Origin of the sequence: Curtobacterium sp. Leaf183, assembly GCF_001424385.1 — a bacterium.
GTDB lineage: Bacteria > Actinomycetota > Actinomycetes > Actinomycetales > Microbacteriaceae > Curtobacterium.
The window spans coordinates 1-56,584 of record NZ_LMPO01000010.1 but is presented as its reverse complement, the minus strand read 5'-3'; the positions used below and the strand labels follow the sequence as shown (position 1 = coordinate 56,584).

The 56,584-nt window shown below is 72.6% G+C and carries 51 protein-coding genes, 1 tRNA gene and 2 pseudogenes (1 of these 54 cut by a window edge); 22 read left to right on the top strand and 32 right to left on the bottom strand.

Annotation, left to right across the window (positions count from 1 at the left end; all coding sequences use genetic code 11):
• The 3 genes from ASG04_RS14920 to ASG04_RS14910 form a co-directional block, all read right to left on the bottom strand.
• Positions 1-930, bottom strand: partial view of a hemolysin family protein gene (locus ASG04_RS14920; protein WP_056126139.1) — the 5' portion only. 420 nt of this gene lie to the left of the window's left edge; the window shows 930 of its 1,350 coding nt (coding positions 1-930); it begins with the start codon at positions 928-930; its stop codon lies off the left edge, out of view.
• Between the two features lie 166 nt (positions 931-1,096).
• A complete protein-coding gene (locus ASG04_RS14915) occupies positions 1,097-2,185 on the bottom strand; it encodes an NADH:flavin oxidoreductase/NADH oxidase (RefSeq protein ID WP_056125943.1) in 1,089 nt (362 codons plus the stop codon).
• Complete coding sequence (locus ASG04_RS14910; protein ID WP_056125942.1) at positions 2,182-2,823, bottom strand: HAD family hydrolase; 642 nt, start codon at positions 2,821-2,823, stop codon at positions 2,182-2,184. The genes ASG04_RS14915 and ASG04_RS14910 overlap by 4 nt, the downstream gene beginning before the upstream one ends.
• A gap of 24 nt (positions 2,824-2,847) precedes the next feature.
• On the opposite strand from ASG04_RS14910, the gene ASG04_RS14905 reads away from it, so the two are divergent.
• From ASG04_RS14905 to ASG04_RS14880, 6 genes are all read left to right on the top strand, one after another.
• Positions 2,848-3,693, top strand: coding sequence for an NAD(P)H-hydrate dehydratase (locus ASG04_RS14905; protein WP_056125939.1), 846 nt, complete (start codon positions 2,848-2,850; stop codon positions 3,691-3,693).
• A gap of 187 nt (positions 3,694-3,880) precedes the next feature.
• Positions 3,881-4,762 carry a glycoside hydrolase family 16 protein gene (locus ASG04_RS14900; protein ID WP_056125938.1) on the top strand — a complete coding sequence of 294 codons (882 nt, stop codon included), beginning with the start codon at positions 3,881-3,883 and terminating at the stop codon, positions 4,760-4,762.
• Positions 4,763-4,850: 88 nt separating this feature from the next.
• On the top strand, positions 4,851-6,125 hold the full coding sequence (locus ASG04_RS14895) for a glycosyltransferase 87 family protein (protein ID WP_056125936.1): 1,275 nt from the start codon (positions 4,851-4,853) through the stop codon (positions 6,123-6,125).
• Entirely contained in the window at positions 6,122-6,436 is a 315-nt protein-coding gene (locus tag ASG04_RS14890; RefSeq protein WP_056125934.1) for an MTH1187 family thiamine-binding protein, read from the top strand. Before ASG04_RS14895 ends, ASG04_RS14890 begins: the two co-directional genes overlap by 4 nt.
• A 105-nt stretch (positions 6,437-6,541) precedes the next feature.
• Complete coding sequence (locus tag ASG04_RS14885; protein ID WP_056125933.1) at positions 6,542-6,775, top strand: hypothetical protein; 234 nt, start codon at positions 6,542-6,544, stop codon at positions 6,773-6,775.
• Between the two features lie 130 nt (positions 6,776-6,905).
• Positions 6,906-8,171 (top strand): MFS transporter, encoded by a 1,266-nt coding sequence (locus ASG04_RS14880; protein ID WP_056125931.1) that lies wholly within the window; start codon positions 6,906-6,908, stop codon positions 8,169-8,171.
• A 126-nt stretch (positions 8,172-8,297) separates the two neighbouring features.
• Here ASG04_RS14880 and ASG04_RS14875 read toward each other — a convergent pair whose 3' ends face one another.
• The 6 genes from ASG04_RS14875 to ASG04_RS14850 form a co-directional block, all read right to left on the bottom strand.
• Positions 8,298-8,969, bottom strand: coding sequence for a response regulator transcription factor (locus ASG04_RS14875; RefSeq protein WP_056125929.1), 672 nt, complete (start codon positions 8,967-8,969; stop codon positions 8,298-8,300).
• Positions 8,970-9,068: 99 nt separating this feature from the next.
• A complete protein-coding gene (locus tag ASG04_RS14870) occupies positions 9,069-10,391 on the bottom strand; it encodes a hypothetical protein (protein ID WP_056125927.1) in 1,323 nt (440 codons plus the stop codon).
• Positions 10,388-11,545, bottom strand: a complete 1,158-nt coding sequence (locus ASG04_RS14865; protein WP_056125926.1) for a sensor histidine kinase — start codon at positions 11,543-11,545, stop codon at positions 10,388-10,390. Before ASG04_RS14865 ends, ASG04_RS14870 begins: the two co-directional genes overlap by 4 nt.
• 333 nt (positions 11,546-11,878) lie before the next feature.
• The gene (metX, locus tag ASG04_RS14860) at positions 11,879-13,078 is read right to left on the bottom strand and encodes a homoserine O-acetyltransferase MetX (protein WP_056125924.1); all 1,200 of its coding nucleotides are present in this window, start codon (positions 13,076-13,078) and stop codon (positions 11,879-11,881) included.
• A gap of 219 nt (positions 13,079-13,297) precedes the next feature.
• A complete protein-coding gene (locus tag ASG04_RS14855; protein WP_056126137.1) occupies positions 13,298-14,629 on the bottom strand; it encodes a bifunctional o-acetylhomoserine/o-acetylserine sulfhydrylase in 1,332 nt (443 codons plus the stop codon).
• Between the two features lie 388 nt (positions 14,630-15,017).
• A complete protein-coding gene (locus ASG04_RS14850; protein ID WP_056125923.1) occupies positions 15,018-16,109 on the bottom strand; it encodes an acyltransferase family protein in 1,092 nt (363 codons plus the stop codon).
• 108 nt (positions 16,110-16,217) lie between these two features.
• Here ASG04_RS14850 and ASG04_RS14845 point away from each other — a divergent pair, with 108 nt between their 5' ends.
• The 5 genes from ASG04_RS14845 to ASG04_RS14825 all read left to right on the top strand — a co-directional run bounded on the left by ASG04_RS14845 (position 16,218) and on the right by ASG04_RS14825 (position 19,762).
• Positions 16,218-16,991 (top strand): SDR family oxidoreductase, encoded by a 774-nt coding sequence (locus ASG04_RS14845; RefSeq protein WP_056125921.1) that lies wholly within the window; start codon positions 16,218-16,220, stop codon positions 16,989-16,991.
• Between the two features lie 148 nt (positions 16,992-17,139).
• On the top strand, positions 17,140-17,619 hold the full coding sequence (locus tag ASG04_RS14840; RefSeq protein ID WP_056126134.1) for a phosphoribosyltransferase: 480 nt from the start codon (positions 17,140-17,142) through the stop codon (positions 17,617-17,619).
• A complete protein-coding gene (locus tag ASG04_RS14835) occupies positions 17,616-18,329 on the top strand; it encodes a Type 1 glutamine amidotransferase-like domain-containing protein (protein ID WP_056125919.1) in 714 nt (237 codons plus the stop codon). The genes ASG04_RS14840 and ASG04_RS14835 overlap by 4 nt, the downstream gene beginning before the upstream one ends.
• A gap of 6 nt (positions 18,330-18,335) precedes the next feature.
• Complete coding sequence (locus ASG04_RS14830) at positions 18,336-19,022, top strand: uracil-DNA glycosylase (RefSeq protein ID WP_056125917.1); 687 nt, start codon at positions 18,336-18,338, stop codon at positions 19,020-19,022.
• Between the two features lie 122 nt (positions 19,023-19,144).
• Positions 19,145-19,762 (top strand): GNAT family N-acetyltransferase, encoded by a 618-nt coding sequence (locus ASG04_RS14825; protein WP_056125915.1) that lies wholly within the window; start codon positions 19,145-19,147, stop codon positions 19,760-19,762.
• Positions 19,763-19,852: 90 nt separating this feature from the next.
• On the opposite strand, the gene ASG04_RS14820 is transcribed toward ASG04_RS14825, so the two are convergent.
• On the bottom strand, positions 19,853-20,566 hold the full coding sequence (locus tag ASG04_RS14820; RefSeq protein ID WP_056125914.1) for a FadR/GntR family transcriptional regulator: 714 nt from the start codon (positions 20,564-20,566) through the stop codon (positions 19,853-19,855).
• Between the two features lie 192 nt (positions 20,567-20,758).
• Between ASG04_RS14820 and ASG04_RS14815 the strand changes: the two genes are divergently transcribed.
• Both ASG04_RS14815 and ASG04_RS14810 read left to right on the top strand, forming a co-directional pair.
• Positions 20,759-22,285, top strand: coding sequence for a GntP family permease (locus ASG04_RS14815; protein WP_082518246.1), 1,527 nt, complete (start codon positions 20,759-20,761; stop codon positions 22,283-22,285).
• Between the two features lie 11 nt (positions 22,286-22,296).
• Complete coding sequence (locus tag ASG04_RS14810) at positions 22,297-22,818, top strand: gluconokinase (RefSeq protein ID WP_056125912.1); 522 nt, start codon at positions 22,297-22,299, stop codon at positions 22,816-22,818.
• Here ASG04_RS14810 and ASG04_RS14805 read toward each other — a convergent pair.
• From ASG04_RS14805 to ASG04_RS14795, 3 genes are all read right to left on the bottom strand, one after another.
• Entirely contained in the window at positions 22,811-23,722 is a 912-nt protein-coding gene (locus ASG04_RS14805) for a L,D-transpeptidase (RefSeq protein WP_056125910.1), read from the bottom strand. The two genes, ASG04_RS14810 and ASG04_RS14805, sit on opposite strands and share 8 nt — an antisense overlap.
• 452 nt (positions 23,723-24,174) lie before the next feature.
• On the bottom strand, positions 24,175-25,839 hold the full coding sequence (locus ASG04_RS14800; protein ID WP_056125907.1) for an ABC-F family ATP-binding cassette domain-containing protein: 1,665 nt from the start codon (positions 25,837-25,839) through the stop codon (positions 24,175-24,177).
• A gap of 87 nt (positions 25,840-25,926) precedes the next feature.
• The gene (locus tag ASG04_RS14795; RefSeq protein ID WP_056125905.1) at positions 25,927-26,112 is read right to left on the bottom strand and encodes a hypothetical protein; all 186 of its coding nucleotides are present in this window, start codon (positions 26,110-26,112) and stop codon (positions 25,927-25,929) included.
• A gap of 81 nt (positions 26,113-26,193) precedes the next feature.
• Here ASG04_RS14795 and ASG04_RS14790 point away from each other — a divergent pair, with 81 nt between their 5' ends.
• Together ASG04_RS14790 and ASG04_RS14785 are read left to right on the top strand one after the other, a co-directional pair.
• Positions 26,194-26,763 carry a GrpB family protein gene (locus tag ASG04_RS14790; RefSeq protein WP_056125903.1) on the top strand — a complete coding sequence of 190 codons (570 nt, stop codon included), beginning with the start codon at positions 26,194-26,196 and terminating at the stop codon, positions 26,761-26,763.
• A 166-nt stretch (positions 26,764-26,929) separates the two neighbouring features.
• Positions 26,930-28,177, top strand: coding sequence for a hypothetical protein (locus ASG04_RS14785; protein ID WP_056125902.1), 1,248 nt, complete (start codon positions 26,930-26,932; stop codon positions 28,175-28,177).
• 24 nt (positions 28,178-28,201) lie between these two features.
• On the opposite strand, the gene ASG04_RS14780 is transcribed toward ASG04_RS14785, so the two are convergent.
• Positions 28,202-28,939, bottom strand: a complete 738-nt coding sequence (locus ASG04_RS14780; RefSeq protein WP_056125900.1) for an SDR family NAD(P)-dependent oxidoreductase — start codon at positions 28,937-28,939, stop codon at positions 28,202-28,204.
• A gap of 58 nt (positions 28,940-28,997) precedes the next feature.
• Here ASG04_RS14780 and ASG04_RS17940 point away from each other — a divergent pair, with 58 nt between their 5' ends.
• A complete protein-coding gene (locus tag ASG04_RS17940) occupies positions 28,998-29,429 on the top strand; it encodes a MarR family winged helix-turn-helix transcriptional regulator (protein WP_056125898.1) in 432 nt (143 codons plus the stop codon).
• 256 nt (positions 29,430-29,685) lie between these two features.
• Here the strand turns inward: ASG04_RS17940 and ASG04_RS18115 are convergent.
• Positions 29,686-29,838: pseudogene (locus tag ASG04_RS18115) on the bottom strand (alpha/beta hydrolase); the annotation flags it as partial.
• Positions 29,839-29,882: 44 nt separating this feature from the next.
• Positions 29,883-30,560 (bottom strand): IMPACT family protein, encoded by a 678-nt coding sequence (locus tag ASG04_RS14770; protein WP_056125896.1) that lies wholly within the window; start codon positions 30,558-30,560, stop codon positions 29,883-29,885.
• A gap of 43 nt (positions 30,561-30,603) precedes the next feature.
• Between ASG04_RS14770 and ASG04_RS14765 the strand changes: the two genes are divergently transcribed.
• Complete coding sequence (locus tag ASG04_RS14765; RefSeq protein ID WP_056125894.1) at positions 30,604-32,043, top strand: amidase; 1,440 nt, start codon at positions 30,604-30,606, stop codon at positions 32,041-32,043.
• A gap of 7 nt (positions 32,044-32,050) precedes the next feature.
• Here the strand turns inward: ASG04_RS14765 and ASG04_RS14760 are convergent, their stop codons facing one another.
• The 6 genes from ASG04_RS14760 to ASG04_RS14735 are packed head-to-tail and all read right to left on the bottom strand — an operon-like array spanning position 32,051 to position 38,055.
• On the bottom strand, positions 32,051-32,830 hold the full coding sequence (locus tag ASG04_RS14760; RefSeq protein WP_082518240.1) for an ABC transporter ATP-binding protein: 780 nt from the start codon (positions 32,828-32,830) through the stop codon (positions 32,051-32,053).
• The gene (locus ASG04_RS14755; RefSeq protein WP_056125892.1) at positions 32,827-33,633 is read right to left on the bottom strand and encodes an ABC transporter ATP-binding protein; all 807 of its coding nucleotides are present in this window, start codon (positions 33,631-33,633) and stop codon (positions 32,827-32,829) included. Before ASG04_RS14755 ends, ASG04_RS14760 begins: the two co-directional genes overlap by 4 nt.
• Positions 33,630-34,535 carry an ABC transporter permease gene (locus ASG04_RS14750; RefSeq protein WP_056125890.1) on the bottom strand — a complete coding sequence of 302 codons (906 nt, stop codon included), beginning with the start codon at positions 34,533-34,535 and terminating at the stop codon, positions 33,630-33,632. The genes ASG04_RS14755 and ASG04_RS14750 overlap by 4 nt, the downstream gene beginning before the upstream one ends.
• Complete coding sequence (locus ASG04_RS14745; RefSeq protein ID WP_056125889.1) at positions 34,535-35,485, bottom strand: ABC transporter permease; 951 nt, start codon at positions 35,483-35,485, stop codon at positions 34,535-34,537. The genes ASG04_RS14750 and ASG04_RS14745 overlap by 1 nt, the downstream gene beginning before the upstream one ends.
• Before the next feature lie 20 nt (positions 35,486-35,505).
• Entirely contained in the window at positions 35,506-37,056 is a 1,551-nt protein-coding gene (locus ASG04_RS14740) for an ABC transporter substrate-binding protein (RefSeq protein ID WP_056125888.1), read from the bottom strand.
• A 57-nt stretch (positions 37,057-37,113) separates the two neighbouring features.
• Positions 37,114-38,055 (bottom strand): alpha/beta fold hydrolase, encoded by a 942-nt coding sequence (locus tag ASG04_RS14735; RefSeq protein ID WP_162241732.1) that lies wholly within the window; start codon positions 38,053-38,055, stop codon positions 37,114-37,116.
• A 64-nt stretch (positions 38,056-38,119) separates the two neighbouring features.
• On the opposite strand from ASG04_RS14735, the gene ASG04_RS14730 reads away from it, so the two are divergent.
• Together ASG04_RS14730 and ASG04_RS14725 are read left to right on the top strand one after the other, a co-directional pair.
• Positions 38,120-39,040 (top strand): siderophore-interacting protein, encoded by a 921-nt coding sequence (locus tag ASG04_RS14730; RefSeq protein WP_235515562.1) that lies wholly within the window; start codon positions 38,120-38,122, stop codon positions 39,038-39,040.
• The gene (locus ASG04_RS14725) at positions 39,037-39,861 is read left to right on the top strand and encodes an ABC transporter ATP-binding protein (protein ID WP_056126128.1); all 825 of its coding nucleotides are present in this window, start codon (positions 39,037-39,039) and stop codon (positions 39,859-39,861) included. Before ASG04_RS14730 ends, ASG04_RS14725 begins: the two co-directional genes overlap by 4 nt.
• Positions 39,862-39,966: 105 nt before the next feature.
• Here the strand turns inward: ASG04_RS14725 and ASG04_RS14720 are convergent, their stop codons facing one another.
• The 5 genes from ASG04_RS14720 to ASG04_RS14700 all read right to left on the bottom strand — a co-directional run bounded on the left by ASG04_RS14720 (position 39,967) and on the right by ASG04_RS14700 (position 45,412).
• Positions 39,967-40,323 carry a hypothetical protein gene (locus ASG04_RS14720; protein WP_056125881.1) on the bottom strand — a complete coding sequence of 119 codons (357 nt, stop codon included), beginning with the start codon at positions 40,321-40,323 and terminating at the stop codon, positions 39,967-39,969.
• Positions 40,324-40,326: 3 nt separating this feature from the next.
• A complete protein-coding gene (locus ASG04_RS14715; protein WP_056125880.1) occupies positions 40,327-41,745 on the bottom strand; it encodes a dihydrolipoyl dehydrogenase family protein in 1,419 nt (472 codons plus the stop codon).
• A 76-nt stretch (positions 41,746-41,821) separates the two neighbouring features.
• Positions 41,822-42,643: an arginase family protein gene (locus ASG04_RS14710; RefSeq protein ID WP_056125878.1), complete on the bottom strand. Its 822-nt coding sequence runs from the start codon at positions 42,641-42,643 to the stop codon at positions 41,822-41,824.
• Between the two features lie 46 nt (positions 42,644-42,689).
• A complete protein-coding gene (locus ASG04_RS14705) occupies positions 42,690-43,415 on the bottom strand; it encodes a PspA/IM30 family protein (RefSeq protein ID WP_056125876.1) in 726 nt (241 codons plus the stop codon).
• 83 nt (positions 43,416-43,498) lie between these two features.
• Entirely contained in the window at positions 43,499-45,412 is a 1,914-nt protein-coding gene (locus ASG04_RS14700; protein WP_056125874.1) for a TPM domain-containing protein, read from the bottom strand.
• Between the two features lie 334 nt (positions 45,413-45,746).
• Between ASG04_RS14700 and ASG04_RS14695 the strand changes: the two genes are divergently transcribed.
• Both ASG04_RS14695 and ASG04_RS14690 read left to right on the top strand, forming a co-directional pair.
• Positions 45,747-45,938 (top strand): hypothetical protein, encoded by a 192-nt coding sequence (locus ASG04_RS14695; protein WP_056125872.1) that lies wholly within the window; start codon positions 45,747-45,749, stop codon positions 45,936-45,938.
• A gap of 107 nt (positions 45,939-46,045) precedes the next feature.
• Complete coding sequence (locus tag ASG04_RS14690; RefSeq protein ID WP_056125870.1) at positions 46,046-47,224, top strand: GNAT family N-acetyltransferase; 1,179 nt, start codon at positions 46,046-46,048, stop codon at positions 47,222-47,224.
• Here ASG04_RS14690 and ASG04_RS14685 read toward each other — a convergent pair.
• From ASG04_RS14685 to ASG04_RS14665, 5 genes and pseudogenes are all read right to left on the bottom strand, one after another.
• Positions 47,221-48,555 carry a M1 family metallopeptidase gene (locus tag ASG04_RS14685; RefSeq protein WP_235515561.1) on the bottom strand — a complete coding sequence of 445 codons (1,335 nt, stop codon included), beginning with the start codon at positions 48,553-48,555 and terminating at the stop codon, positions 47,221-47,223. The two genes, ASG04_RS14690 and ASG04_RS14685, sit on opposite strands and share 4 nt — an antisense overlap.
• A gap of 8 nt (positions 48,556-48,563) precedes the next feature.
• Positions 48,564-52,482: pseudogene (locus ASG04_RS14680) on the bottom strand (Pls/PosA family non-ribosomal peptide synthetase).
• 44 nt (positions 52,483-52,526) lie between these two features.
• A complete protein-coding gene (locus ASG04_RS14675) occupies positions 52,527-53,570 on the bottom strand; it encodes a Gfo/Idh/MocA family protein (protein ID WP_056125868.1) in 1,044 nt (347 codons plus the stop codon).
• Positions 53,571-53,941: 371 nt separating this feature from the next.
• A tRNA-Arg gene (locus ASG04_RS14670) sits at positions 53,942-54,013 on the bottom strand.
• A 99-nt stretch (positions 54,014-54,112) separates the two neighbouring features.
• On the bottom strand, positions 54,113-54,682 hold the full coding sequence (locus tag ASG04_RS14665; protein WP_056125865.1) for a hypothetical protein: 570 nt from the start codon (positions 54,680-54,682) through the stop codon (positions 54,113-54,115).
• Positions 54,683-54,771: 89 nt separating this feature from the next.
• Between ASG04_RS14665 and argS the strand changes: the two genes are divergently transcribed.
• Positions 54,772-56,388: an arginine--tRNA ligase gene (gene argS / locus ASG04_RS14660; protein WP_414835837.1), complete on the top strand. Its 1,617-nt coding sequence runs from the start codon at positions 54,772-54,774 to the stop codon at positions 56,386-56,388.
• The last annotated feature ends 196 nt before the right edge of the window (positions 56,389-56,584 follow it).

Genomic DNA, 56,584 nt, shown 5'->3' with positions numbered 1-56,584 from the left:
GATGACCATCTGGTAGCCGCGGCCGCGGACCTCGGTGAGCAGGGTGTCGCCGGGCATGGTCTCGGGGACACGCTCGGCGTCGGTCATGAGCGCACCGACGGGCACCTCGGGCCGCTTCTCACGGGGGACGGCGACGGCCTGCTTGACGTGCACGATGCCGACGACGTCGTCCGCGTCCTCCTCGATGACGGGGAAGCGGCTGAAGCCGGTGCGTCGGGCGAGGGCGATGACGTCCTCGGCCGACTCGGACACGCGGATCGTCGACAGCCGCGGCCGCGGGGTCATCACGTCGCTCGCGTCGAGCTCGGAGAAGGACAGCGTGCGCTGCAGGAGCGTCGCGGTGTCCTGTTCGAGCGAGCCCTCGGACGCCGAGCGTCGGAGCAGCGACGTGAGCTCCTCGGCGCTGCGCGCACCGCTCAGTTCCTCTTGCGGTTCGATGCCGATGCTGCGCAGCACGCCGTTGGCCGTGCCGTTGAGCACGGCGACGGCGGGCTTGAAGACCGTCGTGAACGCGATCTGCAGCGGCACGACGAGCCGGGCGGTCTGCAGGGGCAGCGCGAGGGCGAAGTTCTTCGGCACCAGCTCGCCGAGGATCATCGACAGCAGGGTCGCGATGACGAGCGCCACGATCGAGCCGACCGTCTCGACGACGGCCTCGGGGAGGTCGAGCGCCAGGAACGGTGCCTCGAGCAGCGTCGCGATCGACGGTTCGAGCAGGTAGCCGGTCAGCAGCGTGGTGAGCGTGATGCCGAGCTGGGCGCTCGACAGGTGCGTCGAGGTGACCTTGAGCGCGCTGATGACCGGCGCGAGACCGGCCTCGCCGCGGTCCCGACGTGCCTCGACGTCGGCGCGGTCGAGGTTGACGAGCGAGAACTCGGACGCGACGAACACGCCGGTGCCGAGGGTCAGGAGGATGCCACCGACGAGCATGACGATGTCGATGGGGCTCACCGGGTCCACCACCCGTCGGGGTGCAGGCGCAGTGAGTCAGAGCAGCTCACCGAGTGAGCGGCGGATGAGTGAGGCGAAGAAGGATTCGGAGGATCGTCCACAGTGCTAACGATCGTACCGCAGGGCTTCCCCGGGACTCCGGGAATCAGCCCTGCTTCGTGACGGATGCTCGATGGTACTGCTGGGGCTCGTAGTCGATCGCGACGTTGAGCTCGCGTGCGGCACGGAGGGGGAACCCCGGGTCACGCAGGAACTCACGGCCGACCATCACGACGTCGGCCTGCCCGGTCGCCACGATCTGCTCCGCCTGGAAGGCCTCGGAGATCATGCCGACGGCGATCGTGCCGATGCCCGCCTCGCGCTTGATCGCCGCGGCGAACGGGACCTGGTAGCCGGGGCCGACCGGGATCGGCGCGCTCGCCACGTTGCCGCCCGTCGAGACGTCGGCGAGGTCGGCACCGTGCTCGCCGGCCCAGCGCGCGACCTGCACGACCTCGTCGAGCGTCAGCCCGCCCTCGGTCCAGTCGGTGGCCGAGAAGCGGACGACCACGGGGAAGCCCTCGCCGACCTCGGCGCGGACGGCGTCGACCACGTCGAGCAGTGCCTGTGCGCGGTGTTCGAGGGACCCGCCGAAGTCGTCGGTGCGCTGGTTGCTCAGCGGTGAGAGGAACTGGTGCAGCAGGTACCCGTGCGCCGCGTGGATCTCGACCAGGTCGAAGCCCGCCTCGATCGCGCGGCGTGCCGCGGCGGCGAAGCCGAGGGCGACGAGGCGGATGTCCTCGGTCGTGAGCTCGCGGGGTTCGGCGTACCCGTCGAAGGCGACGGCGGACGGGGCGACGGTGGTCCAGCCGCCGTCCTCGACCGGGACCGAGCCCTGCGTCGAGGACCAGGGGCGGTACGTCGACGCCTTGCGCCCGGCGTGCGCGAGCTGGACTCCGGCCGCGGCACCCTGGGAGTGGATGAAGTCGACGATCGGCCGGAACGCGTCGCGCTGCTCGTCGTTCCACAGGCCGAGGTCCTGCGGGCTGATGCGCCCCTCGGGCACGACGCCGGTGGCCTCGACGACGACGGCACCGGCGCCGCCCTTCGCGAAGCCGCCCAGGTGCACGAGGTGCCACGGCGTCGGGACGCCGTCCTGCCGCTCGGCCGAGTACTGGCACATCGGGCTGACCCAGATGCGGTTGCGGACGGTCAGGTCACGGACGGTGATCGGGTCGAACAGGGCGTGCGTCACGCGGTGGCTCCTTCGTGGGGTGCGGCCGCCGCCAGCTCCTCCAGGGCGGTCCGGAGCAGGTCGGGCGACGTGTGGTGGAGGCCGACCGCCCCGATCGCTTCCGCGCCGGCGGCGTTCTCGGCCCTGTTGTCCACGAACACCATCTGCGACGGGGTGATTCCCAGCCGGTCGCACGTGACGCGGTAGATGGACGGGTCGGGCTTCAGGACGTGCTCCTCGGCGCTGACGACGACCGTCTCGAACAGCGAGCCCATCGGCGACCGCCGGTACGGGTCGCCGAAGTCGAAGCCGGCGTTCGACAGCAGCGCGAGCCGGGTGCCGGCGTCGTGCAGCTCCTCGACCAGGTCGAGGACGTCGGGGTCCACCTCGAACCAGCCGGTGTAGTCGAGCGCCCAGAGCCGGTGGACCTCGCTGACGCTCCAGCTGCGGCCGGTCCGGGCCGCGATCGCGCGCCAGTACTCCAGCACCGACAGGTCGCCGCGGTCCAGGTCGTGGCGCAGCTCCTGGTAGACGGGGAAGAGCTCGTCCGCGCTGAGCCCGGTCGCCCGCACCAGGGCCTCGCGGGCGGAGACGGGTGTGCGGCTGATCACCTCGCCGTAGTCGAAGACGACGACACGACCGGGCAGGGACAGGCTCATGCGCTCCACCGTAACGTGGGGTCGATGAACGACTTCGTGCCCTTCTCCGTGTCCGATGCCGCCGCCTGGACGACCGCGCCCGTCGGCGAGTCGACGAAGTACCGCCGGGGAGTCCTCGGGGTGGCGACGGGGTCGGACCGCTACCCGGGCGCCGCGGTGATGGGGGTGGACGCCGCGGTCCACACCGGCGTCGGCATGGTCCGGTACGTCGGGCCCGACCGCGCGACGGACTTCGTCCTCGCCCGTCGACCCGAGGTGGTGTCCGGGGTCGGTCGGGTCCAGGCCTGGCTGGTCGGGTCGGGCATCTCGGCGCAGTCGCTCGACGACCTCGCGGACAGCACCGCCGACGCCTTCCGGCACGCCTCGGACGACGGCGTGCCCGTGGTCGTCGACGCGGGTGCGATCCCGCTCGTCGACCTCGGTCCGCTCGCGGTCCTGACACCGCACGCGGGGGAGCTCGCCGGCGTGCTCGGCGTCGACCGCGACCGCGTCGAGGCCGACCCCGAGGGCTCGGCGCTCCGGGCAGCGGAGCAGACGGGCAGCGTCGTGCTGCTCAAGGGCGAGCGGACCCACGTCGTCACCCCCGACGGTGCGGTGCGGCTCGTCGCGTCCTCCGCGACCCCGTGGCTGGCCGCAGCCGGGGCCGGGGACGTGCTCGGTGGGGTGCTCGGAGCGCTGGTCGCCACGCGGGCCGGCCGGGGACAGCCGACGCCGGCCGACCTCGCGCACCTCGCCGCCGCGGCTGCGGTCGTCCACGGGACGGCGGCTCGTCGTGCGTCGGGCGGGGGTCCCTTCACGATGACGGCACTCATCGAGGCGCTGCCCGGGGTCGTCCGTGACCTGGTGACGACGGGTGACGCCCCCGCCTGACGCGGACCGCGCACCCGCCTGACACCCGTCGCGGGAACACGCATCGCACGCGGGAGCCCGCATCGATCCCGCCACCGAGGTGTGGGGACCTCGTCGGAGTCCACGTGGACGGTTAGACAGGGTCCGAGGGACGACGCCGGCTCGATTCAGGGACCCGGTTGCGCTCTCGGGAAGCGAACCAGTCACCATGCAGGATGCACACGACACCGTCGACGACGACGGCCACCCCATCGCACCGACGCGACGGGCGCCCCGGCGACCCCTGCGGATCTCGCGCTTCCTGCTCGTGACGGCCGCGGTCGTCGCCGCCGGCGTGACCCTGGGATCGGTCACCACCGCCGACGCCCGCCCCACGGTCGACGGGCTGCCGTCGCCCTCCCCGTCCGTGTCACACCCGACGTCGAGCCGGACGCTGGCCGCACCCACCACGGCACCGTCGTTCTCCGAGGACTTCGACACCCCGGCAGCCGCGGGCGGCCCCTTCGCCGCGACCTACGCGGACGCGTGGCAGCCGTACCCGGACGGCATGAGCGACAAGTACTGGTCGGGTGACGTGATCAGCGCGCACGACGGCGTGATGGACGTCGCGATGGACGGCACCCGCGGCGCGGCCGGCACCTTCGGCACCCGCGAGGGCGCCTGGTCGCACGTCGGCGGGACCTTCAGCGTCCGTGCCCGGGCCAGCGGTGGCGACGGCAACGGTGCCGCCTTCATGCTGTGGCCGACGTCGAACGTGTGGTCGGAGGGCGAACTCGACTTCCCGGAAGGCACGTTCCAGGGCACCGTCGGCGCGTTCAGCCACGCGATGGTCCCCGGCCTGGAACGACGCGCCAACGGTCTGCACACCACGGCGACCTGGCGGAAGTGGCACACGTACACGACCGTGTGGGTCCCCGGGAAGTCGGTCGAGTACTACGTCGACGGTGCGCTCGTCTTCGCGGACACGCAGTACGTCCCGACGACGGCCCACCGGTACATGTTCCAGATCGGCGACCACGGAGCACCGGGCAACCTCGAGATCGACTGGGTCCGCGTCTGGTCGGCGTCCGAGGGCGGATCGCAGCCCTGATCGTGACGGCCTGCGGGACAGGAGGCTCGGTGCCGGCTGGTACCGAGCCTCCAGTCCGTCCGGTGCGCCGGGCCGGTACGCTCGTCCGGTGCAGCAGTCCAGGTGGTTCGCACCCGTCGGTGCCACGGTCGCCTTCCTGGCTGTCCACGCCGTGCTCTGGTGGCTCGCCACCACGCTGCCCAACCAGCCGATCGGTGACGTCGAGATCACCTACCGACGGTGGATCGCGACCGGGTTGACCGACCACGTCTGGGTCGGCACCGACACCGCCTGGGTCTACCCGATCCTCGCCCTCCTGCCGATGGCCGCGGCGGCGGTCGGTGGCGTCGAGCACATCGCCACCGGGTGGCTCGCGCTCATGGTCGTGCTCGACGCGGTCGCCTGCCTGTTCCTCTGGCGGTTCCGCGCGCTGGGCGTGCGAGTCGTCTGGTGGTGGCTGGTGTTCCTGCTCGCGCTCGGTCCGATCGGGCTGGGGCGGATCGACACCGTGGCGACGGCCGTCGCGATGGTCGGTGTGTGCTTCGTCGCGACCTGGCCCGCCGTGGCCTCCGCGATGTTCACCGTCGCCGCCTGGGTCAAGGTGTGGCCGGCGGCGCTCGTCGGCGTGTTGCTGGTGCTGCGGCGCGGCCACCGTCGCGGCGTGGTCGTCGGCGCGCTGTCCGTCACCGCGCTCGTCGTGCTGGTCGACGTGCTGTTCGGCGGGGCGGCGTACCTGCTGTCGTTCATCGGGCAGCAGTCCGGACGGGCGCTGCAGATCGAGTCGCCGCTCGCGACGCCGTTCATGTGGGCGGCCGCCGCGCACGTGCCCGGTGCGGCCGTCTCCTACGACACCGGCATCCTGACGTTCGAGGTCTCGGGGACCGGCACGCACCTGGCCGCGGCGCTCTCGACGCCGCTGATGGCCGTCGTGGTGCTCGGCGGGGTGGGGCTGGCGGCTTGGGCGGTCGGACGCGGCGCGCGTCGCGCGGACGTGGCTCCGGTGCTCGCGCTGGTGCTCGTCGCGGCCCTCGTCGCGACGAACAAGGTCGGGTCGCCGCAGTACGTCGGGTGGTTCGCGGTGCCGGTGGTGTGGGGGCTCGTCGCCGGACGGGGGAGCGCCCGTCGGTTCCTGCCCGTCGCGGTCGCCGCGCTGCCGATGGCCCTGCTGACCCAGGTGGTGTACCCCGGGTACTACGACCAGCTGCTCACCGTGCAGCCCTGGATCCTCGTGGTGCTGACGATCCGCAACGCCCTCGAGGTCGGTGTGCTGGTCTGGGCCATCGTCACGGTGGTACGGCTGGGGCTCGCCGGGCAACGGACGGGTGGCACGGACAACGCCGTCGGTGCGCGCGCCGGGGTGCCGCGGGGCAGGATGGGCGCATGATCGTCGCCTTCTCCGTCGCTCCGTCCGGTGGTCCCTCCGCGCAGTCGGACGGGTCCGTGCACGACGCCGTCGCCGCTGCCGTCCGTGTCGTCCGCGAGTCCGGGCTGCCCAACCGCACGTCGTCGATGTTCACCGAGGTCGAGGGCGACTGGGACGCGGTGATGGACGTCGTGAAGCGCGCGACCGAGGCCGTCGGCGCGTACGGCACGCGGGTGTCGCTGGTGCTGAAGGCCGACATCCGACCGGGCCACACCGGGGAGCTCGACGGCAAGGTGGCGCGGCTGGAGCAGGCGCTCGGGGACGGTTCCTGAGTCCTCGGCGACACGCCGCCCGCGTCGCTCGGGATGTCGGTGGTCAGGTGTCTCATGACCGCAGGTAGTCACACGCGGTGACGCTGACAGGACGAGGAGTCAGGCATGCTGCACGACGGAATGCACGACGGCTGGTGCGACGACTGCGAGACGCAGACGGTCGTCGTCGATCGCGACACCGCGTCCGGCAACGCCTGGGCGACCTGCACCGAGTGCGGCGTCGGCTGGATCCACCGCGACGAGTCCCCGGAGCAGCGGGTCGTCGGGCACCGGGTCGATGGACAGCGGGTCGACGGCCAGCGGGTCGCCGAGCAGCCGGCGGAGCGTCGCGCGGCCTGACGCCCCGGCACTCGAATCGATTCGGAGCAGGTCTTCCTCCGATGCGTTGGAGCGGTCTACACTGAGCCGGTACCGGACCTGACGGGTGCGGTGCGGATCAGCCGACCACCATCGTTCGAAGACCAGGCTCATGTCCCAGCTCTCGCCGGCGCGTCGCGCGCTCGCCATCACCGCACTCGCCCTGGGTGGCTTCGCCATCGGGTCGACCGAGTTCGTCGCGATGGGGCTCCTGCCGAACATCGCGCAGGCACTGCTGCCGGCGCAGTACGGTGCCGACCCGGATGCCGGGATCGCGCATGCCGGATGGCTCGTCAGCGCCTACGCGCTCGGCGTCGTCGTCGGTGCGCCGACCATCGCCGCGATGAGCGCGCGGTTCCCGCGCAAGGGCCTGTTGCTCGTGCTGCTCGTCGGCTTCGTCGTCGCCACGGTCGCCAGCGCGCTGCTGCCCTCGTTCGGCCTGGTGCTCGTCGCCCGCTTCGTTGCCGGACTGCCGCACGGGGCCTACTTCGGCATCGCGTCCATCGTCGCGGGGGACATCATGGGCCCGGGCAAGCGCGGCAAGGGCATCGCGATGGTGCTGCTCGGACTCTCCGTCGCCAACGTCGTGGGCGTCCCCGCGATCACCTGGGTCGGTCAGAACGCCGGGTGGCGCGTGGCCTACGGCGTGGTCGCGGTGCTGTTCGTCGCCACCTTCCTGGCAGTCGCAGCGTTCGTCCCGCGGTCCGCCCGCGACCAGAGCGCATCGATCGGTCGTGAGCTCCGCGCCTTCCGCGTGCCGCAGGTCTGGCTCGTGATGGGTCTGGGCGCCGTCGGGTTCGGCGGGTTCTTCGCCGTCTACTCGTACATCTCGCCGCTCGTCACGAACGTCACCGGGCTGCCCGAGGCCGTCGTTCCGCTCGTGCTCGTGGTGGTCGGGCTCGGCATGGTCGTCGGCGGTGTGCTCGGCGGGCACCTCGCCGACCGCAGTGTCAAGCGCACGATCTACATCGGCATGCTGTCGCTGATCGTGTCGCTGCTCTTCATGGTCCTCACCGCGCAGTGGACCGTCGGCGTGTTCGTCGGGGCCTTCCTGCTCGGAGCCACCTCGTCCGCCATCCCGCCGGCGGTGCAGTCGCGCCTGATGGACATGGCGGGGGATGCGCGGACCATCGCGGCGGCGCTCAACCACTCGGCGTTCAACATCGGCAACTCCCTCGGCGCGGCCCTCGGTGGTGCGGTCATCGCCGCCGGGTTCGGCTTCGTGGCCCCGGGGTGGCTCGGCATCGTGCTCGCGCTGCTCGGTGTCGGGATGACCGCGATCAGCTACGGCGTCGAACGTCGGTCCACCGAGCGTGCACGGTCCACCGGTCGGCACCCGTCCACGGGCCCGATCACGGCGCCGGTCCCCACCGTCTGACGCGGCGCGCGCCCACCGCGCACTCGGAACCACGAAACGGACACAGCACCACGGGATCCCGTGGTGCTGTGTCCGTTCCGTGGTGCTGTGTGCTCCCGGGGGCGTGGGGGCTACAGCGCGCGCGGGCTACAGGCCGTGCGGGCTGCCGTCCTCGAAGATGATGCCGTCGGTGATGGCGCGCTTGCGCAAGGCCACCTTCGTGCCGACGTCGAATCCGGCGACGCGGTACTTCTCGCGGATGCGCTTGAGGTAGCTCTTCGCGGTCTCCTCGGAGATCCCGAGCTGGTACGCCACGCTCTTGACGGGCTCGCCACCGCCGTACAGCGCCATGACGCGGCGCTCCTGCGCGCTGAGCTTCGGCACGCCGCCCACGTCACCGCTGTTGATCGCCAGGTCGAGCTCGGCGGAGACGTACTGCTCGCCGCGCTGGGCCGAGCGGATCGCCTCGACGATCATGTCGGCGTCCTCGCTCTTGACCAGGTACCCGAGCGCGCCGGAGCCCAGGGCCTCGCGGACGACGTTCGGTTCCGAGTACGTGCTCATGACGACGGTCTTCACACCGGCGGTCTTGAGCGTCGAGATCTTCAACGAGACCGGGATCGAGTCCTTGAGGTCGAGGTCGAGGAGCACCACGTCGACCGGGAACGCGGGGCTGGTGAGCAGCTCCGGCCAGGTCGTCACGGCGGCGACGAGCGTGATGTCGTCCGCGGCGCCGCGGATCCACTCGGTGAGCGCGCCGAGGAGCATCTTGTGGTCGTCGACGAGCGCGAGTCGGATCGGTTGCTCTGGAGTCGCCATGCTGGCGTCCTTTCTCGTGGTCTGCGTGGCCGAGCCTAGGTGGCAGGCACACCGCGACGGCGGAGGCTGTCCGGGTGTCCGGCAAGCGCGCCGCCAGGGTCACATCGTGGGGTGGCGGTTCACGACGCAGTGGGCGTGGATGTGGACGGCTCCGTCGCGCATCGTGTCCGTGTACGGACCGATCCGGGCGAGCCCGCTCCACGCGGCCGGCCCGAGCCGCCGACGGGGGACACCGCGGGACTCGATGACGATCGGGACGTCCATCGTGTCGTCGGTGACCGGGTGCCCGTCGCTGCCGACCGGGCCGAGGGTGACCGACACCACGGGGACGCCGGGCTGCAGGCCGCGTCCGTCGCCGACCATCTGCCACAGCGCCTGCAGCAGTCCGTCGCGCTGGGCGGGGGAAAGGTGTCCGGCGAGGGACCCGGGGTCCGCGACGCTGACGGCCCGACCGAGGTGGTCGGACTCGGTGATCGCGTGGTAGAGCCAGGTCTCGCGGCGTCCCTCGATGAGGTGCAGGCGGAGTTCCGTGGCCAGCGACGCCGCGACCGAGGAGGAGGCGTCGGACAACGGCAGCGGGTCGGTGCCGTTCGCGACGGCGTCGAGCAGCTTCTCGGCGGCGAGGTCGAGTCGGGCGAGTTCGTCCGACGCCAGCATGCCGACGGCGAACTGCGGCGCGGTGACGTTCGACTGCACCAGCACGCGGTCGAGTTCACGTTGGACGAGCTGGCGGAAGCGATGGGTGACGAAGATCGCCACGGACGGGGGGACGACGACCAGGGCGAGCATCGAGAAGAGCCCGGGGATCGTGTCCGCCGTGATCGGCGTCGAGGCGATCGACATCGCGACGAACGCGAGTCCGAGCACGGTGATCGCGGCAGCGACCTCGCGGGCGGGACGCAGCGTCGCGACGGGCAGCAGTGCGAAGCCGGCGGCGATCGAGGCGCTGGCTGTGTGCGCGAGGTCGTGTTCGGGCCACACCCCGATGAAGTCGAGCGTGACGACGCAGGCGAGCACGACGCAGATGAGCGCGAAGGCGACGCCGGTGAGTCGTTCGCCGTACGTCATGACGCTGAGTCCGACCCCGACCGCCGCGACGACGAACAGGATCCACGCGGCGGCGGGCAGCCAGGGCATGGTGTAGTCGTCCCAGCTCGACAGGAACAGGGCGATGCCGGCGACGGCCTCGACCGCGGTGAGCACCGCGGCACCGAGGCCGAGGTGCCCCGCACCGAGCGACGCGCCGGGCTTCGCGGCCTGCCGCAGCGACCGTGCCCCGGTGGAGGTGGAGGGGAGGCCGCGCGCCTGCCGACGTTCCGTGCCCCGGTAACGCTCCCGGGCCTCCCGTCGGGTCCGCGGAGCGGGCTGCGGTGGTTCGCCGGGCAGGCCCCGGTTGATGGTGTCCTCGGGGACGCGGCTCATCGGGGTGCCTCCAGGACGACCGTGGTGCCGGAGCCCGGCGCGGAGAAGAGCCGCGCGTCGCCGCCGACCTCGCGCAGGCGGTTGACGACGCTCTCCTTGAACCCGAGCCGTTCCTCGTCGATCGCGCCGATCTCGAACCCGACGCCGGAGTCCGTGACCATCGCCCGGACCATGTCGTTGTCGTGGACGATCGTGACGTGCGCCTCGGCGACGCCGGCGTGCCGACGGACGTTCTCCAGGCACTCCGCGAGGGCCAGCAGGAACGCGTCGAGGACGTGCGTCGGCAGCAGCACCTGACCGGTGCCGTGCCAGCTCACCTCGAGCCCCATCCGCCCGAAGCGCTGCTTGACCGACTCGAGCGTCTGGCCGAGGGGGGACTCCTCGGTGCGGGTGAGGGAGTAGTCGCCGGACTGCTGCGGCTGCGGGGTCGCACCGAGGCGCAGGTGGCGGAGCAGCCGGGCGTCCTCGGCGGCCTGCTCGCGCATGGCCTGTTCGGACACCCCGACCCCGGAGTGCGCGAGCAGGGTCAGCGTGGCCAGGACGGTGTCGTGCAGCAGACGCGCGCCCTGGCGGCGCTGTGCCTCGGTCTCGCTGGCCTGGCGCTCGGCGCGGTGCGCGGTGCCGATGCTGTAGATGCGGCGGGCCACCCGGGGGATGCTGCGCGAGATCCAGTAGGCGACGACCGCGGTGAGGACCCAGCCGAGCGCGGTGCCGCCGACCGGAGCGCTGAGGACCGTGCCGGTCGCGTTGGCCATGACCGCCAGCGACGCGACGCCGCCGAGGGCGGCCAGGCCAAGCCCGGCCAGGTGGCCGCGCTGGGCCATCAGGAGCGACGACAGCCCGCCGGCGGCGAGCGGGACGAGCCCGCTGGCGACGACGGAGCGGACGTCCGGCGCAGCGGCCGAGGTGAGGATGACCATGGCGGCGAGGCCGGAAACGAGCGTCAGCGCGGTGCACCACACGGCGCCGTTCACCCCGAACACGACCAGTGCGCCGATCATCACGGCGATGCAGGCGATCCCCGCGACGAGCGGGCCGACCGGGACGGCGAAGGAGCAGAGGACGCTCACCAGGCTGACGAGCGTGCAGATGATGCCGACGACACGGGTCGTCGACCGGAGGAGCCGGTCACGTTCCTGTGCGATGAGTTCCATCGGTGTCCTGGTGCGTCAGTGTCTCGTCGGTGGGAAGCGTGTCGTCGTCGCCACGCGGTGCTGCGAGGTGCTGCTGGTGCCGGCTCCGTCCGGGGCTGCTCGCGAGCGGTTGGGAAACGCGAGCCTCGGTCGGGACCGGGTACCGGCCATCATTCCACGGGGGACACCCGTTGGGGGGCGTTCGGCGCGCCCACACGTTGGGTTTGGCAACCAAGTTGTGATCGCAGGCGTGATGAGAACACCGGCTGCGCGATCTGGATGTATGGGGAGCGCACTCCGACGTCCAGCGGAGCAGCCCACGCAGGTGCACCGCGTCGCAGCGCGCTCCGACGCTCAGTCGAGCAGCCGGCGCAGGTGCGCCCCGACGGCGTCGTGCTCGATGAGGAACCCGTCGTGCCCGAACTCGCTCTCGATCACCGCTGCCCGGTCCCCGTCGATCGCCCCGGGCACGCCCGCCGCGATGCGGTGCTGGTCCTCGACCGGGAACAACCGGTCACTCGAGATCCCCACGACGAGCGTCGTCGCGGAGATCCGTGCGAGCGCCGCAGCGACCCCACCCCGACCGGCCCCGACGTCGTGCGAGTCCATCGCGTGCGTCAGAGCGACGTACGTGGACGCGTCGAAGCGCCGCGTGAACTTGTTGCCGTGGAAGTCGAGGTAGCTCTCCACCGAGAAGCGCCCGTCCTCGCCGAGCGGGGAGACGTCCGACTGCCACGAGCGGTCGAACCGCCCGTTGAGCTCGTCGGAAGCGCGGTAGGTCATCATCGCCATCCGCCGCGCCAGCGAGAGCCCGCGTGACGGACCGTCTCCGGCTTCGGCCTCGTAGTAGTCGCCGCCCGCGAAGCCCGGGTCCATCTGGATCGCCGCGCGCTGCAGCGAGTTCGCCGCGATCTGGTCGGCGGTCGTCTGCGCGGTGGTGCTCAGGACGGCGAGCCGGGCCACGCGGTCGGGCAGCGACGCGGCGAACTCGAGTGCGTGCATGCCGCCCATCGAGCCGCCGACGACGGCCGCGAACCGGTCGATGCCGAGCGCGTCGGCCAGCTGCGCCTGGGCGGCGACCTGGTCGCGCACGGTCACGAACGGGAAGCGCGATCCCCACTCGACGCCGTCCGGCGACACCGACGACGGCCCCGTCGAGCCCTGGCACCCGCCGAGCATGTTCGGCGCGACGACGAACCAGCGATCGGTGTCGATCGCCTTGCCCGCGCCGACCACGTCGTCCCACCACCCGGCGGTGCGGTGCCCGGGGCCGGCGTCGCCAGCCACGTGCGAGTCACCGGTGAGGGCGTGGAACACGAGCACGGCGTTGTCGTGGGCGTCGTTCAGGGTGCCCCAGGTCTCGTACGCGATCCGCACGCCCGGCAGCCGGCCGCCGCGGACCCACTGTTCGCCGAGTGCGACGAAGTGGCGTGCGCCGGGGTGGTCTCCCGGACGCCATGCCCCGGTGACCGGGGGCTTGCCGAGGGTGCCGAGTGCGGCGCCCGGCACCAGGGTGGACGGCACGGAGTCCTCGGGAGTCGTCTGCCAGTCCATGGTGCGTCCATTCTCGTGGACACCGGCCCGGCCGGGCGCCGTGTTACGTCGCGGTCCGACGGGAGGCCCGGCTCGGCTCCGCCCCGCACCGTGTGTCAGCGGACTGAACGACCCGGAACGACGATGCCGCTGTCGTACGACAGCGGCATCGTCGTTCCGGGTCTGCAGGCGCTCGGGTCTGCAGGCGCTCGGGTCTGCAGACGCTCGGGTCTGCAGGCGCTACGCGCGCAGACCCGCCTGCGACACGGCCCGCGCCGCGGCCAGCCCGACCTCGAGGTCCGCCTTGAGGTCCTCGACGTTCTCGATCCCGACCGACAGCCGCACCAGCCCCGGGGTCACTCCGGTCGTCAGCTGCTGCTCGGGCGTGAGCTGCGAGTGCGTGGTCGACGCCGGGTGGATCACGAGGGACCGCACGTCGCCGATGTTCGCCAGGTGCGAGAACAGCGTCAGGTTGTCCACGAGCGCCCGACCGGCGTCGACGCCGCCCTTGAGCTCGAACGACAGCACCGCGCCGACGCCCTTCGGCGCGTACCGCGAGGCCGCGCCGTACCAGGGCGAGGTCGGCAGCCCCGCGTACGCCACCGTCGCGACGTCGGGGTGCCGGTCGAGCCACTCGGCGATCTCCTGCGCGTTCTGCACGTGCCGCTCGATCCGGAGCGACAGGGTCTCGATGCCCTGCAGCAGCGCGAAGGCCGTGTCGGGGGAGTTCGACGCACCGAGGTCGCGGAGCAGCTGCACCCGCGCCTTGATGATGTACGCCAGCGCGTTGCCGACGGCCTCGGCGAAGACCACCCCGTGGTACGAGGGGTCCGGGGAGTTGAACTCGGGGAACTTCTCCGGGTGCTCGGACCACGGGAAGGTGCCGCCGTCGACGATGACGCCACCGATGACCGTGCCGTGTCCGCCGAGGAACTTCGTCGCCGAGTGCACCACGATGTCGGCGCCGTGCTCGAACGGTCGGATCAGGTACGGCGTCGCGATGGTGTTGTCCACGATCAGCGGCACGCCGGCCTCGTGGGCGATGCCCGCGACCGTCGTGATGTCGAGGACGTTGATCTTCGGGTTGCCGATGGTCTCGGCGAAGAACAGCTTCGTGTTCGGACGGACCGCGCGGCGCCACTCCTCGGGGTCGTCCTGGTCCTCGACGAAGGTCGTCTCGATGCCGAGGCGCGCCAGCGTGTACTTGAACAGGTTGTAGGTGCCGCCGTAGATCGACGACGAGGACACGATGTGGTCGCCCGCCTGAGCGATGTTCAGCACGGCGTAGGTCTCGGCAGCCTGTCCGCTCGCCACGAGCAGCGCGCCGGACCCGCCCTCGAGCGCCGCGATGCGCTGTTCGAGGACGTCGTTCGTCGGGTTCATGATGCGCGAGTAGATGTTGCCCGGCGTGGCCAGCGCGAACAGGTCACGCGCGTGGTCCGAGTCCCGGAAGACGTACGAGGTCGTCTTGTAGATCGGCGTCGCGCGGGCACCCGTGGTCGGGTCCGGCTGTGCACCGGCGTGGATCTGCGTCGTCTCGAAGCGCCACTGGGCGGCGTCGTTGTCGGTCATGTCGGGCTCCTGTTCCGTCTGCTGGCGTCCCGGCCGGGAGGCTCGGATCACGTGCGCGTCGCGGCTCACGGTACGGACGTGGTCGGGCCTGCACCAGCGCCCCCGACTCGTGACGTAACGCACGTGGCGGGGGCGGGCCGGGCCTCCCGTCCGGCGAGCCGATGCGTGGCGGACCCGCACCGTGCGAGGTTGCCCGGTGGTGCGCCCCTGGCCGGATGATGCGTGGTTGGTGCCCTGCACCGGGCGGTGAACCTCGCACGCAGGGTCAACCGCGCACCGTGCGGGTTCCGTGTTGGTGGCGGGTTGGCCGGCCGGTGCGTGGTTGGTGCCCTGCACGGGGCGGTGAACCTCGCACGCAGGGTCAACCGCGCACCCTGCGAGGTGCGGGCTACGCGGCGTCGCGGCGGAACAGCCAGCCGACGTTCGGCTCGAGCAACCACTTCATGCCGCGCCGGACGAACGGCTGCGCGAGGAACAGGCTCACCGCGCACGCGATCGCGACCATGAGGAGCACGAACGGCCAGGCCGAGTGCGGGCCCGCCAGCACGCCGGACTCGCGGATGGGGTAGAGCACGAACGTGTGGAGCAGGTAGACGTACATCGTCGCCGCGCCGAACTGCGTCAGCCAGACGTTCCGCCGGGGGACCAGCACCAGGAACGACGCCGTCAGCAGCGTCGCCAGGAGCATCAGCCCGAACCGGACGGCGCCGGCCCACCACGCGTCCTCGCCGAGGCCCGAGTACGAGTCGTCGTAGAAGAACCAGTGGTGCAGGTCGAACTCCTTGAACTGCGGGATCCACAGCACGCAGGACACCGCCCACGCCAGGAACACCACGCCGGCGGCGACCCGCACCCGGACGACCGTGCGACGGGAGGCCTCGTACCAGCGGTCGAACACGCCCCACTGCTTGACCTGCCACCCGAGCAGGAAGAACGGCAGCAGGCTGATCGCCCGCGAGAGCGACAGCGTGGAGTCGACGTTGTCGAAGTAGCCGACGCCGATGCTGAACACGACCGCCCAGAACAGCGGCCACCGCAGCTGCGCGAGGTACGGCAGGATCAGCCGGAAGATCCCGAGCGCGAGCAGGAACCACAGCGTCCACGTCGGCTGCGTCGGGTTGAACTTCTTGCCGCCCTCGACGATCCCCTGCACCACGGTCCAGATCGTCTGCATGATGATGTACGGCACGACGATGTCGGTGATCGTCCGCCGCATGCGCTTCGCCGTCGGGGTGTCCGCGGACGAGAAGTACCCGCTGATCACGCCGAACGCGGGCATGTGGAACGCGTAGATGAAGGTGTACAGCGCCAGGGCGTGCTCGCTCGCCGTCGTCTGGCGTTGGATCGCGTGGCCGATGACGACGAGCGTGACCGCCAGGAACCGCGCGGTGTCCCACATCGGGATCCGTCGGGGGGCCCGGCCCGGCTCGAGCACGGCGTCCGGAGCCGAGGGTGCCGGGGTCGCAGCGTCCGTCGTCATCGGCGGTCACGTTACCGGATCGTGACATGTCCCGTTCGGTACGGTGGTGCGGACATCCCCGTTGCGACCATCACCGACGTCGCCGGGCCGCAGCGCAGGAGGAACCACATGGCACGTCGCGTCGTCGTCACGGGAGCGAGCTCCGGCATCGGGGCGGCCACCGTCCGCTCGTTCCGCGCCCGGGGATGGGACGTGCTGGCCGTCGCCCGCCGTGCCGACCGGCTGGCGGCGCTCGCCGAGGAGACGGGGGTCGAGACCCTGGTGGTCGACGTCACCTCGGCGGACGACGTCGCGGCGCTCGCCGCCCACGTCGCGGCGACCGGAGGAGTGCACGCGCTGGTGAACAACGCGGGCGGTGCCCTCGGATCGGCCACGGTCGAGGAGTCCGACGTCGAGGACTGGCGCACGATGTTCGAGGTGAACGTCATCGGCACCAAGCGGGTGATCGCGGCACTGCTGCCCCACCTGCGGAACGGCGCCGTCGCGTCGGGGAGTGCCGACATCGTCACCGTCACGAGCACCGCCGGCTTCGTCTCCTACGAGAACGGCGGCGGCTACAACGCGGCGAAGGCCGCCGAGCACGCGCTGGTCGGAGCGCTCCGCCTGGAGCTCGCGGGGGAGCCGATCCGGGTCGTCGAGATCGCCCCGGGCCTGGTGAAGACGGACGAGTTCGCCCTGGTGCGCTTCGGCGGCGACGCGGCCAAGGCGGCCGCGGTCTACGACGGGGTCGAGGACCCGCTCAGCGCCGAGGACGTCGCCGAGGCCATCGTGCACAGCGTGGAACTGCCGCCGCACGTCAACCTCGACCTGGTCACGATCCGCCCGGTGGCCCAGGCGGCGCAGCACAAGCTGACCCGCGGCCCCTTGACCCCGAAGGCGTAGACGTCCCGGACCTCGGTACGGCACCGTCTCCGAGGGCCACGCGCCCAGGCGGCAACTGCAGGTCGCGGCACAGCATCCCTGCCGGTACCGTGGTCGGATGCCGATCAGCAGCGAACCCGCCGAGTCCCCGTCGCCAGCTGTCGTGACCATGACGAGCGGGCCCGAGGTGCTCGGCTGGCTCGAGTTCGGTGACGCGGCACGGCTGCTCGCGAAGGACGTCCTGTCCGCCGGGTTCGAGCCCGAGGTCGTGGTCGCCGTCGCCCGCGGAGGCCTGATCATCGCCGGGGCCGTCGCCTACGCGCTGGGCACCAAGGAGTGTGGCTCGATCAACGTCGAGTTCTACACCGACGTCGAGCAGCGCCTCGAGGAACCCGTCGTGCTCGCCCCCGCGCTCGACGCCCCGAGCCTGGCGGGCAAGCGGGTCCTGGTCGTCGACGACGTGTCCGACTCCGGCCGGACCCTCGCGCTCGTCGTCGACATCATCACCGGGGCCGGTGCCGACGTGCGCAGCGCCTGCCTGTACTCCAAGCCCGGCACCGTGCTCGAGCCCGATCACGTCTGGCGTCGCGTCGACGGCTGGATCACGTTCCCCTGGAGCGCCCTCGCACCGGTGACGGCCGAGTCGTGAGCATCCACCTGGTCGGTGGCGGGTCATTCGCCGACTCCGACGCCGCAGCACCCTTCCTCGCCGAGGCCACCGCACGCGCAGCCGCCGTCGGCCGCAGTGCGCCGCGCGTCGGCCTGCTCTCGGTCAGCGGTGTGGACGGCGCGACGCCGTCCTCGACGCCGGACATCGCCTCGGTGCTCGCCGAGACGGCGGACGTCCTCGTCACCGAGGTCGCACCGGGCCAGCCCTTCACCACGTCGGTGCTCAGCGACGTCGACGCCCTGGTGATCGGCGGTGGCCGCACGCCGGACTACCTCGACGCGATCGCCCCGCTCGTCGACCAGATCCGTCTGCTCGTCTCCGACGGCCTGCCCTACCTCGGCTACTCCGCCGGCGCGATGATCGCCGCCGACCGTGCCCTGGTCGGCGGCTGGCGGGTCGGCGGCGTCGAGGTCTGCCCCGAGGACGCGTCGGAAGGCCTCGACGAGGTGGAGCTCCGCGAGGGGCTCGGGCTCGTCGACCTGACGATCGACGTGCACGCGGTGCAAGCCGGCACGCTCGCCCGACTCGTGGCGAGCGCCGAGGCCGAGTTCGTGACCGCGGGACTGGCGATCGACGAGGACACCGTGCTCGTCGTGGGCGAGGGTGCGCTCGAGGTCCGGGGCTCCGGCAGCGTGTGGCGCGTGGTCGCCGGCGACGAGTCGGTCTCCGTCGCCACCATGGGCGCGTAGCACCCCGTGCAGCCGAAGCCGCTCGCCGACCTCGTCGACCCCGGGTGGGCCGAGGCACTCGCCCCGGTCGAGGACGACGTCCACCGGCTCGGGGAGTGGCTCCGCGAGGAGACCGCCGCCGGACGCCCGTACCTCCCCGCCGGCGCCGCCGTGCTCCGCGCGTTCACGTACCCCTTCGACCAGGTCAAGGTGCTCGTCATCGGCCAGGACCCGTACCCGACGCCCGGCCACCCGATCGGCCTGTCGTTCGCGGTCGACCCCGGGGTCCGGCCCGTCCCGCGCAGCCTCGCGAACATCTACCGCGAGCTCCACGACGATCTCGGGGTGACCCCGCCCGCACACGGCGACCTGCGGACCTGGTCGTCCCGCGGGGTGATGCTGCTGAACCGGGTGCTCACCGTCACGCCGCGTGACGCCGGCAGCCACCGCGGCAAGGGCTGGGAGCGGGTCACCGAGCAGGCCGTCCGGGCGCTCGTGGCACGTGAGCAGCCGCTCGTCGCCGTGCTCTGGGGAGCGCAGGCGAAGTCGGTGGAGCCGTTCCTCGGGGACACCCCGTTGGTCGCCTCGGCGCACCCGAGTCCGCTCAGCGCCTCCCGCGGGTTCTTCGGCAGCCGGCCGTTCTCGCGGGTCAACGAACTCCTCGTGGCGCAGGGCGCCGAGCCGGTCGACTGGTCGCTCCCGACCCAGCCGTGACGGGCCGTGGACCGCACGACGGTCCGGACGGGAGGCCCGTGGCGGGCCCGCACCGCGCCTCCCGGCCGGTGGTCGGCGTGGACCGGAGCCCGGAACCGGGCGCACACCCGTAGGCTCGGTGCGTGCTCGAGGAGGAATACCGCCAGCGTCGGATCTTGCCGCGCCACCTGCGGCCGCCCGCGCCGACCGAGACCGCCTTCACGTGGTCGATCCGCTCCGCCGAGGCCGCCGACCTGCCCGACATCCGCGAGGTCCACGCCCACTACGTGCGGAACTCGTCGGTGACGTTCGACGGCGCGGTCCTGTCGTTCGCCGCGTGGAAGAAGCGCTTCGAGGAGATCCGTCGTCGCCAGCTGCCGTTCCTGGTCGCGGTCAACCCGGCCGGCCAGCTGCTCGGGTACGCCCTGGTCGACCCGTGGAACCCACGTGACCGGTCGAACCACGTCGTCGAGAACTCGATCTACCTCGGACCGACGGCCGGCGGCAAGGGGCTCGGCCGCGCGCTGATGGAGGCGCTGCTCGACGCCTGCCGTGCCGCAGGCGTGCGCGAGGTCGTCGCGGTGATCGCCGACCGCTCCGCCGACGCCTCGATCCGGTTGCACGAGCGGCTCGGCTTCGAGGAGATCGGCCGGATGGGCAAGGTCGGCTACAAGTACGACCGCTGGCTGGGCACCGTGACGATGCGGCTGCGACTCAAGGGCGGTCGGACGCGGCGCGGTCGCGAGCGCGAGCGGCGCTGATCCGCGCGTGGCGAGTCGAAACGCGCGTGGTGGGTCCGGAATTCCGACCGGCAACGCGCGATTCGACCACCTCCGCGCGGTCCGACCCCGCTACCGCGCCGGATCCGCCGGCGCCTCGGCGATGAACTCGTCCCGCGTGACCGACAGCAGCGCGGTCGCCGCCGACCCGGCCGCCGCGGCGTCCCCGGCCGCCACCGCACGCGCGACGGCCTCGTGTCGTGCTGCGGCGGCGTCGGTCCACCGGGTGATCGTGTCCCGCGACTCGCCCGTGCGGGTGCGGAGCAGTGCCTCGACCGTGCCGGCGAAGTGCCCGAACACCGTGTTGCCCGAGCCCACCAGCAGCGCCCGGTGGAAGCGCACGTCGGCCTCGAGGTACGCGCGCCCGTCGCGCCGTGCGGCCGCGTCGACCATCTCGAGCGCCGCGTCCAGCACGGCCCCGGTCACCGCGACGCCGCGTGCGGCGGTCAGCCCGGCGGCGACGGGCTCGATGCCGAGTCGGAGTTCGAGCAGCTCCCGCTGCTGCGCGAAGTAGGTCGCGGGTCCGCCGCGCCAGCGGATCACGGCGGGGGAGAGGAGCTCCCACGCGGTCGTGGGCAGCACCTGGGTCCCGACGCGCTGTCGCGGCTCGACGAGCCCGAGGGACTGCAGGACGCGGAGGGCCTCGCGCACGACGGACCGGGACACGCCGAACTCCGCCGCGACGTCCTCGGGACGCAGGACCGTGCCGGGCGGGACGTCGCTGGACACGATGCGTTCGCCGAGCGTGTCGAGCACGTGCGCGTGCAGGCCCCGGGGCGTGGTCATCGTTCCTCCGTGCAGCATCGATCGATCGTCGCCGTGACGCGTCGTCCGTCACAGCGGCAGACTGCCGTGACGGGCGGGCTGTGCGCGGCGCACCGCCGTGTAGTCTGATTAATCAGATTATTGCGGAGTTGCTCGGACACCGCACACGACCGTGACGGGACCGCGGAGCAGCGGTCCCAGGAAGGGGCACCGATGCCTCATCTCCCGACCGCCGGCGGCGCACTGCTCGCCGCGGGGACCGAGACCGTCAAGGCCGCCGGTCCCGTCCCACAGCTCGTGATCGCCGCGCTGATCGGCGTGGTCGTCATCATCGTGCTGATCACCTGGCTGAAGATCCACCCCTTCGTCGCGCTCACGATCGGCGCACTCGGGGTCGGCATCGGTGCGGGACTCGCGCCGGAGAAGGCCGTCACGAGCTTCGGGGACGGCTTCGGCGCCACGATGACGAGCGTCGGCATCCTGGTCGGGCTCGGGTCGATGTTCGGCAAGATGCTCGTCGACTCCGGGGCCGCCGACCGCGTGGTCGACACCCTGGTGCGCCGGTCCTCGCCTGCGGCACTGCCGTGGACGATGGCCCTCATCGGCGCACTCATCGGTCTGCCGATGTTCTTCGAGGTGGGCCTGGTTCTGCTCATCCCGATCATCGTCCTGGTCGCGAAGCGCAGCGACGTCCCGATCATGAAGATCGCGGTGCCGGCACTGGTCGGCCTGTCCACCATGCACGCCTTCGTCCCGCCACACCCCGGCCCGCTCGTCGCGATCGCCACGGTGGGCGCGAACCTCGGCACGACCCTGGCGTTCGGCATCGTGCTGGCGATCCCCGTGATCATCCTGGCCGGACCGGTGTTCGCCCGCTTCGCGGCCCGCTGGGTCGACATCCCCGCGCCCGACCTGTTCGGTGCACGCGGGTCGGCGGGGGACACCGGGTCCGGTCCCAGGGACCCTGCACACGAGGGCCGGGAGGCTCGGCGCGGCCCCGCCACCCAGGACACCGCGTCCCTGCCGAACGGCAAGAGCGACTTCACCCGCGTGATCAGCGAACCGCGCAGCCCGTCCTTCACCGTCGCGCTCGTCGGCATCCTGCTGCCGGTCGTGCTCATGCTGGCCCAGGCGATCCGCGAGGCCACCGTGCCCGACGCCTCCGGCACCTGGGTCGGCCTGCTCGACTTCCTCGGCACCCCGATGATCGCGATCGGCATCGCGGCGCTCTACGCCATCGTGTTCTTCGCGATCGGAGGCGGCATGGACCGTTCCGCCGTCGCCAAGTCCCTCGAGAGCGCGCTGCCACCGGTCGCCGGGGTGCTGCTCATCGTCGGCGCGGGTGGTGGGTTCAAGCAGGTGCTCATCGACACCGGGATCGGCGGGGTCATCGCCGACGCGGTCAAGGACTCCGGCGTCTCCGTCCTGCTCGTCGCCTGGGTCGTCTCGGCCCTGGTCCGCGTGGCCACCGGTTCTGCAACGGTCGCGACCGTCACGGCGGCCGGGATCATGGCGCCGATCGCGCACGACCTGTCGTCACCCGTCGTGTCACTCCTGGTGCTCGCGATCGGAGCGGGCTCGGTGTTCCTGTCACACGTCAACGACGCCGGGTTCTGGCTGGTGAAGGGCTACCTGAACACCACCGTCGGTCAGACCTTCAAGACCTGGACGGTGTTGGAGTGCCTGATCTCCGTCCTCGGGCTGCTCGGCGTCCTGCTCGCCGGGGTGTTCATCCGATGAACACCGATCCGATGAGCGACCTCGACGCACGAGTCCTGGTCGTGATGGGCGTCTCCGGGTCGGGCAAGTCCACCGTCGCCGCGATGATCGCCGACCGCCTGGGCTGGGACTTCGCCGAGGGCGACGCCGTGCACCCGCCCGCGAACGTCGCGAAGATGCAGGCGGGGACCCCGCTCGACGACGAGGACCGCTGGCCGTGGCTCGACGTGGTCGCCGCGTGGATCCGCGACCACCTGTCATCCGGCACGCACGGTGTCGTGACCTGTTCCGCGCTGAAGCGTTCCTACCGCGACGTGCTCCGTGCGCCCGGAGTGGTGTTCGTGCACGTGGCCGGCGACGGCACCCTGATCGGGGACCGGATGGCCGCGCGCTCCGGCCACTTCATGCCGACCGCCCTGCTCGCGTCGCAGCTGGCGACCCTCGAGCTGCCGCAGCCGGACGAGGCGCACATCACCGTCGCTGCGGACCGCACGCCGCAGGAGGAGTGCGACGAGGTCATCGAGCGCCTCGGGCTCGCACCGACCGTCAGGTGAACTGGATCGCGGTGCCGACCGGCAGCTGCGCGAGCGTCTTCGTCATCGCGGCCGAGATGCGGACGCAGCCGTGGGAGCTGCCCGTCGGGTCCGGGTAGAAGTGCAGCGCCGTCAGGGCCGCGTTCCCACCGTACGACGGGATGCGGGACGAGTGCGCCCCGGTCAGGATGATCGGGTTGCCCTGCGTGTACGTCACGCGAGTGTCGACGTATGCCGCTTCGACGTACGTCGAGGTCGCCGTCGGCGTCGGGTCGTCGGGCGTCCCGAGTCGTGCTGCCTCGGTCGCCGACACGGAGCCGTCCTTCCCGACGACCGAGACCGTGCCGGCTGCGACGTCGACGCGGATCATCCGGTCGGTCCCGGTGACGGTGAAGTCCGCGGCCCGGGCCCACGCGAACGTGGCACTCGGCGCCTGGGGATCGCCGCCGTCGCCCGGCGTCCGGTTCCGCGCCGGGGTGGAGACGAGCAGCATCCCCCCGTCCGCGCCGGCGGACCGACCCCACACGGCCGTCGCAGCCGGCGTGTCGATCGTGGACACCGTCGTCGACAGCGTCGCGACCGGGGTGGCGTCGGCAGCGGGGCTGGCGTACAGCGCGACGAGCGGGGCCGTCGGCGTGGCGATCTCCCACGTGGTCTCGGGGTGCACTGTGGTGCCGTCGAGCAGCTGCGGGATGACCCCGTCGTGGTACGCCAACGGCAGCGCGGCGAGCTCGGCCGACGACGGGGCTGAGGGGACGGCGGCGAGTGTCGGTGTCGGCGTCGGTGTCGGTCGCGGGGTCGCCGAGCGTGTGGGCGCAGCGGCAGTCTCGGTGGGGCCGCTCGCGGTGCCGGCCACGACGGCGACGACGATCCCGACCGCGACGACCCCCGCCGCTCCGGCCGCGATCCAGGTGGTGCGCCGCATGTGGACCCCTCTCCGGGTCCAGTCCACCAGATCGGGGCCGTCCGTGCACGTCGCAGCGCGGCCGGCCGGGCCGGCGGAGGCCGATGGGACCCCTTCGGGTCAGGGTCCCACCGGCCCGCGGGCGTGCCGTCGCCGCAGCGTCGGCTCGCCCTGCCGCGCGGGAGCCGTACCGGGACGCGCCGTTGCGCCCGGGGTCCCGCGGCCGTGGTCGTCCGTCCACAGGACGGCCCGTCCGCGTCGCGGCATGATCACCGGAGGCTGCGGAACGGACACGGGGTGCTCCCTGCTGGCGCGGACGACGAGATCGATCCGGCGGCCGAGGTCCAGGGTCACTTGCCGCGAAGAGTACGCCCGACCGCGCTCGCGCACCAGGGGGGTGGCGGCGGTCGTCGGGACCGGGAACGGACGGGAGGCCCGGTGCGGGCCCGCACCGGGCCTCCTGTCCGGTGGTCCTACCGTTCCGTGACGCGGCCCGCCTGCACCAGCCACTGGCGGTCCAGGCGGACCGTCTCGAGCATCCGACGGTCGTGCGTGACGAGCAGGAGGGTGCCGTCGTAGGACTCCAGCGCCTGTTCGAGTTGCTCGATGGCGGCCAGGTCGAGGTGGTTGGTCGGCTCGTCGAGGACCAGGACGTTCACGCCCCGGGCCTGCAGGAGCGCCAGCCCGGCACGGGTGCGTTCCCCGGGGGAGAGCTCGCCGGACGCACGGCCGACGTGGTCCGCCCTGAGGCCGAACTTGGCCAGCAGCGTGCGGACCTCGGCGGTGGCCATCTCCGGCACCAGCGACTCGAACACCGCGGCGAGGGGCTCGGTGCCGACGAAGCGGCCGCGGGCCTGGTCGATCTCGCCCACGGCGACGCTGGACCCCGTGCTCGCGGTGCCGGTCGTCGGCGCCTGGGTGCCGAGCAGCGCGCGGAGCAGGGTGGACTTGCCCGCGCCGTTCGGCCCCGTGATGCCGATGCGGTCGCCGCCGTCGACCTGCAGCGACACCGGGCCGAGCGTGAAGTCGCCCTGGGTGAAGGTCGCGTCGGACAGGGTGGCGACGACGGAAGAGGACCGCGGGGCCTGCCCGATCGTGAACTCGAGCTGCCACTCCTTGCGCGGTTCGTCGACCTCGTCCAGTCGGGCGATGCGCGACTCCATCTGCCGGACCTTCTGGGCCTGCTTCTCACTCGACTCGGACGCGGCCTTGCGGCGGATCTTGTCGTTGTCCGGCGCCTTCTTCATGGCGTTCCGGACACCCTGGCTCGACCACTCCCGCTGCGTGCGCGCCCGGGACACCAGGTCGGCCTTCGTCGCCGCGAACTCGTCGTACGCGTCCCGCTTGTGCTGCCGGGCGATCTCGCGCTCCTCGAGGTACGCGTCGTACCCGCCGCCGAACAGCCGGTTCGACGACTGCGCCAGGTCGAGCTCGAGCACCGCGGTGACCGACCGGGCGAGGAACTCGCGGTCGTGGCTGACCAGCACCACGCCACCGCGCAACCCGTGCACGAACGTCTCGAGACGGGCCAGGCCGTCCAGGTCGAGGTCGTTCGTGGGCTCGTCGAGCAGCACGACGTCGAACCGCGAGAGCAGCAGCGCCGCCAGGCCCACCCGCGCCGCCTGCCCCCCGGACAGCGACGTCATGAGCGACTCGGCGGTCACCGAGCCCTCGGCGCTCCCGAGCGTCAGCCCGAGGTCGGCGAGCACCGCCGGGGCGCGTTCGTCGAGGTCGGCTGCCCCCGAGGCCAGCCACCGGTCGAGCGCCACGGAGTACCGGTCACCGGCGTCGTCGCCCACGTCCGGGTCACCGAGTGCCGCGGCCGCGGTGTCCATCTCGGCCGTCGCCGCCGCGCAGCCCGTGCGACGCGCGAGGTAATCGGACACCGTCTCGCCTGCGACCCGCTCGTGTTCCTGGGGCAGCCACCCGACGAAGGCATCTGCCGGGGCCAGCGAGACCGTGCCGGCGAGGGGTTCGTCCACGCCCGCGAGCAGTCGGAGCAGCGTGGACTTGCCGGCGCCGTTCACCCCGACGACGCCGATCACGTCGCCGGGCGCGACGGTCAGGTCGAGGGAGTCGAACAGTGTGCGTGCGGCGTAGCCGCCGGCGAGGCCCTTGGCGACGAGCGTGGCGGTCATGGGTCCATCGTCCCATCCGTCGAGGGACTTCGTGCCCGGAACGGGCTCACGCCCCGGATGCATCTCCGGGGCGTGAGCCTGACGTGTCTAGTGCTCGTCGTAGTGGTCGCCGTGGCGTGCGTGCTTGTGGCCGTCGTGCACGTAGTCGACGTGGTCGCCGTGCTGCACGGTCTCGTGCTCGTCGCCGTCGGCGCCGTGCTCGTGTTCCTGCACGTCGTGCTCGGCGACGCGGTGGTCGTCCTCGGGGGTGGGGGTGTCGGTGGTGTCGGACATTGTCATCCTTTCTGAGAGTGGTTCTCACCAAGGATAGAGTCCCGCGGGAGCGTTGTCCGGGCGTGACGCTACCGTCGGGGTGTGGGGAACGTCGAGGTCGTCGAGTACCGGTCGCTGTGGCGCGTCCGGTTCGCGGAGCTCAGGGACGCGTACGCAGCGGCGCTCGAGGCCTCGGGTGTCGTGGTGCGCGGGATCGAGCACGTCGGCAGCACCGCGGTCCCGGGACTCGCGGCGAAACCGATGATCGACGTGGACGTCGTCGTCGCGGCTGCCGACGTCGCTGCGGCGGTCCGAGCGCTGGCGTCGATCGGGTTCCGGGTGTCTGCCGGGGGAGACGTCCCCGGACGCGTCGCCTTCGTGACGCCCGAGCGCTTCCGGCCGAGCAACACGTACGTCGTGGTCGCCGGATCGCTCGCACTGCGCAACCACCTGGCCGTCCGGGACACCCTGCGGGCCGACGACGCGCTCCGCGACGAGTACGCAGCGGTCAAACGGGACGCCGCCGCTCGGGCGTCGGATCTCGACGAATACCGCGCGATGAAGGACGCCGTGCTCGGTCGGATCCTGCGGCGGGCCGGGCTCTCCGCGGAGGACCTCGCCGGGATCACCGCCGCGAACCGTGCGATCGCGGATCGGGGTGCGCTCGGCTGACGGTCTCGGGTCCCGGCTGTGCGGCCGGCCGGCCGTCCGTGTGTGCTTGCTTGTGCTAGTCCGTGCCGGGCATGATGAAGGTGTACCGCGGTGTCGCGGGGATCGTCGAAGCCCAGGCCGACTTGTCTGCCGATCGGTCCCGGGCGTCGCGTCGGAGGCATCGCCCATGGCGACTGCGCGCACCCTCATCTCCTCGGCATCCAAGCCGTTCCGGTCGGCCACCGCCCGGTACCGCGACGTCCTCGGTCGACCCGGTGCACGGGCGTTCTTCATCCCAGCCGGCCTGGCTCGCCTCGGCGTGGCGATGACAGGACTCGGACTGCTGTTCTCGGTCCAGAACGCGACGGGGTCGTTCGCAGCTGCGGGCACGGCGACTGCCACGTTCGCGATCGCGGAGGCCGTGGCCGGTCCACAGGTCGCGCGCCTCGTCGACCGGTGGGGCCAGGCGGTCACGGTCCCGGTGGTCGTCCTCGTCCACGCCGCGGCGATCGCCGCGGCGATCTCCTTCGCCGGGATCGCGCCGATCAGCGTCACCCTGGCTGCGGTCGTCGTCGCGGGAGGAGCGATGCCGCAACCGGGCGCACTGGCAGCGGCCCGGTGGTCGGCGCTCGTCACGGAACCGGCGGCACTCCGCACTGCCTTCTCGCTCGAAGCGAGCGTCAACGACGTCGTCTTCCTGTCCGGTCCCGTGCTCGTCACCCTCGCGAGCACAACCCTCGTCCCGTGGGCGGGTTCGGTCGCGGCGGTCACGCTCGTCAGCGCCGGCTGTGCGGCGCTCGCGCTGCACCGCAGCACCGGTCCGCCTGCGCGCCCGGCACGAGGGCGGGCCGCGGGCCGCACGCGGAGTTCACTCCGTGCCCCACGGTTCCTGGCGGTGCTCGGGGTGAACCTCGGACTGGGATGCTTCTTCGGGGCGGTCCCACTGCTCGTGACGGCGACTGCGACGGCCGGAGGGGTGCGTCCGCTCACCGGACTCATGCTCGCGCTCTCCAGCGCCGCGAGCATGGTCGCCGGGCTCGGCCACGGCGCGCTCCGGACCACGCCGCGGCCGACGACCGTCCAGCTGCTCGCGACGATCGTGCTCTCCGTGGGCGTGCTCGTCGGTGTCGTCTGGCCCACACTCCTCGGCCTCTCGGTGATGCTGGTCGTCGGTGGGAGCGCCGTCGCACCGCTGCTCGCCTCGTCCTCGCAGATCGTCCAGGCGACGGTCGTCCCGTCGGAGCGCACCCAGGCCTTCACCTGGATCAACTCGGCTTCCGCGTCCGGGATCGCGCTGGGTGCAGCACTCACCGGGACGGTGGTGGCGACCAGTGGGACGCAGGCGGCCACGACGCTGGTCCTGGTCCTCGTCCTGACAGCAGTCGCAGCCGCGGTCCTGGCCGCTCGACGGAACGGGGCATGGGAACAGCCCTGAGCGCGTCGACCGGACACGGGCGGGTCACCAGGCGAGTTGCCGGTCGTCCTCGATGACCATGCCGGTGGGGCCGTCAGCGGGCAGGGTGGCGAGGCGGACAGCGACAGCAGCCCCTTCGTCGGGGGTCCTCGTTCCGCGGAAGTCGTTGAAGTCGGTGGCGACGTGCCCAGGGGCTGCGCCGTTGACCTTCAGTGCCGTGTCGGCGAACTCGCGGGCGTAGTGGACCGTCAGCGCGTTGAGGGCCGTCTTCGAGCTGGAGTACGCCATCGACGGCTGCCCGACCCAGGCGCCCGCTTCGCCGATGGAACCACGCTTGCTCGTGACGTTCACCACGCGCGGTGCGTCGGCTTCCATCAGCAGCGGAAGGAACGCGTTCATCATCCGCACGACCGCGAACACGTTGACCTCGTACACGTTCCTGATGTCGTCGACCGTCTCCTCGGTGGGCTTCGGGAGGTGGTCCATCGGGTGGAAGGTGAGGGTGTTCACGCCGGCGTTGTTGACCAGCACGTCGAGGTGTCCGAACTCGGCCGAAACCTGCGCGGCGAGTGCGTCCACCTGGTCCTGCCGGGTCACGTCCAGCGCGACGGGCCGGACGTCACCGTCGAGCGTCCCTGCGGCTTCCTGCACGGCGACGGTGCTCCTCGAACCGAGGAGCACGGTGAACCCGGCGAGCGCGAGCTGACGCACGATGGCGAAGCCGATGCCCTTGTTGCCGCCGGTGACGAGTGCGATCTTCCTGGTGTGGCTGTGTGTTGTCATGTCAACAGCATGCGCCGGCTACGTTGACGTGTCAACACCACTGCCCTATGTTCGGAGGATGACCGCACCGCTGACCGCGCACGAACAGCGCCTCTGGCATGCGTGGAAGACCGCTGCGGAACAGGTCCGGCAGCGCGTGGCTGACGACGTCAAGGCCGGCTCGGGGCTGTCCGACCAGGACTTCGGGATCGTGACTCGCCTGGTCGAGCTCGGGGACGGCGAACTCCGCCAGAACGACCTCGGCGCCCTGTTGCAGTGGGACCGCACGCGGCTCTCCCACCAGCTCACACGGATGGAGAAGCGCGGCCTCCTGAGTCGTCGATCCGTCGAGGGTGGCGTCCTCGTCCGTGTCACGGACGAGGGGGCAGACCTCGTTCGCGTCGCTCGTCCGATCCACGCCGCCGCAGTTCGCGAGCACCTCCTGAGCCGCACCGACGGCATCGAACACGCGTCCCTGCTCCACGTGCTCGAACAGCTCGCGCTCGACTGACCACGCGCTGCATCAGGACCGGGCGCAGGTCGGGCTTGGCATCGGTGATCGGCGGCCGGTCGGAAGACCGGGCCCTGGCGACCCCAGCCGCGATGCACGCCCCGGCACTGGCGCCGCCGACCACCACGCCCCGCGGTGCGTCGACGACGACGGACCGGTACACGGCGAGCACCTCGTCGTGGGCGGCGGGGGCAGCCAGGCGTGCCCGGGGACCGCGCCGACCGATCCACGCCAGGCCGGGCAGTGGACCGAGCCGGTAGTCGACGGCCACGACCGGGATGCCCCGCTCGGCCGCGGCGCGGGCGACCGCGTCCGACTCGGGTTGGTCGAGGCCGCAGCGGAAGAAGCCGCCGCCGTGCAGCCACAGCAGCGTCGGGGCGGTCGGGACGCTGGCCTCGTACCGGCGCACCGGTACCGGACCGTGCGGACCGTTCACGAAGTCGCCAGCCACTGTCACGTTCCCGAGGACCCCGCGGGGAACTGCCCGGCCGGCACGTCCACGATGCGCTCGGCGCCCTCCACGGGATCGAGCACGCCTCCTGACGCCGCGGCCAGGTCGGCGCGCAGCACGGCGACGTCGGCGTGCGGCACGGACACGGAGAACGTCGCCTCGGTGCCGTAGGACGTCGCACCGAGGACCGCCCGGTGCCGCACGACCCAGTCCCGCAGGACGTTGTCGATGCGACCGGCGTCGGCGTGCGGGACGTCCACCGACACGTCGATCAGGGCCTCGCGGTGCAGGACCGTCGCCCGGTCGAGCGCCTCGGACACCGACGTCGAGTAGGCGCGGACCAGGCCACCGGCACCGAGCTTCACGCCGCCGAACCAGCGCGTGACGACCGCGACGACGTCGGTCAGTTCGCGCCGGCGCAGGACCTCGAGCATCGGGACGCCGGCGGTCCCGGAAGGCTCCCCGTCGTCGGAGGACCGCGCCTGGTCGCCGAGGACCCCGGTCACCATCGCCGAACAATGGTGCCGCGCGTCCCACGCCCGCTTGCGGATGTCCGTGATCACCCGGTCAGCCTCGGCTGGGTCCGACGCGGGCACCACGTGCGTGAGGAACCGCGACCGGGTGATGACGATCTCGTGTTCGACGGCTGCCGCGATCGTGGACGGGTAGCGGCGGGCCATCCGACGAGCGTACCGAGGGGCGGCGCGCCTAGGCTCGGGGATCGTGTTCGAACTCCACCACCTGTCGGCGCAGGACCTCTGGGACTGGATCCGCCGCGGCGACACCACGGCCCGCGAAGCCACCGACCACTACCTGGCCCGGATCGCGCGGCTGGACGGCGAGCTCGGCGCGTTCGTGACGGTCACCGCGGACGCCGCACGCGAGCGGGCCGACCGTCTCGGACTTCTGGTGCCGACGTCCCGGCCGCTGTGGGGCCTGCCGTCCGGCGACAAGGACCTGTACGACCGGGCCGGTGTGCCGACCCGGTCCGGGACCGCCTCGTTGCCGCCGCGACCGGCTGCAGCCGACCACCCGCTCGTCGCCGCGATGGACGCGGCGGGCGCGGTGAGCCTCGGCAAGACGGCGAGCCCCGAGTTCGGGATGTCGTCGTCGTCCGAGACGGCGTTCGGCGTGACGCGGAACCCGTACGACACGCACCGCGCGCCGGGCGGGTCGTCGAGCGGTGCGGCCGTCGCCGTGGCCGCCGGACTCCTGCCGGCCGCCGTCGGGTCGGACGGCGGCGGATCGGTGCGCATCCCGGCCGCCGCGACCGGACTCGTCGGGCTGAAGCCGAGCCGCGGACGGGTGCCGTCGATGCCGGGCCGCAGCGGGGTCGGCGGGCTGTCCGTCGCCGGCCCGATCACCCGCACCGTCGCGGACGCGGGCATGTACCTCGATGCCCTGGTCGCGCCGACCGGCCTGGACGAACCGACCCCGTACGCCCTCGTGACGCCCGACGTTGGCGACGGCCCCTTCACCGCGGCGGCCGTCCGGGGCGAGGGACGCTTCGTGCTCGGGGTCCTGGACGGGTCGCCGTGGGACGACACCGTCGACGTCGTGGTCGACCCCGCGGCACGTGCGGCGGTCGACACCGCCGTGCGGGTGCTCGGCGAGCTCGGGCACGGGGTCGAGGACGTCGCGATGCCCCGCGTGCCCTACGGCGACCCCTTCCGCGTCGCCTGGGAGTCGAGCGCGGCGCGGCTGCCGCTCGTCCCGGGCATCGATCTCGACGCCCTGACACCGCTGGTCTCGTGGCTCGTCGCCCGTGGCCGGACACTGACCGGCACGGACGTGCTCGACGCGATGACGGCGCTCGACACGTTCTCGGTCGCGCTCATCCGTGCGTTCCACCGCTTCGACGCCGTCCTGACGCCGACGCTCGCGCTCACCCCGCGGCCGCTCGGCTGGTACGGCACCGATCCGGAGGAGGACTTCCGGCGCCAGTGCGCGTACTCGCCGTGGACCTCGATGGCGAACGTCGCGGGGCTGCCGGCGATCACGCTGCCCGTCGGGGTCACCGCGGACGACCACCCGGACGGCGGCGGCCTGCCGATGGGGGTGCAGCTGATCGGCCGACCCGGTGGCGAGCGGTCCCTGCTCGCGATCGGGGCGCAGCTCGAGCGGCGTGTGCGGTGGCAGCGGCGACACCCGGCCGGGTGGTGACCGAGCCCTAGGGGAGCGTTGGTGCCGCAGCGACCAACGCCCTCGTGACGGGGTGCGTCGGTGCGTCGAGCAGGGACACCGGGCCGTGTTCGACGACCCGCCCCGCCGCCATCACGGCGACGGTGTCGCACAGCCGCTGCACCACGCCGATGTCGTGCGACACGAGCACCATCGTCAATCCGAGCGAGCCAGCCAGGGACTCCAGCAGTTCGATGACCCGCGCGCGGACCACCACGTCGAGCGCGCTCATCGGTTCGTCCCCGAACAGGATCGCCGGCCCGTGCACGACCGCGCGCGCGATCGCGATGCGCTGGCGCTGCCCGCCGGAGAACTCGTGCGGGTACCGGTCCACGGCATCGGCCGGCAGGTCCACGCGCGACAGCGCCGACGCCACCATCGACGCGTGCACGCCCGGGATCCGCAGGGCCCGCAGCGGCTCGGCGACGATCGCGCCGACACGCATCCGCGGATCGAGGGACCCGTAGGGGTCCTGGAAGACCACCCCGGTCTCGCGACGGAACCAGCGCATCGCGGCGGCGGACCCGGACGCGACCACGGGACGGCCGTCGGCGGTCACGGTCCCCGCACTGGGGGCCTCCAGTCCGGCCAGCAGACGGACGAGCGTCGACTTGCCGGAGCCGGACTCGCCGACGATCCCGAGCCGCGCGCCGGTGGCGACCGTCAGGTCGACGCCGTCGACGGCGGTGCGGACCGGACCGGGTTCGAAGGGGCCTCGGCGGGGGAGCCGGTAGGTGCGGTGCAGGCCGACGGCCTCGAGTGCGGTCACGGTGCCCTCCTGGCGGTGGCGCGTGCCGCGTCGACGAGCGCGCGGGTCGTCGGGTGCCGCGGTGCGGCCAGCAGGTCCGCCACGGTGCCGGTCTCGACCACGCGGCCGGCATCGAGCACCACCACCGTGTCGGCGATCCGGGCCAGGACGGCCAGGTCGTGCGTGACGAACACGAGCGACACGTCGAGTCCGTCGAACAGGTCGAGGATGCGCGCCTCGGTCGTCACGTCGAGCGCCGTCGTGGGCTCGTCGGCGATGAGCAGCCCGGGCCGCCCGGCGAGTGCCATCGCGATGCAGATCCGCTGCCGCTGCCCACCCGACAGCTGGTGCGGGTACTGGCGAAGCAGCGACGCCGGGTCGGGCAGCCCGACGGCGTGGGCGAGGTCGAGCGCCGCGGCGTCGGCGCCCCGACGGTCGAGCCCGCGGTGCAGCCGGAGCGGCTCGGCGATCTGTCGGCCGACCCGGCGCAGGGGATCGAGCGCCGTCGCGGGCTCCTGGAACACCATCCCCATCCGTGCGCCGCGGAACGGCGCGCGCTGCCGGTCGGTCAGCCCGACCAGTTCCTGGCCGTCGAGACGGATGCTGCCCGACACGTCGGCGCCGGTCGGCTCGAGGCCCATCAGGGCGAGCGAGGTCATCGACTTGCCGGACCCGGAGGCCCCGATCACGCCGACACGACCGCCGGGAGGCACGGTGAAGGTCACGTCGTCCAGGACCGTCCGCCCCGCGATGCGGACGGACAGTCCGCGCACCTCGAGCGTGCCGGCGGCGGTCGTGCCCGTGGTGCTGCCGTCGGCGGTCATGCGGTCACCTCCGACTCGCCGGCGGTGCGGGCGCTGTCGCCCGCGGCGCGGGCGTCGCGGGCGCGGTCGCCCGTGGCCAGGCGCGGGTCGGATGCGTCGCGGACGGCGTCCCCGAGGAGCGAGAGCGCCATCACGACGAGGGCGATGGCGGCGCCCGGCCAGGTCGCGCTCCACGGGTGCACGCCGATGTAGGTCTGCAGGTCGGACAGCAGGCTGCCCCATGACGCCGTGCCCGACCCGGCGCCGTAGCCGAGGTAGGACAACCCCGCCTCGGCCAGCACGGCGGTGGCCATCGCGAGCGAGAGCTGCACGGTGAACACCGGCGCGGCGTTCGGCACGAGGTGTCGCAGCAGCACGCCGGTCGGCCCGACGCCCGAGGCCCTGGCCGCGGTGACGTAGTCGCTCCGGGCGATGCGGCGGATCTCGCCACGGGCGACCCGGGCGATCGTCACGCCGAACGCCAGGCCGACCGAGACGATGACGACCCCGAGCGACCCGCCGAACACGGCGGTCAGCAGCATCGCGGTCAGCAGCGTCGGGAACGCGACCAGGATGTCGAGCAGCCCGGCCGTGCCCTCGCGCACCCAGCGGGCGGTGAGCGACCCGAGGGCGGTCAGCAGGATGCCGACGACGCTGGCGATCACGCCGGACCCGACCGCGACGAGCACGGTCGTCCGGGTGCCGGCGAGGAGGTAGCTGGCGATGTCCCGGCCGACGGCGTCGGTGCCGAACCAGTGCGCGGCGCTCGGCGGGTCCCACTGGTGGAACGGGTCCGTGCGGAACGGGTCCTGCGGCGTCCAGACGAGCGACACCGCGGCGAGCACCACGAGCAGCCCGAGGACGACCACGGCGAAGGCCCCGGTCGGTCGGGCGACGAGTCGGCGGATGCTGCCTCCGGTCATCACGAGGCCTCTCGCTGCCGGGGGTCGAGGGCCCGGTGCGCCACGTCGACGGCGAACCCGACGAGCAGCACGAGGCCGGTCAGCACGAGCAGCTCGGACTGCACCTTGGTGATGTCGCGTCGTCCGACGTCGGTGACGAGCATGCGGCCGACCCCGGGGAGCGAGAAGACCTGCTCGACGACCACCGCGCCCACCAGCAGGCCGGCGATCTGCACGCCGAGGACCGCGAGCACGGTGAGTGCGACCGAGCCGAGCCCGTGTCGCAGCAGCGCCTGCGTGCGGGTCAGCCCGACGGCGGCGGCGGTGCGCAGATGGTCGGCGTCGAGCACGGACAGGGTCGCCGAGCGGGTGAACCGCAGGATGACGGCACCCTCAACCGCACCGATCGTCACCGCGGGCAGCACGAGCGACGACAGCGCTCGCCCGGGCTCGGACCAGCCGTCGAGGGGGAAGCCCTGCGTGGGCAGCCAGTGCAGCGTCACGGCGAAGAGCGCGACGAGCAGCAGGGCGGCCCACACGACCGGGACCGCGGCGACGGCCTGCGCGACGAACGTGATGACGGCACCGCTCGCGCGTCGGCGGAGCACCGCAGCGAGGACGCCGAGCGGGACGCCGAGCACCAGCGCCGCCGCGAGCGACATGCCGGCCAGGGGGAGCGTCACCGCGAGCTTCTGCGCGATCTCCGGCGCGACCGGGCCGCGGGTCACCAGGGACCGCCCGAGGTCGCCGTGCAGCACCCCGCCGATCCAGTCGAGGTACTGCACGACGACGGGACGGTCCAGGCCGAGCTGCTGCCGGAGCTGGGCGACCGTCGCGGGCGTCGCCTGGGTGCCGGCGACGACCTGGGCGACGTCGCCGGGGAGCACGCGCAGGACGGCGAACACGATGATGCTCGCCACGAGCAGGCCGACGACGAGCAGCAGCAGTCGCCCGACGAGGAACCGGGTCACGAGACGATCGTAGTCAGGCGCTACGAGACGGCGAGCTTCGCCAGGTCGAGGCGGGAGTTCCCACCGTCGACCGGGAACCCGGTCACCCCCGAGCGGACCGCGGTGATCTCGGTGGCGGTGTAGAGCCACTCGCCGGCCGCGTCCTCGCTCACGATCCGCGCGGCCTTGCGCAGGTCGGCCGCCTTCTCGTCCGCCGAGGTGGTGGCGATGGACGACGCGTAGAGGTCCTGGACCTGCTGGTTGTCGTAGCCGAAGTAGTAGTCGGGGTTCGCCCAGTTGCCGAAGTCGCGCGCCTCGACGTGGTCGACCATCGACAGGTCGAAGTCGCGGGTCCCGGACGCCGGCTTCTGGAACACGCTCGACAGCCAGGTCGCGAAGTCGACCCGCTCGACCTTCAGGGTGATGCCGACGTCGGCCAGCTGCGACTTCAGCACGTCGCCGATCGTCGCCGGGTAGACGTTCGCGTACGTCAGCGTGAGCTGCAGGTCCTGCTGTCCGGCCGCGGCCAGGAGCTTCTTGGCGTTCGACGGGTCGTACGCGTCGATGTCGGTCAGGTCCTCGTAGCCGGGGTCGAGCTCGGGGATCGGACCGCCCTGCTCGACGCCCGTGCCACCGATGGCCTTGATCAGCGCCTTCGGGTCGATCGCCTGGCGGATGGCCTGACGGACCCGCTTGTCGGTGAACGGCGCCTTCTGGTCGTTGAACGCGAGCGTGTACTTGTCGGTCGTCTTGCCGCTGTGCAGCGTGACGTCGCCGTTGCCCTGCAGCTGGCTCTTGAGCGTGCCGTCGACGGGGTTGAGCACGTCGAGGTCGCCGTTCGCCATCGCGTTGACGGCCGTCGACGGGTCGGTGATGTACCGGAACACGATCTTCGCGACCTTCGCCTTCGTGCCCCAGTACCCCGAGTTGCGGACGAACGTCAGTGCGTCGCCCTGCTTCCACGACGAGACCTTGAAGGGTCCGGTGCCGTTCGCGGTGTCGGACAGGTCGTTCGTGGCGGCCTTCTCGAGCACGAGCCCGGAACGGCCGGTCAGGTTGAACAGCAGGTCGGAGTCCGGCTTGCCGAGCGTGAGCCGGACGACACCGTCCGAGGGGGCGGTGATCGACGTCACACCGGCGAGCTTGGCGGAGTCGACGTACGAGGCGTTGCCCTTGACCTGCTCGAGCGACCAGACCACGTCGGCGGCGGTGACGGACTTGCCGTCCTGGAAGGTGATGCCCTTGCGCAGCGTGAACGTGTACGTCAGGCCGTCGCTCGAGACCTCGTGCGAGGCCGCGAGCACGTCGCGCACGTCGCCGTCCGCCGTGCGACCGACGAGCCCCTGGTACACGTTGTCGATGAGCACCTGGTCGAGCGCGGCGCCGGACTGGGTCCGGATGTCGAGACTGGTCGGTTCGAGCACCAGGCCGACGCGCACGGTGGCGTCGTTGCCGCCGGTCGGCGTCGACGAGCCGCTGCAGCCGCTCAGGGCGACGGCCGCTGCGACGGCGACCGCGGTCGCGACCAGCGCCGTCCGGAGGCCCCGACGGCCCCCCGGGCTGACGGATCGACGGGGGAGGAGCGGGCTCATGGGTGGTGGGTTCCTTCCGGCGGGGAGCGACGGCACGTCGCGTGCGCTCGGGAGAATCTACCGGCGCGCTGTGGGTTCTCCGCCCCCGTGCAACAAATCGTGACGCGACGCCCATTCCCGGATCGCGGCGGCCAGCGCGTGCGGCGCCTGGGTCTGCACCGCGTGCCGTGCCTCGACGGTGACGATCTCGGCGTCGCGCAGCCGTTCGCCGAACGTCCGCTCGAGCTTCGGGGAGACGTACCCGCGGTCGCCGCGGACGAGCAGGACCGGGACGTCGAGGGACTGCAGGTCGGGCCAGGCGTCGGCGAACCGCCCCACCGACGACGTCCGTCCGGCGGGCAGGTGCGGGAAGTGGTGCCGGCGGACCAGGCGGCCGTCCTGCCCCAGCCGTGTCGTGTGCCGTGCCTCGCGCAGCAGGACCTGGCGGTCGTCGCCGACCCGGGCCTCGATCGCCCGGTCGACGACCTCGTCCAGGTCGGCGAACGGCTCCTCGGTCTCGAGCGCGCGGGCGATGCGGTCCACGGCGCGCTGGGCGAAGTCCGGCGACATGTCGACCAGCACCAGGCCGGTCACGCGCTCGGGCGCGGTCGCGGCGATCCGGGCGGCCAGGATCGCGCCGAGGGAGTGCCCGACCAGCAGCCCCGGCGGGACCGCGAGGGCGTCGAGGGCGGCCAGGACGGCGGGCGCCGTCGCGGACGCCGCGTAGTCGGCGTCGTCCCGCCACGCGGACCGGCCGTGGCCGGGCAGGTCGAGAGCGACCGCGGGCTCGCCGACGAGCAGGGCCGTCTGGTCGAAGCTGTGGGCGTCGATGCCGAGGCCGTGCAGGTAGGTGACCCGGGCCTCCCGTCCGGGGTCCGCTGGGTCCTGCCACCGGATCGCGGAGACCGCGCCGTGGCCGTCGACGGGCAGGTCCTGTCGGGAGGCCCGGAGCGGCTCCGTCACGCCGCTCGCGCGGGCGAGGTCGGTCAGGTCGCGGAATTCGTCGTCGGGTTCGAGCACCACGCCAGTGTTGCACCGCGCTTTCCCCTGGATGCCTTAGGTAAGGCATGCCATACTCGAAGGCGTGGCAGTCCGGTACCGAGTCTTCTCCGTCCGTGTGGCCGCCGTCGTGTCGCTCACCCCGTCGTTCGTGCGCGTGACCCTGACCGGCGACGACCTCGGACAGTTCGCGTCGGTGGGGCTCGACCAGCGGATCAAGGTCGTGCTGCCGATCCCGGGTCACGGGTTCACCGACCTGCCGGACGGGCCCGACTGGTACAGCGCCTGGCGTGACCTGCCCGACGCCACCCGCAACCCGCTGCGCACCTACACCGTCCGGTCGTTCCGCCCCGACGCACACGAGCTCGACATCGACTTCGTCGCGCACGGCGACACCGGGCCCGCATCGCGCTGGGTCGCGTCCTGCGCCGTCGGCGACGAGCTCCGGATCGTCGGCCCCGCCGTGCCGTCCTCGCCAGCGGAACTGCCGTCCGGTGCGGCGGAGTTCGCTCCCGGGGCGGCGAACCGGATCCTGCTCGCGGGGGACGAGACCGCCGCGCCGGCCATCTGCGCCATCCTCGAGGCCCTCGACGTCACGACGGTCGGCCACGTCTTCATCGAGGTCCCCACCGACGCCGACCGGCTGCCCGTCACGGCGCCCGCGGGGGTCGAGGTCCGGTGGATCGCGCGCAACGGGGCGACGCACGGCGCCCGGATGACCGACCACGTGCACGCCTGGGCGTCGCGTGCGGTCGGTGACGACGGCGCTGTGTCCGGTGCCGGTGCCGGTGCCGCTGACGCTGGGGACGCGCTGGTCGACGTCGATGTCGACCAGCAGGTCCTGTGGGACGTTCCGCCGGCCTCCGACGCGCAGCTCTACGCGTGGATCGCCGGCGAGGCGGCGTGTGTCAAGGAGCTCCGCCGGCACCTCGTGCGCGGCGTCGGCCTCGACCGCCGTCAGGTCGCGTTCATGGGCTACTGGCGGCACGGCAGGGCCGAGAACTGAACGCCGCGGCCGGGCCCGCTGCGTCGGTCGCCGCGCCGACGACGGCGCTCGGGGCACGCGGACTGACGCTCGCCTACGACGACCGTGTCGTCGTCGACGGTCTCGACGTGGACATCCCCGACGGCGAGCTGACGGTCATCGTCGGCCCGAACGCGTGCGGCAAGTCGACGCTGCTCAAGGCGCTCGCCCGGACGCTGACGCCGTCCACGGGAACGGTGTACCTCGACGGGGCGCCGCTGTCGTCGTACCGCCCGAAGGCCGTCGCACGCCGGGTGGCCATGCTGCCGCAGACCCCGATCGCCCCAGACGGCATCACGGTCCGCGACCTGGTGTCCCGGGGACGCTTCCCGCACCAGGACCTGCTGCACCCCACCAGCGGCAACGACCGTGCCGCGGTCCAGAAGGCGCTCGTGCAGACGGACACCCTGGCGCTGGCCGACCGCGGCGTCGACGAGTTGTCCGGCGGGCAGCGGCAGCGCGTGTGGATCGCGATGGTGCTGGCGCAGGAGACCGGGATCGTGCTCCTCGACGAGCCGACGACCTTCCTCGACATCGCGCACCAGTACGACGTGCTCGAGCTGGCGGCGTCGTTGCACGCCGCCGGGCGCACGGTGGTCGCGGTGCTGCACGACCTGAACCAGGCTGCGCGCTACGCGACGCACGTCATCGCGATGCGGGCGGGGGAGATCGTGGCGCAGGGGCCGCCGGCCGCCGTCCTGACGGCCGAGCTCGTCGAGGACGTGTTCGGGCTGCCGTGCGTCGTCGTCGCCGACCCGGAGACCGGCACCCCGCTCGTCGTGCCCCGCCGCGCGCGCCCTTGAGGTTCCGTAATTTGCGCATCTCGGGCATCCGCACCGTTCGTTCGTGACACGTCGACGCGTGACGTGCGGCGTGTCGTGGAACCTCGGCGGGCCGGCGGAACCGAGTCAGCGGTAGCCGCCGTCCTCGAGCCCGGCCTCGACCTCGAAGCGGTTGCGCAGCGGGTCGCGACCGGCGACGGCGTACAGCAGGGGCATGAGCATGCCGTACCGCCGCCACTGCGTGACGTGCACGCGTTCGTGGCGCAGCACCCGGTCACCGTCGTTGTCCCGTGTCAGGTAGACCGAGCCCACGCAGGTGCCACCACGCCGGAACACCCACCGCGGCAGACCGGAGCAGACGACCAGACCGTCGACGACCCGGATCGGCCCGGTCGAGAGCGGCAGCCCCACCGCGAGCCCGACCCCGGTGGCGAAGAGCCACCCGAGCCGGGACACGGGTGAGTCGAGCAGCGGGTTGCGCACCCGCTACTCCGGACGGCCGTAGGTCTCGAGCAGCCGCAGCCAGATCTCGTTCATGGTCGGGTAGGCGGGGACGGCGTGCCACAGCCGGTCGAGGGGGACCTCGGCGACCACGGCGATCGTCGCTGCCTGCAGCATCTCGGCGACGTCCTGGCCGACGAAGGTCATGCCGACCACGACCTTGCGGTCCTCGTCGACGACCATGTTGGCGCGACCCACGTAGCCGTCGGCCTGCAGTGCGGCGCCGGCGATGTTGCCGAGCTCGTACTCGACCACGCGGACGTTGATCCCCTGCTGCCGGGCCTTCGCCTCGGTGAGGCCGACGCTCGCGACCTCGGGGTCCGTGAAGGTGACCTGCGGAGCAGCGGCGTGGTCCGCGGTCGCGACGTGCGCTCCCCACGGCTCGGTGTGCAGCGGCGTGCCCTGGTGACGCGCTGCGATGGCCTCGCCCGCGGCGCGCGCCTGGTACTTGCCCTGGTGGGTGAGCAGCACGCGGTGGTTCACGTCGCCGACGGCGTACAGCCAGTCGGTACCGGTGACGAGCATGGTGTCGTCGACGTCGAGCCAGTCACCGGCGGTCAGGCCGATGGACTCGAGCCCGAGGTCCTTCGTGTGCGCGGCGCGACCGGTGGCGGCGAGGACCTCGCTGGTGATCACGGTCGAGCCGTCGTCGAGCGTCGTCGTCACCAGGCCGTGCTCGTCGCGGTCGACGCGGGTCGGGTTGACCCCGAGTCGGACGTCGATGCCGGACTCCCGCATGGCGTCGGCGACGAGTTCGCCCGCGAACGGCTCCATACCGCCCAGCAGTCCGTGCCGCGCGACGATCGTGACCTTCGCTCCGAGGGATGCCCAAGCGGTGGCGAGCTCGGTGCCCGCGACGCCGCCGCCGATGACGAGCAGGCTCTCCGGGACGGCCTTCGCGCTCGTGCCCTCGCGCGTGCCCCACGGTGCCGCTTCGGACAGGCCGGGGACGTCGGGGAGCGTGTGCAGCGAACCGGTGACCACGGCGATCGCGGCGCGGGCGGTGTGGGTCGCGACGTCGCCTTCGGGGCTGGTGACCTCGAGGGTCTTCGGGGCGGTGATCCGCGCGTGGCCACGGAGGAGGGCGATGTCGGCGGACTCGAGCCAGGCGACCTGGCTGGAGTCGTCCCAGTCGCTCGTGAACGAGGTACGACGTGCCAGCACCGCGGCGGCGTCGAGCTGACCGGTCACGGCCTGCTTCGCGCCGTCGAGCCGCTTCGCCGCGGCCAGGGCGTGTCCGCTGCGCAGGAGGGCCTTGGAGGGCATGCACGCCCAGTAGGAGCATTCACCGCCCACCAGCTCCGCCTCGACGACCGCGACCGAGAGGCCGCGCTTGTGGGCGTAGTCCGCCACGTTCTCGCCGACTGCTCCGGCGCCGATCACGATGAGGTCGTAGTCCGTCATGGCGTCGAGCGTACGCGGAGCGGCATGGACCGGCCCGAGCGATGGGGATGCGGCGGTCGTGGACCTGCTGTGCGGCTCAGGACACCCGCGAGGCCGCGGTCAGTGCGCCCACCGCGCGGAGGATGACCCCCATGTCGTCGACCGCGCGGTCCGGGCTGACGGGTGCGAACCCCGTCAGTGCCGCACCGGCCAGCCGTCGGCCGCGCGTCGCGGCCTGGATGCGCTCGACCAGGGCGGCGCCGTCGAGGCCGAACGGCACGGGTTCGAGCAGGCCGTCCACCTCGGACGGGTCGAGCACGTCGAGGTCGACGTGCACGTACACGGAGTCGGCCCCGGTCGCGTCGACCGCTGCGGAGATCGCGTCCGGCGTTGCAGCGTCGACGTCGAGTGAGCGGATGCCCGCACGGGTGACGGCGTTGGTCTCGGCGTCCTCGACCCCGCGGGTGCCGGCGAGGACGACCGATCCCGCCGGGACCACCGGCAGCCCGGTGAACAGGTCGTCCGCCCGGTCGACGAGGATGCGGAGCGCGGCGGTCTCGGCGGCGACGGGCTGGGCGCGGTTCAGCGACCGGTAGCCGCTCGACCCGGAGATGCGGACGAAGGCCGTCTGCGGCCCCAGCGCGACGCTGCCGCCCAGGGCACTCGCTCCGTCGCCACCGATCACCAGGACCGGCTCCGATGCGATCGACACCTCTTCTGCCACGCGTTCTGCGACCTGCAACACGGACGTGTACCGGGCCACCGCGGTCTCGAGCCGGTCACCCGCGCCCGTCGGGACGTCGATGACGGTGGTCGCGGTGCGGGGGAGATCGGCTGCTATGGCGGCGGCTCCGTCGCCGAGGCGCATCGCGCGCGACGACGCCGAACCCTGCCACTGACCGACGACGAGGAACTGCATGTCCTCATCCTGGCAGGCCGGGCTCGGCGCCGTCCGTGCTCGCGGGTCAGAGCGAGGACGACCCGCCGGACTTCAGTGCCGCGAGTCGGGCCTCGACCTCGGCGTCCTTGCCCACGTCCTCGAGCGACTCGAACTGGGCGTCGAGGCTCGACGACTGCAGTTCCTGCTGCCCGATGACCTTCGCCTCTTCGCGACGGACCTTCTCCTCGAAGCGGTTGAGGTCGCTCGTCGGGTCGGTGATGTCGATGTTGCCGAGTGCGTCGTTGACCTTCGACTGGGCCTCGGCGGTCTTGGAGCGGGCGACGAGGCTGTCGCGCTTGGACTTCAGCTCCTGGAGCTTCTCCTCCATGCCTGCCAGGCCCTGCTTGAGCTTCTCGACCTGCTCGTTCTGCGTGGCGAGCGGCGTCGCGTTGTCCTTCACCTCTTGTTCGGCCGCGATCTGCTTGCCGATCGCGATCTTCGCCAGGTTGTCGAACTTGTCCGCGTCACTCGCCTTGCCCTCGGTGCGGTACTTGTCCGCAGCCGTCGACGCGTTCGCGGCCTTCTGGCCCCACTCCTGTGCGGCCCGGACGTCCTCTTCGTTGTCCTGCTCGAGCAGGCGGAGGTTGCCGATCGTCTGGGCGATGGCGCTCTTGGCGTCCGCGATGTTGTTCGTGTAGTCGCGCACGAGCTGGTCCAGCATCAGCTGCGGGTCCTCGGCGTTGTCGATGAGCTGGTTGACGTTCGCCCGGACGAGCGAGGAGATACGACCGAAGATCGTCTGCTTTGCCATTGCGGTTTCCCTTCCTGGGGTGGTGCTGGTGTGTGGTGGTGCCGTCGGTGGTGCGTCTGGGGTTCGGTCTCAGCGTGGTCGGCTCAGAAACGACCACCACCCGAGAAGCCGCCGCCTCCGCCGCCGCCGCCTCCGCCGAAGCCGCCGCCCCCGCCGAAGCCGCCGCCGCCCCCGCCGAACGAGCCGCCGCCGAAGGAGCCGCCGCGTCCGCCGAGGAGTCCACCGAGCACGATGCCGGTGACGAGTCCGCCGAGCTGGGCCCCGCCACCGGTGCCACCGCCCCCGCCGGGCCAACCGCCCATGTCGCTGCCGGCTTCGTCCATCGCCGCAGCCGCGTACTGCTCGGCTGCGCGAGCCGCCTGGAGCGCTCGCTGCGGGTCGGTCGTGGCCAGGTCGATGGCGTCGTCGAGCGCCCGCTCGGCTTCGGACAACCGGGTGCGCGCCGTCGTGCCCACGCCACCGCGACGCAGCGAGATGAACTCCCGCGCCTGGCTGATGCGTGCGCGGGCGTCGCGGATCGCGGAGTCGAGTGCCCGCTGCGCGCGTTCGTGCTGTTCCTGGGCGCCGCGGGCCGAGGCCAGCGCGGCGTCGATCTCGGTGTTCGCCTTGGTCAGGGCGTCGACCGCGGCGATCGGGTCCTTCGGGTCGAGCCGCTCTCGCAGGACCGTCTCCGCCGTGACGACGGCGGAGGCCAGCTCGGGGCTCTGCGCCCGCATGGCCCGGGCCGCGGCGACGTCGCCCTGGATGTCGAGCCGCATCGCGTCGACGCGGGCAGCGGCTTCGCGGAAGGTCGCGTCGGCGCCGACCGCGGAACCCGTCAGTTGCTGCACCTGGGCGAGCGCGTGCTGCCCGTCGCGCACGGCGACGACCGCCTCGCCCTTGTCGCCGCTGGCGATCGCTGCGTCGGCGGCCTGTGATCGCTCGGTCGCGAACGCGAGCACCTGGCGAGCCTGGTCGACGTTGTCGGCGACGGTGGCGAGCGTGCGGCCGGTGTACGAGCCCCGGACCTGGTCGAGCGCCGCCGCGGCCCCGTCGACCGAGGCCGGTGCTGCACGGACCGCGTCACCGAGCGCGGCGGCCGCGTCCTCGACGCCGTCCTCGAGCGAGCGGAGCTGGTCGAACGACTCGGTCTGCTCGGCGATGGCGGCGTGGGCCTGCTCGCAGATGGCGATGATCTGGTTCGACCAGTCGGCACGCTGCTGCGGGGAGTCCGGGACCTCGTCGTCGAGCTGCTGCTGGTACGTGAACGCCGTCCGCACGTTCTTCTTGGCGGCGTCGACCGTCTTCGCGAAGGGCTCGGCGGCGTCCGTGCCGAACTGCGCGGCGGCGAAGCCGACTTCCTGTTCGGCGGTGCGGAGTTCGTCGTCGATGGTCACGAGCGCAGCGCCGGCCGTGCGCTCGAGGTCGGCGAGCGAGGCTTCCTGCGCCCGCGTGGCGGCCGCGGTCCGGCGCTTGTTGCGGGTGCGGACCACCAGCACGACGACCACGATCCCGATCACGACCACGAGCAGCAGGATCCACAGCCACGTCAGGTCCGGCGGGTCCTGTGAGGACGACAGACCGTTCGCGAACGCGGTGGCCGCGCCGGACCAGTTGCCGTCCCGCAGCCCGGGGAGCAGGTCGTCGTTGACGGCCTGCTGCACGTCGGAGCTGCTGATCGAGGTCTCGTTGGTCTGCTGCACGTCGTACGTGCGGGCCTGCGTCGCGATCGACAGCAGGATGCCGTTGGAGTCGATCTGGTTCTGCGACAGCGTCGCCGCACCCCAGGCGGTGTGGTCCGACGGGTTCGTGAAGGAGTCGACGTACACGACGTAGAGCTGCGTGTTCGTCTTGTCAGCGAGGTCGCGGACGGCCCGCTCGACCGAGGACTGTTGCGCGGAGGTCAGCGCTCCGGAGTCGTCGACGACGTAGGCGCCGTCGAGCTGCACCGGGGCCGTGGCGCTGGCGGCCGAGGCCGGACCCACCACGAGCAGCGCCGCGACGAGCACCGCGGCCACGCGAGCCGCCCAGCGCCGGGACCGGACCCGCACCGATGTACCCCGCCCGCCCGTCGGGCCGTCCGTGTCCAACTGCCAGGTGTGCGATCCACGCTGGACCGTTCGCATCCGTTCTCCGTCCGTCCGGCAGCGCGTGCGCCGCGGCCCCGGATCCCCGGTGTCACCGCGCCAGGAGCGCCGTCGCCCGGAGTCTATCCAGGGGGCGCACGGTTCTGTCGGATTCCCCCAGGACCTGTGGAGAGAGTGGGGCGGGGGACGTCGCTTGTCCCCCGTCGGGAGTAGGATCCGACATGACCGTTTCGACGACGAAAGGGGTCGACAGATGGAACGTACGATGAACACGGAGGTCGTCCCGCTCGAGGACGGCTTCCACCGGGTGTCAACACCCGCCAGTGGCGTGATCGGCTTCGTGCGCGAGCACGACGGCCGCTACGAGGTCCTGCGGGGCCGCGTCCGCCAGGCCACCCGGTCCGAGGGGCTCTACTCCACGATGAACGTGGCGCTGATCGCTCTCACCCACGCCTAGACGAGCACACCAGCAGGAACGACCCGACCGAGACGCCGCCGGACCCCGGCGGCGTCTCGTCGTCCACTCGACCGCTGCGGCTCCGACTACACACGTACGGTGGGGCCATGGACGAGTCAGCTGTCTGGGTCCGCGTGACGGGTCGCGGTGCCGACGACGCGGCCGACCGGGAGGCCCTGCGCGCGTTCGTCGCGTCGGTCACGGGCGCGCTCCTCCCCTCGACGGCCGTCGGCCGGCGGTGTCCGCACTGCCGCGGCACCGACCACGGTCGCCCGTGGGCGACCGTCGACGGCGAGCCGGTCGAGATCAGCCTGGCGAGGGCGCCCGGGGCGGTCGCACTCGCGGTCGGCCCCCGGACCTCCGGCAGGGCGACGCCCGGCAACCGGACGCCCGCGCCACCGAGGGTGGACGATGGAGCGATCGGTGTCGACCTCGAACGCCGCAGCCGGCTGGTCGCGGCACCGCTCGACGATGCGTTCACGCCCGGCGAGCTCCGACGGTCCGGCGGTGACCCGGCAGCGTTGACGGCCTGCTGGGCTGCCAAGGAAGCGGTGCTCAAGCGCGACGGGCGCGGCCTGCGGGTCGACCCCGCGTCGGTCGACGTCGACCTCGCCCGGGGCGCAGCGACCCTCGGCACCGCCGAGTACCCCGTGCACGTCCGCTGGCTCGACGAGGACCTGGTGGTCGCGGTGTCCTGCACCGGCCCGGTCCAGGTCGAGGACCACCGGGGGCCGTCCGTCGTCCGCGACCTCGCCGCCGACGACGTCGATGCCCTGCAGCAGCTGCTCGAGTCGGTGCCGACCTACTCCGAGCGGGTGACCGGCTACCCGCCGGGGCCGTCCGACGCACTCTCCGCCCTCATCACGGTGCCGCCGGGGTTCGACCCGGCGGGCAAGCTGGGCATCGGGCTGTGGGACGGCCCGGAGCTGGTGGCCTTCGCCGACGTCCTGATCGGGTACCCCGACCCGGCGACCGCGTACATCGGGCTGCTCGTCGTGCACGGCAGGCGCCACGGACAGGGCCTCGGCCGGAGCATGCACGACGCGGTGCTCGCCCGGGTCCGCGGTGTCAGCGGTGTCGAGCGGATCCGGCTGGGGATCGTGGCGACCAACGCCGCGGTCGCGGAGCCGTTCTGGCGCGCCCTCGGCTACCGGCCGAACGGCGTCGTGCAGCCGCACCGGTACGACCGGTTCGAGAGCACCGTCGCGCTCTGGGAGCGTCCCGTCGGCAGCGGCAGCGGCAGCGGCAGCGGCAACGTCAGCCGCAGGGGCAACGTCAGCGGCTAGGGCAGCTCGGGCACGGTCGGCTCGTCGACCCACGGGCCGAGGACTGCTCGGACCCGGTCGGCGTCGGTGCCGGACGCCTCGACGAAGGCGTCGACGACGTCGTCCGGTGCGACCGTGCCGTGGCGGTGCCGGTCCGTGACGGTCCAGAGTCCGGAGAAGAACGCCTCGTCACCCAGGGTCCGACGCAGCGCGTGCAGGGCCAGGGCGCCGCGCTTGTAGACGCGGTCATCGAACATGTCCGCCGCGCCCGGGTCCCCGACGACCAGGTCCGCGGGCTGCTCGAGCAGGCCGGCGCGGTGCTGCGCTGCCAGGGCGTCGGCCGTGTCACCGCCGCGGTGCTCGGACCAGAGCCACTCGGCGTAGCAGGCGAAGCCCTCGTGCAGCCAGATGTCCCGCCAGCGACCGAGCGTCACGGAGTTGCCGAACCACTGGTGGGCGAGCTCGTGCGCGATGAGCCGGTCGGTGCCGTGCTCGCCGTCGACGTGGTTGCGGCCGAACACGGCCAGCCCGTGGGCCTCGAGCGGGATCTCCAGCTCGTCGTCGGTCACCACGACGCCGTAGGCGGGGAACGGGTAGGGGCCGAACCGGTCGGCGTACAGGGCGAGCATCTCGGGGACCTGCCCGAAGTCGGTCTTCGCCGCCGAGGCCAGGTCAGCCGGGTGGTGCAGGGTGACGGGGACCGGTCCGCCGCGGAGTTCGTGCGTGCGGTAGCGACCGATCTGCACCGTCGCCAGGTACGTCGCCATCGGCTCGGTCGTGGCGAAGGTCCAGCGCGTCCCGCGCCCGGCGCGCTCCTTGCCGAGCAGCTGGCCGTTCGCGACGACGTCGTACCCGGCCTCGCAGGTGATCTCGAAGCGGTAGGTGGCCTTGTCGTCGGGCCGGTCGTTGCATGGGAACCAGGACGGCGCACCGGTGGGCTGGGCGGCGACGATGACACCGTCGGTCAGCTCCTCCCACCCGATCTGTCCCCACGGACTGCGCAGGGGCCGCGGGGCACCCCGGTAGCGCACGTGCAGGGTGAACTCCGCACCGGCATCGATCGGCGTGGCCGGTGTAACCGTCAGCTTGTGGATGCCGGACGAGGTCTTCTTCGCGCGGACCCCGTCGACGTCGACCCGGTCCACCGACATCCCGTGCAGGTCGAGCACGACCCGGTCCAGCGCCGTGTCCGCGGTCGCCGTGATCGTCGCGGTGCCGTCGAACCGGTTCGTCGCGACGCGGTAGTCGACGCGGAGCTCGTAGTGGCTCGCGCTCCAGCGGCGGTCACCGCTGTGCGGCGTGTACGGGTCGGGGTCGGCGGCCGTCGGCGCGGCGGTGGTGATCGGCTTCACGGTGCCGGTCAGTCTGCCACGACGACGGAGTCGGGGACCGGGGCGGCGACGAGGGGTGTCCACGGGGCGCTGTCCCACGGCGAGATCGGGTTGCCCGCCCACGAGGTCCCGGCCGGCACCTGCTCGCCACGCATCACGAGCGACGCCGGCGCGACCGTCGCTCCGGCACCGATGCCGGCCGCCGGCAGGATCACGCTGTGCGGACCGAGCGTGCCGCCGGCGTCGACCGTCACGGTGTCGAGCTGCATCACCCGGTCGTGGAACAGATGTGTCTGCACGACCGTCCCGCGGGAGACCGTCGCCCCGTCGCCGATCGTGACCAGGTCGGCCTCGGGCAGCCAGTACGTCTCGCACCACACCCCGCGTCCGATCGTCGCCCCCAGGCTGCGCAGCCACGCGGCGAGCGCCGGCGTCCCCGTCGCCTGTTCGGCGAACCACGGACGGGCGACGGTCTCCACGAAGGTGTCCTGCACCTCGTTCCGCCAGACGAACGAGGACCACAGCGGGTGTTCCCGCGCGGCGATCCGGCCGACGAACGCCCACTTGGCGGCGGTCGACACCACGGCGGCGACGGCACCGGCGACGACGAGGACCGGCGCGGTGAGCAGGACCGTCCACCCGAACCCGACGGCGGACCACGACGCCAGCAGGGTCCCGCAGACGGCGAGCGCGATCGCGCCGGACACCATCGGGGCGACGAGCCGCAGGAGCTCCCAGCAGCCGCGGGCGACACGGAGCCCGCGGGACGGACGGAAGGTGCGTTCCTCGTCGAACGTCGTGACCGCGCGCCGCAGTCGCACGGGCGGGGAGCCGAGCCACGAGGACCCGCGCTTGGCCTTCTTCGGGACGGCGGAGAGCACCGCGACCAGGGCCTCGCGCGGGACGGACCGTCCCGCGCCCGTCATGCCGCTGTTGCCGAGGAACGCCCGGCGACCGACCTTCGACCTGCCGATCGTCACCCGACCACCACCGAGCTCGTAGGTGGCGACCATCGTGTCGTCGGCCAGGAACGCCCCCGACGCGATCTGGGTCAGGGACGGCAGCAGCAACACCGTGGAGATCTCGGTGTTCCGTCCGACCCGTGCCCCGAGCAGCCGGAGCCACAGGGGCGTCACCAGGCTGGCGTACAGCGGGAACAGCAGCGTGCGGGCCGCGTCGAGGACCCGCTCGGTGCACCACGCCTGCCACCCGATCCGCGACCGCACCGGGTGTCGACCCTCGTGCAGGCCGATGCCGAGCAGCCGGACGACGCCGACGACCAGGCCGGCGTACACGACCCCGGCGACGACCGTGGCCAGCGGCACGAGTGCCAGCGCGTGCCCGACGGCGGAGCCCAACGACTGCGCGCGCCCGACCAGGGCGGCGGTGACCAGCAGACCCACCGCGACCCCGACCACCGGCAGCCCGGCCACGGCCACGGAGCCGGCCCCGTACGCGACCAGCCACCGCCGGCCGGGCGCGGGGCGTTCCTCCCGTCCGTGCCGGGCCGACCCGACGCGTTCCGCAGGGGATCCCGCCCAGCGTTCGCCGTCTGGCACGGACCCGGTGACGGCGGAACCGGGTTCGATCTCGGCGCCCGCGCCGACGACCGCGCCGGGCAGCAGGGTGGTGCGGCTGCGCACGACGGCGTCCGGGCCGACCCGCACCCGGCCCAGCCGGAAGACGTCGCCGTCCACCCAGTGTCCGGCCAGGTCGACCTCGGGTTCGATCGACGCGCGCTTGCCGATGGTGAGCATCCCGGTCACCGGGGGCAGCGTGTGCAGGTCGACGCCCTGCCCGATCCGCGCGCCGAGCGCACGGGCGTAGTAGCTGATCCACGGCGCACCCGCGGTCGAGGGACCGTCGACGGCCTCGGCGATCCGTTCCGCGAGCCACACCCGCACGTGCACCGACCCGCCACGGGGGTGGTCGCCCGGACGGACCCCGAGCAGCACGAGCCGTACCAGCACCACCGTCACGGCCATCTTGCCGATCGGCGTCACGAACACCAGCAGCGCGAGCACCAGCGCCGGCCAGGGCAGCGTCGGCAGGAACGGCAGCGTCGTCGCGTGCAGGACCTCGGCGACCAGCGCCGTCCACGTCAGGACCCGCAGGCCGCGGAGCACCTGCACCGGCAGGCCGAGCAGCGTCATCGCGATCCCCGTCGCCGGCGGTGTGGGCCGCACGTCCCGGTGCGCCGCCGCGACGGGACCCGAGGCGTCGAGCGCGTCCGCGAGGGCCCCGATCCGCGGGTGGTCGTAGACGTCGGCCACGGTCGTCGCGGGGTAGCGCTCCCGGATGGCGGAGACGAGCTGCGCCGCGGTCAGCGAACCGCCGCCGTGCGCGAAGAAATCGTCGTCTTCGCCCGTGACCGGCACGCCCAGGATCGCGGCCCACCGCTCCGCGATCCACGTCACGGTCGGCGGGAGCGCCGCCGTCGCCCCGTCACCGGTCAGCGGCCAGGGGAGTGCCGCACGGTCGACCTTGCCCGACGTCCGGGTCGGCAGCGAGTCGACCACGGCCAGCAGCGGCACGAGCGCCGCCGGCAGCTCCTGCCGCAACCGGGCGTTCGCGGCGCTCGTGTCGATCGTGGCACCGGCGACCGGGGCGACGTACCCGACCAGCACCTGGTTGCCCGCGGGGGTCCGCTGCACGACGGCCGCACCCCCGGCCACGCCGTCGAGCGCCTGCAGCGCCGCGTCGACCTCGCCCAGCTCGATGCGTCGACCGCCGAGCTTGACCTGGTCGTCCGCGCGACCCTGGAACACCAGCCCCTCGGGGTCGTACCGCACCAGGTCCCCGCTCCGGTACGCCCGGTCCCACCCGAGCTGCGGGAACGGCGCGTACTTCTCGGCGTCCTTCGCCGGGTCGAGGTACCGACCGAGTCCCACCCCACCGATCACGAGCTCCCCGACCTCGCCCGGCGCGACCCGCTGCCCGGCCGCGTCCACGACCGCCAGGTCCCACCCGTCGAGCGGCAGGCCGATCCGGACCGGCGAGGACCCGTCCATCAGCGCACCACACGCGACGACGGTGGCCTCGGTCGGACCGTAGGTGTTCCAGAGCTCCCGGTCGCGGCTCGCGATCCGCGCGGCCAGCTCCGGCGGGCAGGCCTCCCCACCGAAGATCACCAACCGCACCTGCTCGAGGGCATCGTCCGGCCAGCGTCGGCACCGTCGACACCACGGTGATCCCGTGCACGATCAACCACGGCCCCAGGTCCACCCCGGTCCGCACCAGCGACCGCGGCGCGGGCACCAGGCACGCGCCGTGCCCCCACGCCAGCCACATCTCCTCGCACGACGCGTCGAACGCCACGCTCAACCCCGCCAGCACCCGGTCACCCGGCCCGATCGGCGCGCGCTGCAGGAACATCCGCGCCTCGGCGTCCACGAACGCCGCAGCCGACCGGTGGGTCACCGCGACGCCCTTCGGCACCCCCGTCGACCCCGACGTGAAGATGACCCACGCGTCGTCCTCGGCGGTGGGTGCGCTGGCGCTCGCCGCGGGGTCGACGACGGGGGACTCGGGCGCGTCGGCACGGCCAGAGGCCCGCAGCACCCCGCCCGCACCGATCACGCCGGCGACCCGCGCCTCGCCGAACACGAGCGTCGCGCGTTCTTCGGGGTCGTCCGCGTCGACGGGCACGTAGGCGGCTCCGGCGGCCAGCACCGCCAGGATCGAGACGTAGAGCTCACGGCTGCCCGAGGGGATCCGGATGCCCACCCGGTCGCCGGGGTGCACGCCCCGTCGGGCCAGGTCGTCGGCCCGTCCCGCGACGAGCTGCACGAGTGACCGGTAGTCGACCGCGCCGTCGGCGTCCTCGAGCGCGAACGCCTCGGGATGCGCCTCCGCCGTCGCACGGAGCACGTCGAGCAGGGTGCGCGCATCGGGTGCGGCACCACCGCGGGCGAGCTCGGTCTGCGGGTTCCCGGTGGCGACGGTCATCGAGTCCTCTTCCCGGTCGTGTGCAGGTCGACCGGCCCGTGATCCTAGGGGGCCGAGGTGTCCTGCTGGGGAACGTCGAGTGCCGCGCGGGCCGCGTCGAGCGCTTCGGCGACCCCGATCGCGTCGTCCAGCGAGTGGACCGGGGAATCCGTCCGGCCGTCGGCGACGTACCGCGCCAGCGCCGCGGCCTGCCACACCAGTCCCTGTCGGCCGCGCAGCCCGGTCGGCTCGGACCAGCGGTCGGCGTCTGCGCCACGGTGCACCGCGAACGAGGCCGGGAACACGAAGTGGTCGGTGTACCGCACGGTCGCCGCGCTGCCCGCGATCATCGCCAGGCCGGGGGTCCACGCGGTGATCGACGTGGTCACCACGGCCTGCGCGCCGCCGGTCGCGCGTGACACCGTCACGGACTGGAGGTCCACCCCACGGTCCGAGACCGCTCCGGTCGTGCGACTGGTCACCGGGGCGCCGGTGGCGAAGCGTGCGAACCAGTGGCTGTAGACGCCGGCGTCGAGCAGCGCACCACCTCCCACGGCGGGGTCGAACATGCGGTCGCCCGGGTCGGCGGGGTCGTGCGGCCAACCGACGTCGACGGTCGCGAGCCGGACGTCGCCGAGCGTGCCGTCGGCCAGCAGGCGCGCAACGACCGTGGTGCCCGGCAGGTACCGGGTCCACATGGCCTCCATCGCGAGCACGCCGGCCTCGCGGGCCGCGGCGGCGAGGCGACGGGTGTCGGCCCCGGACGTGGTCATCGGCTTCTCGACCAGGACGTGCTTGCCGGCCGCGATCGCGAGCAGGGCGTGCTCGAGGTGCTGCGGGTGGGGCGACGCGACGTAGACGATGTCGACCGCGGGGTCGGCGACGAGGGCCTCGTACGAGTCGTGGGCGGCCGGGACGCCGTGGCGTGCGGCGAAGGCGGCGGCGCGCTCGGCGGACCGTGAGCCGACGGCGACGACGCGCTGGTCGGAGTTGGCGTGCAGCGTGCTCGTGAAGTCGTTCGCGATCTCCCCGGGACCGATCACGCCCCAGCGGAGGACCGGCCCACCGCGCAGTGGCTCGACCTCAGGTTCCGGGAACACGAACGTCATGGCCGCGACGCTACCCCCGCCCGAGGCCCCCGACCGTGCTCGTGCCGGCGCCCCGCCCGCCCGCCCGCCCGCCCACCCGGCCCCCGCGAGCCCCGCACCCCCGAGGTTCCACAATTCGCGCATCTCGCCGCCCGGTACCGACGACTCGAGCACCCTGGACGTACCTGAGCGGCAAGTCGTGCGACCTCGAACATGACGCTGGACGTCGGACCACGGTCGCGGCCCGCCGCGATGTCGATCGCAGCAGATCGAGCGCAGCGGCGGACTTGGTCTACCGGCGGTACCCACGGGGATTGGTCGCGGCCTGCCGCGATGTCGCGCGCTGCCGACCGAGCGCAGCGAGGACGACAGCTTGCGCGGGAATGTCTCTGTGCCCCCAGGAGGATTCGAACCTCCGCCCCTGCCTCCGGAGGGCAGTGCTCTATCCCCTGAGCTATGGGGGCCCTGGGGTGTGATCAACCGTAGCAGGTCCCCACCGCCCGACCGGACCACCCGTCGGGGCGGCAGCCGCGGTGCGGAGGCGAGCCGGGCCTCCCGTCCGGTCAGCCTGCTGGCGTGGCCGACGCGCTCGGTGTGAGTGCCTGGCGGGCGGCGTCGACGACGGGCTGTGCGGTGCCCGGTTCGGTGAAGAGGGTCGACGACGTGGTGATCCAGTACGGGTCGGCGAAGGCGTCCGCACGGCCGACGTCGTGGGTCAGGGCGAAGTACCCCTCGACCGTGTAGGTCGGGACCGATCCACCGCGGTCGAACAGCGCGTCCTTCAGGTTCGTGAGCGACTTCTCAGGCAGTTCCGCGACGGCCAGCGTGATCGTGACGGAGGGGTCGTCGGCCTCCTGCCAGACGCACACCCGGCCGTGCTGCTGGGCGATGCGGGCAGCGGGGGAGCCCTTGGCGGGTGTCGCCGACGTGTCGCGGGTGAACCGTTCGCCGTAGACCGTGAACGTCTCCGCGGGGACGAGTTGTGCGCACGTCTGGTCGACGCTGCTGCCGGTCGCGGCACTCGGTGAGGTCGTGGGGGAGGCGCCGCCACCGGAGCAGGCGGCGAGGACGAGGGCGGCTGGGACGGCGAGCGCAGCGACGCTGATCGCCCGGGCGGGTCGTCGGGTGGTCATGCGGCCCATGATGCTGCATGTCCCCGGTAGACTCGTTCGCCGTGACTCCTGCCGAACTCTCCGCCGCGTACCTGTCGATCCTGACCGGGATCGTCGACCGACGTGGGGCCTCCGACACCGTGACGGTCCAGGAGTCGCACGCAGCGCTCGAGCGGCCGAAGAACCGGGCGCACGGCGACTGGGCGTCGAACGCGGCGATGCAGCTGGCGAAGCGCCTCGGCACGAACCCGCGTGCGCTCGCGACCGAGATCGCCGGCGAGCTGACCGAGCTCGACGGTGTCGCGTCGGTCGACGTCGCCGGCCCGGGCTTCATCAACATCACGCTCGAGGCTGCCGCCGCTGGCGAGGTCGCCCGCACGATCGTCGACCAGGGCGAGGCCTTCGGCCGCGGGGACCTGTACGACGGCGTCCGGATCGACCTCGAGTTCGTCTCCGCGAACCCGACCGGCCCGATCCACATGGGCGGCGTGCGGTGGGCGGCCGTGGGCGACAGCCTGGCGCGGGTCTTCCAGGCGCAGGGCGGCCTCGTTACCCGCGAGTACTACTTCAACGACCACGGCAACCAGATCGACCGGTTCGCCCGGTCGCTCGTGGCCTCGGCGCTCGGCGAGCCCACGCCCGAGGACGGCTACGGCGGTGCCTACATCGGCGAGATCGCCGCGCGGGTCATGGCGACGTACGACGGTGACGTCCGCGACCTGCCCCGTGCCGAGGCGCAGGAGCTGTTCCGCCGCGAGGGCGTCGACTTCATGTTCGCCGACATCAAGCAGTCCCTGCACGAGTTCGGTGTGGACTTCGACGTCTACTTCCACGAGAACGCGCTGCACGAGTCGAAGGCCGTCGAGCGCGCCATCGAGCGGCTGCGGTCGCTCGGCAAGATGTACGAGGCCGAGGGTGCACTGTGGCTGCGCACGACCGACTTCGGCGACGACCGCGACCGCGTGGTCATCAAGTCCGACGGCGAGCCCGCGTACATCGCCGGCGACCTGGCGTACTACCTCGACAAGCGCGAGCGCGGGTTCGAGCGCAACCTGATCATGCTCGGCGCGGACCACCACGGCTACGTCGGCCGCATGATGGCGATGTGTGCGGCGTTCGGTGACGAGCCGGGCACGAACCTCGAGATCCTCATCGGCCAGATGGTGAACCTCCTCAAGGACGGCGAGCCGATGCGCATGTCGAAGCGCAACGGCACGGTGGTCACGATGGAGGACCTCGTCGACGCCGTGGGGGTCGACGCAGGCCGGTACTCGCTCGTGCGGTTCGCCAGCGACACCGCGATCGACATCGACCTCGACCTGCTGACCAAGCGCACGAATGACAACCCCGTCTTCTACGTCCAGTACGCCCACGCCCGCACGCAGTCGGTCGCGCGGAACGCCGCCGCGTCCGGTGTCGACCGGTCGGTGTTCGACGCCGCGCTGCTGACCCACGACACCGAGAGCGCGCTCCTCGGCGCCCTGGCGGAGTACCCGAGCGTGGTGCGCCGCGCCGCCGAACTCCGCGAGCCGCACCGCATCGCCCGCTTCATCGAGCAGCTCGCCGGGCTGTACCACCGCTGGTACGACGCCTGCCGCGTCACGCCGCTCGGCGACGAGGCCGTGACGGACCTGCACCGCACCCGGCTCTGGCTGAACGACGCGACCGGCCAGGTCGTGCGGAACGGCCTCGGCCTGCTCGGGGTGAGCGCGCCCGAGCGCATGTAGCGCCACGCGCCGCGGCAGCACGGTCGGCCGACGTCGCACAACAGGGAGCAGCTCGCACCACGTGATCCCGTGGTGCGAGCTGCTTCCTGTTGTACGACACCGATCCGCACCGCGACCGCGGGACCGCACCTCGGCGCGACCGCGCCCGACGCGCGACCGCGCCCGACGCGCGACCGCGCCCGACGCGCGACCGCGC

Excerpts from the sequence above, each read along its gene's own strand:
- ASG04_RS14795 (WP_056125905.1), bottom strand. The coding sequence starts at position 26,112 with ATGTCCGACACCACCGACACCCCCACCCCCGAGGACGACCACCGCGTC.
- ASG04_RS14665 (WP_056125865.1), bottom strand. The coding sequence starts at position 54,682 with ATGACCACCCGACGACCCGCCCGGGCGATCAGCGTCGCTGCGCTCGCC.
- ASG04_RS14820 (WP_056125914.1), bottom strand. The coding sequence starts at position 20,566 with ATGACCACGCCCCGGGGCCTGCACGCGCACGTGCTCGACACGCTCGGC.
- ASG04_RS17940 (WP_056125898.1), top strand. The coding sequence starts at position 28,998 with ATGACCGCACCGCTGACCGCGCACGAACAGCGCCTCTGGCATGCGTGG.
- ASG04_RS14715 (WP_056125880.1), bottom strand. The coding sequence starts at position 41,745 with ATGACGGACTACGACCTCATCGTGATCGGCGCCGGAGCAGTCGGCGAG.
- ASG04_RS14845 (WP_056125921.1), top strand. The coding sequence starts at position 16,218 with ATGGCACGTCGCGTCGTCGTCACGGGAGCGAGCTCCGGCATCGGGGCG.
- ASG04_RS14805 (WP_056125910.1), bottom strand. The coding sequence starts at position 23,722 with ATGCGGCGCACCACCTGGATCGCGGCCGGAGCGGCGGGGGTCGTCGCG.
- ASG04_RS14800 (WP_056125907.1), bottom strand. The coding sequence starts at position 25,839 with ATGACCGCCACGCTCGTCGCCAAGGGCCTCGCCGGCGGCTACGCCGCA.
- ASG04_RS14755 (WP_056125892.1), bottom strand. The coding sequence starts at position 33,633 with ATGACCGCCGACGGCAGCACCACGGGCACGACCGCCGCCGGCACGCTC.
- ASG04_RS14910 (WP_056125942.1), bottom strand. The coding sequence starts at position 2,823 with ATGAGCCTGTCCCTGCCCGGTCGTGTCGTCGTCTTCGACTACGGCGAG.
- ASG04_RS14770 (WP_056125896.1), bottom strand. The coding sequence starts at position 30,560 with ATGGCCCGCCGCTACCCGTCCACGATCGCGGCAGCCGTCGAACACGAG.
- ASG04_RS14690 (WP_056125870.1), top strand. The coding sequence starts at position 46,046 with ATGGACGAGTCAGCTGTCTGGGTCCGCGTGACGGGTCGCGGTGCCGAC.
- ASG04_RS14705 (WP_056125876.1), bottom strand. The coding sequence starts at position 43,415 with ATGGCAAAGCAGACGATCTTCGGTCGTATCTCCTCGCTCGTCCGGGCG.
- ASG04_RS14890 (WP_056125934.1), top strand. The coding sequence starts at position 6,122 with ATGATCGTCGCCTTCTCCGTCGCTCCGTCCGGTGGTCCCTCCGCGCAG.
- ASG04_RS14740 (WP_056125888.1), bottom strand. The coding sequence starts at position 37,056 with ATGAGCCCGCTCCTCCCCCGTCGATCCGTCAGCCCGGGGGGCCGTCGG.
- ASG04_RS14695 (WP_056125872.1), top strand. The coding sequence starts at position 45,747 with ATGAACACGGAGGTCGTCCCGCTCGAGGACGGCTTCCACCGGGTGTCA.
- ASG04_RS14885 (WP_056125933.1), top strand. The coding sequence starts at position 6,542 with ATGCTGCACGACGGAATGCACGACGGCTGGTGCGACGACTGCGAGACG.
- ASG04_RS14785 (WP_056125902.1), top strand. The coding sequence starts at position 26,930 with ATGGCGACTGCGCGCACCCTCATCTCCTCGGCATCCAAGCCGTTCCGG.
- ASG04_RS14750 (WP_056125890.1), bottom strand. The coding sequence starts at position 34,535 with ATGACCGGAGGCAGCATCCGCCGACTCGTCGCCCGACCGACCGGGGCC.
- ASG04_RS14840 (WP_056126134.1), top strand. The coding sequence starts at position 17,140 with ATGACGAGCGGGCCCGAGGTGCTCGGCTGGCTCGAGTTCGGTGACGCG.
- ASG04_RS14815 (WP_082518246.1), top strand. The coding sequence starts at position 20,759 with ATGCCTCATCTCCCGACCGCCGGCGGCGCACTGCTCGCCGCGGGGACC.
- ASG04_RS14780 (WP_056125900.1), bottom strand. The coding sequence starts at position 28,939 with ATGACAACACACAGCCACACCAGGAAGATCGCACTCGTCACCGGCGGC.
- ASG04_RS14905 (WP_056125939.1), top strand. The coding sequence starts at position 2,848 with ATGAACGACTTCGTGCCCTTCTCCGTGTCCGATGCCGCCGCCTGGACG.
- ASG04_RS14880 (WP_056125931.1), top strand. The coding sequence starts at position 6,906 with ATGTCCCAGCTCTCGCCGGCGCGTCGCGCGCTCGCCATCACCGCACTC.
- ASG04_RS14810 (WP_056125912.1), top strand. The coding sequence starts at position 22,297 with ATGAGCGACCTCGACGCACGAGTCCTGGTCGTGATGGGCGTCTCCGGG.
- ASG04_RS14870 (WP_056125927.1), bottom strand. The coding sequence starts at position 10,391 with ATGAGCCGCGTCCCCGAGGACACCATCAACCGGGGCCTGCCCGGCGAA.
- ASG04_RS14855 (WP_056126137.1), bottom strand. The coding sequence starts at position 14,629 with ATGACCGACAACGACGCCGCCCAGTGGCGCTTCGAGACGACGCAGATC.
- ASG04_RS14850 (WP_056125923.1), bottom strand. The coding sequence starts at position 16,109 with ATGACGACGGACGCTGCGACCCCGGCACCCTCGGCTCCGGACGCCGTG.
- ASG04_RS14865 (WP_056125926.1), bottom strand. The coding sequence starts at position 11,545 with ATGGAACTCATCGCACAGGAACGTGACCGGCTCCTCCGGTCGACGACC.
- metX (WP_056125924.1), bottom strand. The coding sequence starts at position 13,078 with ATGGACTGGCAGACGACTCCCGAGGACTCCGTGCCGTCCACCCTGGTG.
- ASG04_RS14710 (WP_056125878.1), bottom strand. The coding sequence starts at position 42,643 with ATGCAGTTCCTCGTCGTCGGTCAGTGGCAGGGTTCGGCGTCGTCGCGC.
- ASG04_RS14900 (WP_056125938.1), top strand. The coding sequence starts at position 3,881 with ATGCAGGATGCACACGACACCGTCGACGACGACGGCCACCCCATCGCA.
- ASG04_RS14675 (WP_056125868.1), bottom strand. The coding sequence starts at position 53,570 with ATGACGTTCGTGTTCCCGGAACCTGAGGTCGAGCCACTGCGCGGTGGG.
- ASG04_RS14875 (WP_056125929.1), bottom strand. The coding sequence starts at position 8,969 with ATGGCGACTCCAGAGCAACCGATCCGACTCGCGCTCGTCGACGACCAC.